Origin of the sequence: Archaeoglobus neptunius, from assembly GCF_016757965.1 — an archaeon.
GTDB classification, from domain to species: domain Archaea; phylum Halobacteriota; class Archaeoglobi; order Archaeoglobales; family Archaeoglobaceae; genus Archaeoglobus; species Archaeoglobus neptunius.
This window is the reverse complement of the sequence record NZ_JAEKIW010000001.1, coordinates 113,300-169,820: the sequence shown is the minus strand read 5'-3', so window position 1 is coordinate 169,820 and position 56,521 is coordinate 113,300. Positions and strand designations below refer to the sequence as shown.

General features: G+C 45.7%; 60 protein-coding genes, 1 tRNA gene, 1 rRNA gene and 1 pseudogene (1 of these 63 only partly in view). 34 read left to right on the top strand and 29 right to left on the bottom strand.

All coding sequences use genetic code 11. From position 1 onward, the window contains the following. Positions 1-48 precede the first annotated feature (48 nt). The 3 genes from JFQ59_RS00940 to acsC are packed head-to-tail and all read left to right on the top strand — an operon-like array spanning position 49 to position 3,611. On the top strand, positions 49-825 hold the full coding sequence (locus tag JFQ59_RS00940) for an ATP-binding protein (RefSeq protein WP_202318514.1): 777 nt from the start codon (positions 49-51) through the stop codon (positions 823-825). A gap of 5 nt (positions 826-830) precedes the next feature. Continuing rightward, complete coding sequence (gene cdhD, locus JFQ59_RS00935) at positions 831-2,198, top strand: CO dehydrogenase/acetyl-CoA synthase subunit delta (protein ID WP_202318513.1); 1,368 nt, start codon at positions 831-833, stop codon at positions 2,196-2,198. Positions 2,199-2,201: 3 nt separating this feature from the next. Beyond that, on the top strand, positions 2,202-3,611 hold the full coding sequence (acsC, locus tag JFQ59_RS00930; RefSeq protein WP_202318512.1) for an acetyl-CoA decarbonylase/synthase complex subunit gamma: 1,410 nt from the start codon (positions 2,202-2,204) through the stop codon (positions 3,609-3,611). 12 nt (positions 3,612-3,623) lie between these two features. On the opposite strand, the gene JFQ59_RS00925 is transcribed toward acsC, so the two are convergent. Genes JFQ59_RS00925 through JFQ59_RS00915 form a run of 3 tightly spaced genes read right to left on the bottom strand, consistent with a single transcriptional unit; the run spans position 3,624 to position 5,620 of the window. After that, positions 3,624-4,268, bottom strand: coding sequence for an RNA-binding protein (locus tag JFQ59_RS00925; protein ID WP_202318511.1), 645 nt, complete (start codon positions 4,266-4,268; stop codon positions 3,624-3,626). A 4-nt stretch (positions 4,269-4,272) separates the two neighbouring features. Beyond that, the gene (locus JFQ59_RS00920; protein WP_202318510.1) at positions 4,273-5,067 is read right to left on the bottom strand and encodes an HAD-IIA family hydrolase; all 795 of its coding nucleotides are present in this window, start codon (positions 5,065-5,067) and stop codon (positions 4,273-4,275) included. A 1-nt stretch (position 5,068) separates the two neighbouring features. After that, positions 5,069-5,620 carry a TATA-box-binding protein gene (locus JFQ59_RS00915; RefSeq protein WP_202318509.1) on the bottom strand — a complete coding sequence of 184 codons (552 nt, stop codon included), beginning with the start codon at positions 5,618-5,620 and terminating at the stop codon, positions 5,069-5,071. 87 nt (positions 5,621-5,707) lie between these two features. Between JFQ59_RS00915 and JFQ59_RS00910 the strand changes: the two genes are divergently transcribed. Both JFQ59_RS00910 and rrf read left to right on the top strand, forming a co-directional pair. Then, positions 5,708-6,190 carry a DUF7144 family membrane protein gene (locus tag JFQ59_RS00910; protein ID WP_202318508.1) on the top strand — a complete coding sequence of 161 codons (483 nt, stop codon included), beginning with the start codon at positions 5,708-5,710 and terminating at the stop codon, positions 6,188-6,190. Positions 6,191-6,215: 25 nt separating this feature from the next. Then, positions 6,216-6,336 (top strand): 5S ribosomal RNA (gene rrf, locus JFQ59_RS00905). Between the two features lies 1 nt (position 6,337). Here rrf and JFQ59_RS00900 read toward each other — a convergent pair. Together JFQ59_RS00900 and JFQ59_RS00895 are read right to left on the bottom strand one after the other, a co-directional pair. Further along, the gene (locus JFQ59_RS00900) at positions 6,338-7,471 is read right to left on the bottom strand and encodes an aspartate aminotransferase family protein (RefSeq protein WP_202318507.1); all 1,134 of its coding nucleotides are present in this window, start codon (positions 7,469-7,471) and stop codon (positions 6,338-6,340) included. Positions 7,472-7,498: 27 nt separating this feature from the next. Further along, positions 7,499-8,788 (bottom strand): DUF22 domain-containing protein, encoded by a 1,290-nt coding sequence (locus JFQ59_RS00895; protein ID WP_202318506.1) that lies wholly within the window; start codon positions 8,786-8,788, stop codon positions 7,499-7,501. A gap of 70 nt (positions 8,789-8,858) precedes the next feature. Between JFQ59_RS00895 and JFQ59_RS00890 the strand changes: the two genes are divergently transcribed. Next, positions 8,859-9,599, top strand: a complete 741-nt coding sequence (locus JFQ59_RS00890) for a transglutaminase-like domain-containing protein (RefSeq protein WP_202318505.1) — start codon at positions 8,859-8,861, stop codon at positions 9,597-9,599. On the opposite strand, the gene JFQ59_RS00885 is transcribed toward JFQ59_RS00890, so the two are convergent. From JFQ59_RS00885 to JFQ59_RS00870, 4 genes are read right to left on the bottom strand one after another with little or no spacing between them, the layout of a single operon-like run. After that, positions 9,596-11,332 (bottom strand): aldehyde ferredoxin oxidoreductase family protein, encoded by a 1,737-nt coding sequence (locus JFQ59_RS00885; protein ID WP_202318504.1) that lies wholly within the window; start codon positions 11,330-11,332, stop codon positions 9,596-9,598. The two genes, JFQ59_RS00890 and JFQ59_RS00885, sit on opposite strands and share 4 nt — an antisense overlap. Beyond that, on the bottom strand, positions 11,329-11,739 hold the full coding sequence (locus JFQ59_RS00880) for a 4Fe-4S binding protein (RefSeq protein ID WP_202318503.1): 411 nt from the start codon (positions 11,737-11,739) through the stop codon (positions 11,329-11,331). The genes JFQ59_RS00885 and JFQ59_RS00880 overlap by 4 nt, the downstream gene beginning before the upstream one ends. Further along, entirely contained in the window at positions 11,726-12,952 is a 1,227-nt protein-coding gene (locus tag JFQ59_RS00875; protein ID WP_202318502.1) for a DHH family phosphoesterase, read from the bottom strand. The genes JFQ59_RS00880 and JFQ59_RS00875 overlap by 14 nt, the downstream gene beginning before the upstream one ends. A gap of 33 nt (positions 12,953-12,985) precedes the next feature. Beyond that, positions 12,986-13,909 carry a biotin--[acetyl-CoA-carboxylase] ligase gene (locus tag JFQ59_RS00870; protein ID WP_202318501.1) on the bottom strand — a complete coding sequence of 308 codons (924 nt, stop codon included), beginning with the start codon at positions 13,907-13,909 and terminating at the stop codon, positions 12,986-12,988. 61 nt (positions 13,910-13,970) lie between these two features. Here JFQ59_RS00870 and JFQ59_RS00865 point away from each other — a divergent pair. Both JFQ59_RS00865 and JFQ59_RS00860 read left to right on the top strand, forming a co-directional pair. Then, positions 13,971-14,045 (top strand) — tRNA-Ile (locus tag JFQ59_RS00865). Positions 14,046-14,243: 198 nt separating this feature from the next. Next, on the top strand, positions 14,244-16,550 hold the full coding sequence (locus JFQ59_RS00860) for a PAS domain S-box protein (protein ID WP_202318500.1): 2,307 nt from the start codon (positions 14,244-14,246) through the stop codon (positions 16,548-16,550). 109 nt (positions 16,551-16,659) lie between these two features. Here the strand turns inward: JFQ59_RS00860 and JFQ59_RS00855 are convergent, their stop codons facing one another. The 6 genes from JFQ59_RS00855 to JFQ59_RS00830 are packed head-to-tail and all read right to left on the bottom strand — an operon-like array spanning position 16,660 to position 21,953. After that, positions 16,660-17,823: a (Fe-S)-binding protein gene (locus tag JFQ59_RS00855; protein ID WP_202318499.1), complete on the bottom strand. Its 1,164-nt coding sequence runs from the start codon at positions 17,821-17,823 to the stop codon at positions 16,660-16,662. Next, positions 17,813-18,103 (bottom strand): hypothetical protein, encoded by a 291-nt coding sequence (locus tag JFQ59_RS00850; protein WP_202318498.1) that lies wholly within the window; start codon positions 18,101-18,103, stop codon positions 17,813-17,815. The genes JFQ59_RS00855 and JFQ59_RS00850 overlap by 11 nt, the downstream gene beginning before the upstream one ends. A gap of 2 nt (positions 18,104-18,105) precedes the next feature. Then, positions 18,106-20,007 carry a CoB--CoM heterodisulfide reductase iron-sulfur subunit A family protein gene (locus tag JFQ59_RS00845; RefSeq protein WP_202318497.1) on the bottom strand — a complete coding sequence of 634 codons (1,902 nt, stop codon included), beginning with the start codon at positions 20,005-20,007 and terminating at the stop codon, positions 18,106-18,108. After that, positions 20,004-21,284 (bottom strand): FAD-dependent oxidoreductase, encoded by a 1,281-nt coding sequence (locus JFQ59_RS00840; RefSeq protein WP_202318496.1) that lies wholly within the window; start codon positions 21,282-21,284, stop codon positions 20,004-20,006. The genes JFQ59_RS00845 and JFQ59_RS00840 overlap by 4 nt, the downstream gene beginning before the upstream one ends. Before the next feature lie 5 nt (positions 21,285-21,289). After that, entirely contained in the window at positions 21,290-21,688 is a 399-nt protein-coding gene (locus JFQ59_RS00835; protein WP_202318495.1) for a hydrogenase iron-sulfur subunit, read from the bottom strand. Between the two features lie 16 nt (positions 21,689-21,704). Next, complete coding sequence (locus JFQ59_RS00830) at positions 21,705-21,953, bottom strand: sulfurtransferase TusA family protein (protein ID WP_202318494.1); 249 nt, start codon at positions 21,951-21,953, stop codon at positions 21,705-21,707. A 164-nt stretch (positions 21,954-22,117) separates the two neighbouring features. Between JFQ59_RS00830 and JFQ59_RS00825 the strand changes: the two genes are divergently transcribed. Continuing rightward, positions 22,118-22,504: a DsrE family protein gene (locus JFQ59_RS00825; protein ID WP_202318493.1), complete on the top strand. Its 387-nt coding sequence runs from the start codon at positions 22,118-22,120 to the stop codon at positions 22,502-22,504. 16 nt (positions 22,505-22,520) lie between these two features. Further along, positions 22,521-22,877 carry a DsrE family protein gene (locus JFQ59_RS00820; RefSeq protein WP_202318492.1) on the top strand — a complete coding sequence of 119 codons (357 nt, stop codon included), beginning with the start codon at positions 22,521-22,523 and terminating at the stop codon, positions 22,875-22,877. 53 nt (positions 22,878-22,930) lie between these two features. On the opposite strand, the gene JFQ59_RS00815 is transcribed toward JFQ59_RS00820, so the two are convergent. Beyond that, positions 22,931-23,359: a DUF1641 domain-containing protein gene (locus JFQ59_RS00815; protein ID WP_202318491.1), complete on the bottom strand. Its 429-nt coding sequence runs from the start codon at positions 23,357-23,359 to the stop codon at positions 22,931-22,933. A gap of 136 nt (positions 23,360-23,495) precedes the next feature. On the opposite strand from JFQ59_RS00815, the gene JFQ59_RS00810 reads away from it, so the two are divergent. The 7 genes from JFQ59_RS00810 (at position 23,496) to JFQ59_RS00780 (ending at position 30,239) form a co-directional block, all read left to right on the top strand. Further along, a complete protein-coding gene (locus JFQ59_RS00810) occupies positions 23,496-25,100 on the top strand; it encodes an FAD-dependent oxidoreductase (RefSeq protein WP_202318490.1) in 1,605 nt (534 codons plus the stop codon). Then, positions 25,097-25,588: a 4Fe-4S dicluster domain-containing protein gene (locus tag JFQ59_RS00805; protein ID WP_202318489.1), complete on the top strand. Its 492-nt coding sequence runs from the start codon at positions 25,097-25,099 to the stop codon at positions 25,586-25,588. The genes JFQ59_RS00810 and JFQ59_RS00805 overlap by 4 nt, the downstream gene beginning before the upstream one ends. Next, positions 25,585-25,863 (top strand): (2Fe-2S)-binding protein, encoded by a 279-nt coding sequence (locus JFQ59_RS00800; RefSeq protein ID WP_202318488.1) that lies wholly within the window; start codon positions 25,585-25,587, stop codon positions 25,861-25,863. The genes JFQ59_RS00805 and JFQ59_RS00800 overlap by 4 nt, the downstream gene beginning before the upstream one ends. Then, the gene (locus tag JFQ59_RS00795) at positions 25,860-26,930 is read left to right on the top strand and encodes an NAD(P)/FAD-dependent oxidoreductase (RefSeq protein WP_230972172.1); all 1,071 of its coding nucleotides are present in this window, start codon (positions 25,860-25,862) and stop codon (positions 26,928-26,930) included. The genes JFQ59_RS00800 and JFQ59_RS00795 overlap by 4 nt, the downstream gene beginning before the upstream one ends. 65 nt (positions 26,931-26,995) lie before the next feature. Next, positions 26,996-28,009: a nicotinate mononucleotide-dependent phosphoribosyltransferase CobT gene (gene cobT, locus JFQ59_RS00790; RefSeq protein WP_202318487.1), complete on the top strand. Its 1,014-nt coding sequence runs from the start codon at positions 26,996-26,998 to the stop codon at positions 28,007-28,009. A gap of 63 nt (positions 28,010-28,072) precedes the next feature. Next, positions 28,073-29,977 (top strand): PAS domain S-box protein, encoded by a 1,905-nt coding sequence (locus JFQ59_RS00785; protein ID WP_202318486.1) that lies wholly within the window; start codon positions 28,073-28,075, stop codon positions 29,975-29,977. A gap of 46 nt (positions 29,978-30,023) precedes the next feature. Continuing rightward, positions 30,024-30,239: a TRAM domain-containing protein gene (locus JFQ59_RS00780; protein ID WP_202318485.1), complete on the top strand. Its 216-nt coding sequence runs from the start codon at positions 30,024-30,026 to the stop codon at positions 30,237-30,239. A gap of 15 nt (positions 30,240-30,254) precedes the next feature. On the opposite strand, the gene JFQ59_RS00775 is transcribed toward JFQ59_RS00780, so the two are convergent. Both JFQ59_RS00775 and JFQ59_RS00770 read right to left on the bottom strand, forming a co-directional pair. After that, on the bottom strand, positions 30,255-30,554 hold the full coding sequence (locus tag JFQ59_RS00775) for a hypothetical protein (RefSeq protein WP_202318484.1): 300 nt from the start codon (positions 30,552-30,554) through the stop codon (positions 30,255-30,257). 66 nt (positions 30,555-30,620) lie between these two features. Beyond that, positions 30,621-30,962, bottom strand: a complete 342-nt coding sequence (locus JFQ59_RS00770; RefSeq protein WP_202318483.1) for a DUF555 domain-containing protein — start codon at positions 30,960-30,962, stop codon at positions 30,621-30,623. Between the two features lie 149 nt (positions 30,963-31,111). On the opposite strand from JFQ59_RS00770, the gene JFQ59_RS00765 reads away from it, so the two are divergent. The 6 genes from JFQ59_RS00765 to JFQ59_RS00740 all read left to right on the top strand — a co-directional run bounded on the left by JFQ59_RS00765 (position 31,112) and on the right by JFQ59_RS00740 (position 37,522). Continuing rightward, positions 31,112-32,299, top strand: coding sequence for a thiolase domain-containing protein (locus JFQ59_RS00765; protein ID WP_202318482.1), 1,188 nt, complete (start codon positions 31,112-31,114; stop codon positions 32,297-32,299). A 5-nt stretch (positions 32,300-32,304) separates the two neighbouring features. After that, positions 32,305-32,802: a Zn-ribbon domain-containing OB-fold protein gene (locus tag JFQ59_RS00760; protein WP_202318481.1), complete on the top strand. Its 498-nt coding sequence runs from the start codon at positions 32,305-32,307 to the stop codon at positions 32,800-32,802. Positions 32,803-32,811: 9 nt separating this feature from the next. Continuing rightward, a complete protein-coding gene (locus JFQ59_RS00755; protein ID WP_202318480.1) occupies positions 32,812-34,788 on the top strand; it encodes a 3-hydroxyacyl-CoA dehydrogenase/enoyl-CoA hydratase family protein in 1,977 nt (658 codons plus the stop codon). A 75-nt stretch (positions 34,789-34,863) separates the two neighbouring features. Further along, positions 34,864-35,607, top strand: a complete 744-nt coding sequence (locus JFQ59_RS00750) for an electron transfer flavoprotein subunit beta/FixA family protein (protein WP_202318479.1) — start codon at positions 34,864-34,866, stop codon at positions 35,605-35,607. Further along, positions 35,607-36,560: an electron transfer flavoprotein subunit alpha/FixB family protein gene (locus tag JFQ59_RS00745; RefSeq protein WP_202318478.1), complete on the top strand. Its 954-nt coding sequence runs from the start codon at positions 35,607-35,609 to the stop codon at positions 36,558-36,560. Before JFQ59_RS00750 ends, JFQ59_RS00745 begins: the two co-directional genes overlap by 1 nt. Positions 36,561-36,805: 245 nt before the next feature. Beyond that, on the top strand, positions 36,806-37,522 hold the full coding sequence (locus tag JFQ59_RS00740) for a helix-turn-helix domain-containing protein (protein ID WP_202318477.1): 717 nt from the start codon (positions 36,806-36,808) through the stop codon (positions 37,520-37,522). Here the strand turns inward: JFQ59_RS00740 and JFQ59_RS00735 are convergent. From JFQ59_RS00735 to JFQ59_RS00690, 11 genes and pseudogenes are all read right to left on the bottom strand, one after another. Further along, complete coding sequence (locus JFQ59_RS00735; protein ID WP_230972171.1) at positions 37,511-38,326, bottom strand: alpha/beta fold hydrolase; 816 nt, start codon at positions 38,324-38,326, stop codon at positions 37,511-37,513. The two genes, JFQ59_RS00740 and JFQ59_RS00735, sit on opposite strands and share 12 nt — an antisense overlap. Before the next feature lie 9 nt (positions 38,327-38,335). Next, positions 38,336-39,052, bottom strand: a complete 717-nt coding sequence (locus JFQ59_RS00730) for an ABC transporter ATP-binding protein (protein ID WP_202318475.1) — start codon at positions 39,050-39,052, stop codon at positions 38,336-38,338. Next, a complete protein-coding gene (locus JFQ59_RS00725) occupies positions 39,036-39,773 on the bottom strand; it encodes an ABC transporter ATP-binding protein (protein WP_202318474.1) in 738 nt (245 codons plus the stop codon). Before JFQ59_RS00725 ends, JFQ59_RS00730 begins: the two co-directional genes overlap by 17 nt. A 39-nt stretch (positions 39,774-39,812) precedes the next feature. After that, positions 39,813-41,066, bottom strand: a complete 1,254-nt coding sequence (locus JFQ59_RS00720) for an ABC transporter substrate-binding protein (RefSeq protein WP_202318473.1) — start codon at positions 41,064-41,066, stop codon at positions 39,813-39,815. Positions 41,067-41,231: 165 nt separating this feature from the next. Next, positions 41,232-41,300 (bottom strand): hypothetical protein, encoded by a 69-nt coding sequence (locus JFQ59_RS12725; protein WP_407928327.1) that lies wholly within the window; start codon positions 41,298-41,300, stop codon positions 41,232-41,234. Positions 41,301-41,561: 261 nt separating this feature from the next. Continuing rightward, the gene (locus JFQ59_RS00715) at positions 41,562-41,933 is read right to left on the bottom strand and encodes a type II toxin-antitoxin system RelE family toxin (protein WP_202318472.1); all 372 of its coding nucleotides are present in this window, start codon (positions 41,931-41,933) and stop codon (positions 41,562-41,564) included. Next, on the bottom strand, positions 41,926-42,123 hold the full coding sequence (locus JFQ59_RS00710) for a hypothetical protein (RefSeq protein WP_202318471.1): 198 nt from the start codon (positions 42,121-42,123) through the stop codon (positions 41,926-41,928). The genes JFQ59_RS00715 and JFQ59_RS00710 overlap by 8 nt, the downstream gene beginning before the upstream one ends. 173 nt (positions 42,124-42,296) lie before the next feature. Further along, positions 42,297-44,108: an EVE domain-containing protein gene (locus tag JFQ59_RS00705; protein WP_202318470.1), complete on the bottom strand. Its 1,812-nt coding sequence runs from the start codon at positions 44,106-44,108 to the stop codon at positions 42,297-42,299. A 170-nt stretch (positions 44,109-44,278) separates the two neighbouring features. Continuing rightward, positions 44,279-44,419 carry a tyrosine-type recombinase/integrase gene (locus JFQ59_RS12720; RefSeq protein WP_202318469.1) on the bottom strand — a complete coding sequence of 47 codons (141 nt, stop codon included), beginning with the start codon at positions 44,417-44,419 and terminating at the stop codon, positions 44,279-44,281. Between the two features lie 28 nt (positions 44,420-44,447). Then, a pseudogene (locus tag JFQ59_RS00695) lies at positions 44,448-45,100 on the bottom strand (tyrosine-type recombinase/integrase). Between the two features lie 32 nt (positions 45,101-45,132). After that, entirely contained in the window at positions 45,133-45,783 is a 651-nt protein-coding gene (locus tag JFQ59_RS00690) for an IS1096 element passenger TnpR family protein (RefSeq protein WP_202318467.1), read from the bottom strand. Positions 45,784-45,876: 93 nt separating this feature from the next. Here JFQ59_RS00690 and JFQ59_RS00685 point away from each other — a divergent pair, with 93 nt between their 5' ends. From JFQ59_RS00685 to dsrJ, 11 genes are all read left to right on the top strand, one after another. After that, positions 45,877-47,451, top strand: a complete 1,575-nt coding sequence (locus tag JFQ59_RS00685) for a class I adenylate-forming enzyme family protein (protein WP_330999817.1) — start codon at positions 45,877-45,879, stop codon at positions 47,449-47,451. 4 nt (positions 47,452-47,455) lie between these two features. Continuing rightward, positions 47,456-48,487, top strand: a complete 1,032-nt coding sequence (locus tag JFQ59_RS00680) for a 3-oxoacyl-ACP synthase (RefSeq protein WP_202318465.1) — start codon at positions 47,456-47,458, stop codon at positions 48,485-48,487. A gap of 4 nt (positions 48,488-48,491) precedes the next feature. Beyond that, positions 48,492-49,022 (top strand): NHL repeat-containing protein, encoded by a 531-nt coding sequence (locus JFQ59_RS00675; RefSeq protein WP_202318464.1) that lies wholly within the window; start codon positions 48,492-48,494, stop codon positions 49,020-49,022. Between the two features lie 4 nt (positions 49,023-49,026). Continuing rightward, positions 49,027-49,599: a flavodoxin family protein gene (locus JFQ59_RS00670; RefSeq protein WP_202318463.1), complete on the top strand. Its 573-nt coding sequence runs from the start codon at positions 49,027-49,029 to the stop codon at positions 49,597-49,599. Positions 49,600-49,603: 4 nt separating this feature from the next. After that, positions 49,604-50,464: a branched-chain amino acid ABC transporter permease gene (locus JFQ59_RS00665; RefSeq protein WP_202318462.1), complete on the top strand. Its 861-nt coding sequence runs from the start codon at positions 49,604-49,606 to the stop codon at positions 50,462-50,464. Beyond that, positions 50,461-51,402, top strand: coding sequence for a branched-chain amino acid ABC transporter permease (locus JFQ59_RS00660; protein WP_202318461.1), 942 nt, complete (start codon positions 50,461-50,463; stop codon positions 51,400-51,402). The genes JFQ59_RS00665 and JFQ59_RS00660 overlap by 4 nt, the downstream gene beginning before the upstream one ends. Positions 51,403-51,559: 157 nt before the next feature. Continuing rightward, positions 51,560-52,369: a sulfate reduction electron transfer complex DsrMKJOP subunit DsrO gene (dsrO, locus tag JFQ59_RS00655; protein WP_202318460.1), complete on the top strand. Its 810-nt coding sequence runs from the start codon at positions 51,560-51,562 to the stop codon at positions 52,367-52,369. Further along, positions 52,370-53,560 (top strand): NrfD/PsrC family molybdoenzyme membrane anchor subunit, encoded by a 1,191-nt coding sequence (gene nrfD / locus JFQ59_RS00650; RefSeq protein ID WP_202318459.1) that lies wholly within the window; start codon positions 52,370-52,372, stop codon positions 53,558-53,560. Further along, positions 53,557-54,555, top strand: coding sequence for a sulfate reduction electron transfer complex DsrMKJOP subunit DsrM (gene dsrM, locus JFQ59_RS00645; RefSeq protein ID WP_202318458.1), 999 nt, complete (start codon positions 53,557-53,559; stop codon positions 54,553-54,555). The genes nrfD and dsrM overlap by 4 nt, the downstream gene beginning before the upstream one ends. 9 nt (positions 54,556-54,564) lie before the next feature. Beyond that, positions 54,565-56,232 (top strand): sulfate reduction electron transfer complex DsrMKJOP subunit DsrK, encoded by a 1,668-nt coding sequence (gene dsrK, locus JFQ59_RS00640; RefSeq protein ID WP_202318569.1) that lies wholly within the window; start codon positions 54,565-54,567, stop codon positions 56,230-56,232. Between the two features lies 1 nt (position 56,233). Then, positions 56,234-56,521 carry the 5' portion of a sulfate reduction electron transfer complex DsrMKJOP subunit DsrJ gene (gene dsrJ, locus JFQ59_RS00635; protein WP_202318457.1) on the top strand. The gene runs 141 nt beyond the window's last position, so 288 of the gene's 429 nt are visible here — the first part of the coding sequence; its start codon is at positions 56,234-56,236; its stop codon lies beyond the right edge, outside the window.

The window sequence follows — 56,521 nt, the reverse complement described above, 5'->3', positions numbered from 1 at the left end:
TAAAGGAGCCCAAATCCACATTCCAGAACTGATAATTGAGGAAGAAGAATGACAGTAATAGCGGTGGCAGGCAAAGGAGGGACAGGAAAAACCCTCGTTTCCGCCCTCCTCATTAATTTTATCTCTGAAAAAACTACCAGCGTTCTGGCTGTGGATGCAGATCCTGACAGCAATCTTCCTGAAGCACTCGGAGTTGAAGACCAGCTCGGTAAAACTCTTGGAGAAATCAGAGAGCTGTTTCAGGTTAGCAGAGATGAAATGGGTTCAATGAACAAGGAACAGTGGCTTGAAGGAAAGATTTACGCCGAGGCTATATGCGAGTGCCCGAGATACGATCTGCTCGTTATGGGAAGACCGGAAGGAGAGGGGTGCTACTGCTTTGCAAATTCACTGCTGAGGGGAGTGCTGAAGAGGCTGATGAGGCATTATGATTACATAGTTATCGATACTGAAGCAGGACTGGAACACTTCAGCAGGAGGACGATTGACAGTGCAGACTACATTATAATAGTCACGGACATGTCGAGAAAGGGTCTGGCAACTGCCAGAAGAATAAAGGAGCTGGCCGGTGAGCTAAAGCTGAACTTTAAAAAGATATTTCTGATAGCCAACAGAATTACCAGCGACGAGGCGAAATCCACGATTGAGAAATTTGCCGATGAGGAGGGACTTGAACTCCTTGCTGTGCTGCCATATGACAGCAGTATTGCGGAGATAGATCTCAGGGGAGATCCGGTTACGAAAATCGATCACAGTTCTGAAGTTTATAAAAAGATGAGGGATGTTTCTGATTTGATCTTGAAATTATCAGCCTATGCGAGGTGATTGGTTTGGCAACGAAAAAATTCACGCTTGAGGAGTTTTTGGAGCTGCTCAAAAAGTACAATGTTGAAGAGATAGAGGGTGTAAAAATTGAGGGAGACCTCGAAATTGAGTTTGAAGGTGGAGCTGGGATAGATCTATCTGCAATCGCTCCACTTTACTCAATGCTTTCTGAATTCGGGAATTTCCTGTATCACGCAAATATGGCGCTGGGATACTTGCAGCGACTTTCGGCTGCTCTCGGCATCCCGACACCTTTCGCAGCTCAGCCAGCAATGCCAGCAGCTCCAGCTGCTCCGACAGCGGAAGTTCCCGCTGTTGAGGAGGTTAAAATACCTGAGGAACTTATCAAAGCTAAATTCGAACCTTACAAAGAGGAATATCCCGGTGCAATCGAGGAGGTTGTGCTTGGAGCAACAAAGGCAGACGGTGGGAGCAGAGAGTACACAATAACCCTTGGTGGAGAGAAGAGTCTGGCTTTCTACACTTTCGATGCTCCGCAGCCACACCTCCCGGCCATAGCTATTGACGTTTTCGACAGAAGACCAATGCTGGCAAAAGCCGTGAGGATGCACTACGATGACGTTCTTGATGATCCTGCAGAGTGGGCCAAAAAGTGTGTGAAGAAGTTTGGTGCCGATCTTGTGACACTTCATCTGATCAGTACTGACCCGCTTCTCGACGATACTCCGGCAAGCGAGGCCGTTAAGGTTCTTGAAGACGTTCTTCAGGCAGTCAAATGTCCGATAATTGTGGGTGGCAGCGGAAACAAGGAAAAGGATCCAGAAGTGCTCGAAAAGGCTGCAGAGGTTGCAGAGGGAGAGAGAATACTGCTGGCATCGGCCACCCTTGACATGGACTGGGAGAGAATAGCAAATGCAGCGAAGAAGTACGGGCATGTGGTTCTGAGCTGGACTCAGATGGATATAAACAACCAGAAAACGCTAAACAGGTATTTGCTGAAGAGGGTTGAGGTGCCGAGGGACAGCATCGTTATGGACCCAACAACCGCAGCTCTTGGTTACGGACTTGACTATGCTTTTACAAACATGGAGAGAATAAGGATAAGCGGTCTTAAGGGCGACACCGACCTGAACTTCCCGATATCAAGCGGTACGACGAATGCCTGGGGAGCGAGAGAAGCATGGATGATAGACTCCCCGATTGAGGATGACACACCATGGGGACCCAGAGAGCTGAGAGGCCCAATCTGGGAAATAATCACAGGTCTAACACTCTCACTGGCCGGTGTGGACCTATTCATGATGATGCACCCGATTGCTGTCGCCGTGCTGAAAGAAGTCTTCAACACCCTTGGCGGGAAGGTTAGCGGTGGTGTGTCTGATCCGGGCGAATGGATTTTCATGGAGGTGTGAGTGATGAAGATAAAAAGCCCGCTCGAAGTGTACAACTATCTTCCAAGAACAAACTGTGGAGAGTGTGGATTTGACACCTGCATGAGCTTTGCGGCTCACGTAATCGACAGGTCAGTGTCTGTGATGGACTGCAAACCACTGGTTGAGGAGGCCGAGAAGGATCCAAAGGTGAAAAAGAAACTCGAAGAGCTCCTTGAGCTAACAGCTACTGAGGTAGCGGAGGTAACGATTGGAGTGGGAGATAATGCTGTTAAAATAGGTGGTGAAGAAGTCCTCCACAGACACGAGCTCACGTTCTTCAATCCGACGGCCTTTTTCTACGATGTATGGGATACGATGGATGATAAGGCAATTGAGGAGAGATGCGACAGAGTTGTCAGCTACAAAAAATTCTATGTGGGCAACTTTCTAACCCTGGACGGTATTGCGGTAAGATGCACATCCAACGACCCCAAGAGATACAGGGAAGTTGTTAAGAAGGTTGCCAGCTATGGAAAGCCGCTGATCCTCGTAGCACTCGATCCGGAGTGCATGAAAGCGGCCCTGGAAGAGATTGCAGATCAAAGACCCCTGATGTACGCAGCTACAGAAGGGAACTGGAAAGAATTTCTGAAGCTTGCCCTTGACTACAGGGTTCCCGTAACTCTTAGGTCCAAGGATCTTGATGTGCTCAAGAGTATGGCTGTGACCTTCAAACAGGCAGGTGTTACCGATATTGTCCTCGATCCCGTAACAGAACCTCTCGGAGAGGGATTGAAGGGGACGTTTGAAAGGGTCATCCAGCTCCGAAAAACTGCCATTGCCGGTCAGGACAAGGATGTTGCCTATCCCATAATGGTTACTCCGATAGCTGCCTGGTTGATTGACGGTGATGACGTAAGTAAAGCATACTGGGAGGCTGTAATTGCAAGCATGTTCATCGTAAAGTACGGAGACATAATGATTTTCAGGAGCCTGGATCAGCACGTTGTCATGCCAACGATAACACTCAGGTTCAACATCTACACAGATCCGAGAACACCCGTTCAGGTTGAGCCCGGACTCAAGCCGATCAACGATCCGACACCTGATGATCCGGTGTTCATAACAACGAACTTTGCTCTGACCTACTACACCGTCGAAAGCGACCTGACCAGCGGTGGAATTAAGGGATGGCTGCTCGTTCTGAACACGGAAGGTCTGGGTGTCGAAGTCAGCGTTGCAGGCGGGCAGTTCACCGCCTCTAAAGTTAAAGAGCTCATGGAGGAGACAGGAATTGCCGATAAAGTCAATCACAAATACCTGATAATTCCGGGACTTGCAGCAAGATTGCAGGGAGCTATTGAGGATGAGACCGGATGGAACGTGCTGGTTGGACCAATGGATTCGGGAAGAATTAAAGGGTGGCTTGAGAAGAACTGGCCACCCAAGTAGTGATTCTATTTTTTACTTCTCCAGAAGATTGATCAAAAGAGCCTCGACCTCACCGAGCATCTTGGCAATGCTCCTTATATCGTCTATTGTGAGTTCCCCTTTTTTTGCAATTCTGTCATGCTGCAGAACAAACATCCCTCTGCTAACGACTTTTCCGAATTTTCTTGGCGGGAGGTAGGCAACCACTGCCTTCCTACCCTGCCTGTATTCGTCACTGTTAGTCACAACCTCCAATCTGACTCCACAGTCGAAAATGCAGAGCCATAAACTATCTAGGTCGGTTCTTGAAGTAATTTCACCTGCAAAGTACCTTATGGCCTCATACGCTCTGCTTATTTCACCCCTCTGCATGAGTTCCGGAAGGTTTTTGATGTATTCGAGCCAGTAATCTGCTGTAATCGTGCTGTACTCCCTGTCATCCGGGAGCATTCCCCTCAGCGATTCAGCCGTATTCACGAGATTTTGAAAATTTTCAAGTTCTGCGATCTCTGGAGGGGAGAGGTAGCAATACTTGACATTCTGTACTTCCGAAGCCATGGATTTTACGGCCTCAATAAACTTCTTTCTCCCCTGTACCTGTAGAGACTGGGACACTCTTAACAGCTCTTCCACTCCCTTCTCTGCAAGCAGTATTCGATAATCATTCGCTGTATCCATAAAATCACCCTTCGAATATGCTGTAGAGGGAATCAAGAACGTAGTCAGGTCTGAGTCCATGTCTGTTGATCATTTTCTGCAGGTTTTCTTTTGTTGTTACACCGGTTAAAACGAGCAGTGTTTCGGCCCCAATTGCTTTACCCGCAGCGACATCTACATCAATTTGATCTCCAACGACCGCAACATCCTCGGATTTCAGGCCGAGTGTATTCAGAGCTTCCTCCATTATAACCTTGGACGGTTTGCCAACAATCACATCAGGCTCTCTGCCTGTCATCCAGTATAGAGCACCGATAATCATCCCCGTTCCGGGAATGGGCCCATCTTCGGATGGAAAAACTCTGTCCGGGTTCGTGGCGACATACCTTATACCCCTGAGACAGGCTCTCAGAGCCTTCGTCATCAGGTCGAAATTTATTCCCCTGTTCGATCCGACTACGAGGTACTCGGCCACATCGTAGTCCACGAGCTTCAATCCGGCAAGTTCAAGTTCTTCCATCAACCCTTTCTCGCCGGTTGTAAAAACCTTTGCTCCGGGTCTTTCTTTGGAGATGAATCTTGCTGTGGCGTAAGTGGCTACGAGAATCTCATCCTCAGTAACATCAAGGCCAAACGATTTGAGCCTGTCAAGCAGTATCCTTCTGCTCCTCGTTGAGTTGTTCGAGACGAATATTATCTTCTTCCCCATTTCCTTTAGCCTCTTTACTGCTTTGACACCCTCTACTATCGGAGTTTTGCTTTTACCCACAACACCATCTATATCGACGATAAAACCCTCCTTCTCCAGCAAGGGATGCATATTACATCAGCCCTAAAGTTCTCAACTCCTCGGAAATTCTTTCAACCGCCCTCCTTGCATCGTCGGGACTTTTTCCACCAGTTACAACCATCTTTCCCGAACCGAAGATCAGGACCACAACTCTTGGATTGTCCAGTCTGTATACAAGTCCAGGAAATTGTTCTGGCTCGTACTCAATGTTCTCAAGCCCCAGACCGATGGCTATTGCATTCAAATTGAGATCCACTCCGAGATCTGCGGAAGCAACTATATTCTGCACTTTGACATCGGGTTCGTCAATTACAGGTATGTCTATCTCTCTCAACATTTTCACAATCTGCTTTACGGCTCTTCTTGCATCCTCAACACTTTTCGAACCGGTGCAGACAACCTTGCCGCTTCTGAAAACAAGAGCTGCAGCCTTTGGTTCCTTTGTTCTCAGCACCAGTCCGGGAAACTGCTTTGGTTTATATTCTGAGTCCTTTATTTCCCTTGAAATCTTATTTAGATCGATATTTTCGCCGATCTGGGTTGATGCAACAACATTTTCAATTTTTATCTTGTAATCCTGCATAACACCACCATTTTTAAAGACTTATATACCCTATAAATACCTTTGCCAACTTCAAAAAATTCTTAAATTAAGGGGGATAGTGTCATCATGCGTCCTCTGGGTGTGACTGTACTCTCTCTTCTTTTATTAGTCGGTGGATCTGTTCTGTTTATTGCAGGAGTCTCCCTCGTCGCTTCGATGGACACCGCGTTTCCGACTTTTGTTCAGGAGTACAGTAAATTTCTAAACGAGTCAGCAAATGTTACCGGTTTACAGACAGGAATGTCGGAAGACATGATGCTGAAACTGTACGAAACCGCCTCCTATATTGCAATTGTCATGGGGGCCATTTACATCACGGCAGGATTCGGCCTTTTTACGCTGAGAGAGTGGGGCAGAGTTTTAACTGTACTCATATCAGGTTTCAATGTGATATACAGCATATTTCTTGCATTCATCCAGCCGATGGCAATTGTTGACATCGCCCTGAATCTTGTGGTTATCTGGTACCTGATGCGTCCTGACGTAAGAGAAAAATTCACAAGAAAAATTAGCATAGAAGAAAGGATTCTCGGCAACCAAAACCCTTAAATAGCACAGAGGGTAAAGGGTTTTTGCCGACGGTCATAGGGCGGGGGAAACACCCGGACTCATTCCGAACCCGGAAGTTAAGCCCCGTTCCGTCCCGCATAGTACTGTGTTCCGAGAGGGCACGGGAATTGCGGGAACCGTCGGCTTTTATGATATTCTCTGCATAACCTCAACGGCTGCATCGATATCCTCCTTGGAGATTATCAGAGGTGGAACGAGTCGGATGGTCTTTTCCGACGTGTTGTTCACAATAACACCGTTCTCAAGACAGTTTTTAACGAACGATGGTGCATCATCCACATCAAAGCCTATCATCAGTCCCAATCCCCTGACATTCTCAAAACTCTCGGCCAGTCTGTCAGCAAAGTATCTGCCCATTTTGTCTGAGTTCTCGATAAGACGTTCCATCTCAATGTACTCAATCGTTGCCAGAGCTGCAACACATGACAGAGGGTTTCCACCGAAGGTTGATCCATGATCGCCAGCTTCGATTTTACTGGCAACCTCATCTGTGACGGCACAGCAGCCAATTGGAAAGCCGTTACCCATTGCTTTTGCCATGGTCATAATATCCGGCGACAGTGCGTAGTGGTCTCTGGCAAACCACCTTCCCGTTCTTCCAAAACCAGTTTGAACCTCATCCACAACTATCAGAAAGCCGTACTCCTCTCTGAGTTCGGATAGTGCTTTAATGAACTCCCTGTCCGCTGGATGAACTCCGGCCTCACCCTGAACAAGCTCAAGTACCACTGCTGCGGTGTTTTCGTCCACCTTTTTTTCGAGATCGTCTGCATTGTTGAACTCCACGAACTCTACCGGCTCTACAAGAGGCATGAATGGTTTTCTGAACCTCTCTTTGTATGTGACCGACAGCGCCCCCATCGTTCTGCCGTGAAAATCGTTTGTAAATGAGATGAATTTCTTGCGGCCGGTCGCCTTTCTTGCAAATTTAAGGGCGGCTTCAACAGCCTCTGTTCCACTGTTGCAGAAAAAGAATCTGTCCATGCCGGTAATCTCTTTCAGCTTTTCTGCAAGCTCTATCTGCGGGACTGTATAGTAGAGATTTGAGATGTGTACAAGTTTTTCAAGCTGCTCCTTCACCCTGTCTGTGAGATGCTTATTTGAATGGCCTAACGCCACCACTGCTATCCCTGCAACAAGATCGAGATATTTTCTGCCGTTCACATCGTAAACATAGCACCCGTCTCCTCTTTCAAACACCACCGGCAGTCTTGTGTAGGTTTGCAGTATGCATCTCTTTTCTCTTTCCATCCAGTCCATGGTACAAATTTTGCTGGGTAGTTAAATTCATTGCCTTGCAAACATTTCCCGATACCGGGAGATGAAAAACTCCGGTTCTCTCAATACAGAGACGTTGTAAACGGACACAGCACCCAGGAGATCGCCCTTCTCTATCCTGCCACCCTTCACGGACATCACAAGTGCGTGAGACACACTTCTATCCTCCTCAACCAGCCTTGGTGGTGAGGACGAAACGAGGTCAATGACACTGCCGAAAGCGTGATTGAATGCTGTTAAAGGCTGAACGATTGTTCCTGAAGGTAGCTCAAGATCGAGTATCCTGATAAGTTCCACATCCCCTTCTTCAAGCTCCTTGCTTTCGGCGGCAATTAAGGGCTCAAATTTTCCTATGCTGCTTCTCTTGAAGCTGAAGGGGGAGAAGACAATTTTTTCCCTGACAATCCTCCCGTTTTTCCAGAAGACGTGCTTGGCCTCAACCCTCCTTATCAGATGCTGGAGCATTCTCGACGCCCTCTCCCCCGTTGATATGTAGTAGGCATTCAGAACTCCAACCAGATCGCCTTTCTCTATCCTGCCGTTAAATGCTGGAACAAACAAGGCATGAGTGATCAGCTTTCTTTCTTCCACCTTTCTCGGTTTTCCGGCATGAGCAACGTCAACCACGGTTCCTAAAGCATGTCTCATTACTGATAGCGGGACAGGGATTGTGTTTTCAGGAAGCTCAACGTTTTCAACTCTTATCAATACGCTCTTGCCCCTGACAACATCAACATCTTCTCTGGCAATTAGCGGATACCACTCAGCCACATTCCACCGTCTGTACCAGTACTCTCTGAGTTTCCTCCTTTCCCTCACAATTTTTCCGTTCCTCGTGTAAACGAGATTCCCTTCTACTTCCTTTATTGATATATTCACATCCGGTTCTTCAATACTCCCAACAAAATCGGATGGGGTTACATTCATCGGGAATACCTTAATAACACCTATCACGTCACCGATTTCAATCACACCGTCCTCCACAGGAAGATATGCTGCAGAAACGATTCTCTTTTCCTCCTCAATTTTGTACAGTCTATCTCCAAACACATCGAAAACGGCTCCGAGGGCATGTCTCATTATAGACAGGGGAGAGACTGCTGTTTTTGGAGGAAGTATAATTTCTTTTGTCCCGATAATGACCGGTTTTCCCTTTTTCACCTCTATCTCCTGATTAGCAACAAGAAGTTTCCAGTAGGCCTTTCTAGCAGATTTAAAGTTAGCCGAATGAACGTCTGTGAACCCTGTTTTAACTTCCATCCAGTCTTTTCCTTCCCAGGATACTGTTCTTACTTTCATAATAATTAATAAGCTACAATCTTAAAAAATTTTGTGGTAACATTTATCAGATGGTTCGACAACTGCCGCCATGGCAAAACTGGAAATAGCACTCATTACAGCCACGCTAATTTTCGCCACACTTTCCATATATCTCTACGATGAGCTCACAAAAGCGGAAATGAGGTATGAGCTTTTAAAGAAAGAATACACAACACTTGCAGAAGAGATAAACTCTCTGAGAGAGAAATCACAGTTGACACAGGAAAAGCTCGAAAATTACACAAAAACAGTGGATGAGTTGAGGAGAGATAACAGGAGATTGATGAGTGAGGTAAAGCTGTTGAAATACGTGATCTCAACAAATCCTGAGAGATGGGAAGTTGAACTTGCAGGTGACGTTGATAGCAGACTTGAGAGAATAAAGGAAGTAATTGACGACAGTTTAACTTCAGACATTGTTGCCGCCTATGCGGAGATGTTTACGGTTGGAGATGCAATCTACCTCAACGGGCAGAAATTTTCATTTGACTATCTGGAGGACGAGAGGGTTTTCAATAAAAGAGATGCAGTTGTAAATCCTGAGTGGTTTCTGCTTCACAGAGTTGGCGATTGTGATGATGTTGCAACAGCCATGGCCGTAATTCTGAAACTGAAAGGTTACGACGTTCAGTTTTGCGTCGGCCACAGAGAGGGGGATAACGGAGGGAGCAAGCATGCGTGGGTAAGGATAGACAGGGGTGATGTGGATTACAGATACTGTGTTAACAGAGTCTGCAAGATGGAGGTTGGAAATTTTGGGGATATTGCAGAAAAGTGTATAAAAATTTAGATCATCTCCCTTACCTTTCTGACGTAGTAATTCATGGCCTCCCTGATGAAGTCCTCATCGAGCTTTCCACGCAAAGACTGAATTTCGAAAATCCTCCCCGGAATTCTCATATCTTCGGGCTTAAATCCCATCTCCAGTTTAAGCTTTAGCTTCTCTCTGTATATCTCTTCACCCGTTCTCACAAGGTCATCCTCTGTAACCTCAACGCCAAGCGGCTCAAAAGCTCTTGAAATCAGATCCACCTTGTAAACACCTCTTGCGAAGAAACAAACCACCAGGCTTGAGAGCACCTGTCTCCAGCATTCCTCCGCTACAAGCCTGTCAACAGCTTCCTGCGGGGTCAGTTCCGTAACCTTCTGGTCAAGGCTGTAGCCGGCGGAGTCGAGATGACTGTGCCTCAGACCTGTGGCGAACCCGATGTGAGCTGCATGGCCGGTATGGTATCCCGGCATCTCGTTTCCTCCAAATGAGAGTGCAAAATCCTTTCCTCCGTAAACGTCTGAAGCGTGATCCACGCCCATCGCAAGATTCCTGTAAAACTCATTGGGCTGCTCGTAGATGTAGTCTATTGCCTTCAGATATCCGTCAACGTCACCAAAGCTCAACTCGACAATTGTGTGGTCTCTGGTCAGGATGCCTCTCTTCAAAGCCTCAGTTGCCCAGGCAAGGCAAACCCCTGTGCTCATTGCATCAAGTCCGTAGCACTCAACCCTGTGAATCAACCTCAGAAGCCCCTCTCTGCTCCCCACACCAAGCATAGAACCAAGAGCATAAATGAGTTCGTAGTCGTAGGACACCATAATGGTCTTGTAAAAGTAAGGCTCATTCTCGTACGGAATTCTCAAAGCAGCGAGGTGTATGCATGCGATTGGACAGTGGCTGCACGCTATCCTTCTCCCGAGATTGTGCTCTGCCAGAGCTTCTCCACTGATTTCCTCCGCCTTTTCGAATTTTGCAGAAGTAAGATTTCTGGTTGGGAGAGAATTCAGTTCGTTGAGGGGAATGACGTTTTCAGCCGTGCCAAGAAGGTGGTATTTTTTCATGGCATCAGATGCGATTGCAGTTCTGTAGATCTCGTCATAGATCTCCCTGAATCTTTTTGGATCGCTGGGCAGGAATTTTCCCCGCCCTCTGACTATCAGAGCCTTAATCCTTTTGCTTCCGAAAACAGCCCCAAGACCCAGTCTGCCGAAATGCCTGTATGTCTCCGTCGTGACACATGCGTATCTGACAAGCTTCTCACCAGCACCCCCTATTCGCATCATCGTCCTTATTCCCCTTCCTGACTCATTTTCAGCAATGATTCTACCGACTATCAGAGAATCCTCGATTCCCCAGAGTACCCTGCCATCTCTGAAATGAACCTTTTCATTCTCAATCACCAGGTAAACTGGCTTTTCACTGGCCCCCTTTATAACTATGGCACCGTAACCGGCATTGGCAATCGATGTGGCGGTTCTGCCTCCTGCATGGCTCTCCCCAAGGTTTCCTGTTAGGGGGCTTTTGAACATGGCCACCGTTTTGGAGGCAAGTGGGTAAGCAGGGGTAAACGGTCCTGTAGCAAAGACTATCACGTTTTCTTCACCGAGAGGATCTGCTTTTGGATCCATGTGTTCTCTGAGAAGCTGAACCGCAACACCCGTTCCTCCGATCCATTTCTCGAAAAGATCGGGTCTTGACTGTATTTCGTAGGTGTAGTCGTTAAGGTCAATAATCAGAACGGAGTCCCTCATGTTTTCACCTCTCTGTATTCAAGAACACCATGTGGGCAGTAATTGACGCAATAGCCGCAGTGAATACAGACAGCTATTTTCCCATCTTCTCTCTCAAAAATTGCGTTTAATGTGCATGCTTCGACACAGTACTTGCATCCAATGCAAAGTCTCTCAATGTAAACCACGCCTCCTCCTTTCTTTGGCTTGAGGGCACCCGTTGGACAGACCTGAGCACATGGGGGCTCGGAACAGGCTTTACAGAAAATTACCGTTGCACCTCTCTCGAATCCGCTTAAGCTTACAGGAAGAATGGCCGAACTGCTGTTTCCGATTTCCGGATGACTGGCAAATTTTCGTGAACATGCAAACATGCAGAGCCCGCATCCTACACATTTTTCAATATCTTTAATCTCAAGACGTTTCATATTTCTCCACCAGATCTTCTAGGGCTTTGATCAACTCCTCCTCCTTGCCCTTGTCTATAATCGTGGCTGCTGCTATTTTGTGGGTAGCGTCTGCAAAGCCCCCAACCTTTTCGCTTGCTTTCGGAATGAGATAGTCCAGACCCGGCATCTCTCCCCTTAAAATCTTTCTTTCCAGGGGGGTGGGAGTTCTTCCGCTGACCTTTACACACTCCCAGTCGATCTCACCTATGTCGGGAATGAATTTTGGCTTGTCCTGAAATCCTATGAGGTACTTCCTGTCGTCCACAAAGCTCATATCCTTGATAAGCTGACAGAACTCACCCACGGTCTTGACACCCATCGGGTAGAAGAAATCCCTTACATGGAACCACTGCGTGTATTTCTCCTGCTTTAATTCTCCCTCTTTCAGTCTTTCAATCATATCTCTGAATTTGCTCTCCTTGATCTCTTCAAGCTCGGAAACTTTCCTCAGAATCTTTTCATCAAAACCCTCAAAACACGCCCTTATCCCAAGTCTGTATCCTCTCTCTTCATAACCCACGGCACCCAGAGTTGTAAGACGCTTTGCTATAACATCAGCGTATTCTTCAAACTTCTCAACGTAGTATCTCTCTCTGACCCCTTCCAGTCCGACCTTTACCTGACCGTTGTCTGTAGCTTCATCAAGGGCAAATCTGTCAAATCCAAGAACACCTCCACTTCTGTCATGGTAGTCCCCAACGCTTCCAATCACCGCAATGTATGCATAATCTACGGCTTCTTTTCCTGCAAGAACCCTGAAGAAGATATAGTTAAGACTTGATGCGGACACAAAAACATCACCTGAAATGCCGGCCAGCTCTGGATCTAAGACGTGTACGGTGTCGCTTTCCACATCCTTTGCAGGATGGTGGTCGATAATTAAAACACGGCTTCTTCCAGCATTTATTTTGTCTATCATTTCTGCAGCAAGACCGGCCAGGTCTGTGTAGATTATCATTCCGTCCCTTTCTCTGTGTATTCTTTCCACAATGGCAGGGTAAACCTTTTCAATGCAGATAAACTCAGACTTGTAACCCAGATATTCGCAAACCTTTGAAAGAATTGCCGCCGAACAAAGACCGTCAGCATCGTTGTGATGCACCACAGTGATTTCGTCACCCTCGTAACTTCTTATCAGCTTTGCAGCCTTTTCAACCCATTTGAAGAATTCTCTTTGTAGAAACTCCTCCATGTTGTTATATGGGGATACACTTCATATAAGTTTTTACTCGCCTTTTCTTAGATGGATGCAGTCTCCGGCGTATACTTTTCGGCCGTCAACTATCAGGGATCCGTCCTCTCCAATATCCTCAGCAACTCCGATGATCTCTTCACTTACAGTTTCAACTCTAACAAGCTTTCCGATGGTATCACACCTTCTGACAAATCGTTTTCTGAGCTCCGGCCATTTCCCATCCAGCAGCATTCTGTAATACCCTGCAAAGTTTTTAATGACGTCCTCAAAAACGGTCTTTCTACTTGCATCATAGAACTCGTTCAGTGATGCGGCGTAATCTCTGAGCCCATCAGGAATTCTGTTCAGCACGTTGATTCCTATACCCAGTATAACAAGTGGGCTCTCCATTTCTCCGTAGATTTCAGACAGAATTCCACAGACCTTTTTTCCCCGAATTAAAACGTCATTGGGCCATTTAATCTTTCCGAAAACCGTTTCTGCCACAGAAAGTCCGGCGATGAGTGTCAGCTTTGGCAGTTCAGAGTAGTCGAGCTTTGGTTTCAATGTCAGGGTAAAGTAGATTCCACCCTTTTCACTCTCCCATTTTCTGCCGAGTCTGCCCCTCCCCAACGTCTGGGTTTCGGCAAAAAACAGAACCCCCGGCTTACCGTACTTTTTCGCCTGCTCGTTAGTGGAATCCACCTCTTCAAAATAGAACACTTCATCGATTTCGTTTATCTGTCCGAATGTTATATCCGCAATCTGATACGGGTTCAGCTCCCTTTCCCCGGAAACCCTGTAACCTTTCTTTCCCGACACCACTTCTATCCCCGAATTTCTCAACTTGTTTATCGACTTCCAAACTGCGGATCTTGAAATACCGAGCTTTTTTCCAATCATCTCACCTGAAACGCATTCTTTTTTTAAAATCCTGTAAATTGTGAAATCTGAACTGTTTTTCAGTATTCGCATACAGTCCATTCACCATAACTTTAATAAACCCTTTTTCCAGAATACCCACAGGTTTGTGTAAGGGCCCGTGGCTCAGCCTGGTTAGAGCGCTCGCCTGATAAGCGAGAGGTCCGGGGTTCGAACCCCCGCGGGCCCACTCTGAGATGGGTTGAAATTTTCTGGTTTTTAACATCAGAAAAAACTCGCTATTCTGCTGGATGATGGATTGTGAAATAAAATTCGTTATAATACTCGAAGAGAAATAGTTATATATTTAGGAGAACCCTAATATATTAAGGTTAGGGTGAGTTTCTATGCCGACCATAATGAAATCTGGCGTTTTTGGGGATATAAAATGAATGCTGGTACAGTAAATAAAGTAATAAATGACTGGTTTGACCAAATACTGAAAGACTTTCCTCCCAAAATCGCAGAAGAGTTCAGGGAGAATGTTGGCAGCTTACTCGACAATCTTTTGTCAGGCAGGAAGAATCCGGATGAGATTGTGGAGGAGATTGACGACAGTTTTATCGAGAAGATTATCAAAAGTGGCACAAAGCCTGTTGACCTTGCCAGAAGGATGGACCTGCTGGTTAAATCTATTTCAAAACTCGATAAAGCGATTTTTGCTGAAGCCTCAAAAATTTTCGTAGAATTTGAGCCAAAACTCTTTCAGAAATTTCTTGCTGTTTATGACAAAATCCTGACAGAGGAAATCGCTGCACGGGAGAGGGCTGAAAGAGTGCTCAAGGTTCTCAATGAGGTTAACCAGGCAGCAATTCGGATTGAGAATGAAAGCGAACTTCTCAGAGAGGTTTGCAGAATACTGGTTGATGTGGGTAAATACACTCATGCATGGGTTGGATACGCTGAGAGAGACGGTACTGTCAGGGTCGTTGCTAAAGCGGGAAAGGATAAACCAGAGATAATCCGGGGCAAAGCTGATAGTGATATATGGAAAGAAGATGTCGAGAGGGATGTTGAATCTGTTACGCCATCTGTTCCACGAAAGGCCATGAAAGGCGAGTATTTTTCATCAATATCTCTTCCCTTACGTCTAAATGGCACAGTCATTGGGTATCTCAACATATATGCTTCAGAAGAAAATGCATTCAACGAAAAGGAGGTCGAATTGCTCCAAAAACTGGCAGAAAATCTTACATATGTTATATCAAACCTTAGAATGAAAAAGGAAAGGGACAGGATAGAGAATCTGTTCAGAACTGTAATTGAAAACACAGGAACCAGCATCGTAGTCGTTGAAGATGGCAAAATCGTTTTTGTCAATACGGAGGTTGAAAAACAAACAGGCTACAGTGCCAAAGAACTGATTGGGAAGCCATTCACGATTCTCATAGCTGAGGAGGATAGGGAAAGGATACTCAGATATTACAGATTGAAAATGGTTGATCCAAATTCAGCTCCAAAAAGCTACGAGCTGAAATTTGTTGACAGGTACGGAAATGTAAAAAATGGTATTGTGGTGGCAACTTTGATTCCTCATACAAAACAGATTATTGCATCACTCATCGATGTCACGGAACTCAAAAAGGCTGAAAGAGACAGGAAAGAAAGTGAGGAAAAATATCGCCTGATATTTGAGTTTTCACCTGTTGGGATTATCCTATCTGGAGTTGATATGAAGATAATAGACTGCAATGATGCTGCCCTGAAGATCGTTGGTAAGAGGAGGGAAGAGGTGATAGGAAGGAGATGGATCGATTTTGGAATATTTGACAAAAAAGACATACCAAAAGTGATGGAAATTTTCTACAGGGGAACAGAATACAAATCCGAACCTGTAGAACTTAAAATAATGGTTGACGGAGCTGCAAGGTGGATAAACGTCTTTCCTGTTTTGCTGAAAAATGACAATACGCCGTATCTCATCTTAATTGAAGACATCACAGAGAAGAAAACTCGTGAAGAGAGTATAAAGGACCTGGTAGACAGACTGGAAATCCTCAGAAGCATCGATCTCGGGATAATTAGAGGAAAGCCAATCGAAGGCTGGCTTAAAGATGTTCTAAAAAGGATGAAGGAAAAGCTCGGGTGCGACCTGCTGCAAATCGTGGTTTTTGCAGACGAAGGTTTTGAAGTTTCAGAACCGAAAAGGGTGATCGCACTCACGGAGGAAAAAATCGAAGAGCTAATGATGAAAAGAAATAATGGACAGAAAAGGGAAATAATTGTGAAAAAAATTTCTGAACTCGAAGATCTGACTGCGGTGGAGGTTGAACTGTTAAAAGCCGGGATGAACTGCTATGTGATGTACCCGCTGATAACGAGGGATGAGGAAATTGGAGTCCTTCTTGCAGCATCCAGACGGAAAACTGTCTGGGAAAAGCTGAAATTCATCAAAATGGTTGCAGGACAACTGGCAATAGCTGTACATGAAGCCATACTTTTCGAAATGAAGAGGAGAGCATACAAGCAAATTGAGCAGAATATAGAGCAGTTTGCAATTCTCGTCGATCATATACGCAATCCTCTGGCAGCGATTCACAGTTATGTTGAGATCTACATTGATGATAAAGAGTTGAAGGGGAAAATTGTTGAGCAGATAAATAGAGTGGTTAAACTTATGGAGCAACTGGAGAGGGGCTGGTTGGAATCAGAGATGATAAGAGATTATTTAAGAAGGGAGCGAGGTGAAGGATGATGCCTGGAGTCTGTGCAAACAATACTTGAAAAATGAGTTTTGATGGATGTTGCAGTGTGTATTGACGGAGACCACAAAAAGATACCTACTCACAAAAAATATTGAAAAATCACTCTTCTCCGAAAGCGGACAGGTAGACAAGCTCGATTATGTCTCTTACATCCATTGATTTGTCGAATTTCTGCGTCTTCAGTCCATCCTCAAGCATTATCATGCAGAAGGGGCATGCAACTGCAAGGATATCTGCCCCAGTTTCTGCAGCTTCTTTTGCTCTGATATTGTTCGGTCTGAATTTTCCCGGATACTCTCCCACAATATTCCCATTTCCACCTCCACAGCAGAAGCTCATGCTCCTGTTTCTCGGCATTTCAACAAGTTTCACTCCCGGAATAAGTTTTAACACCTCTCTCGGAAGTTCGTAAACGCCATTGTACCTCCCGAGGTAGCACGGGTCGTGGTAAGTAACCTTCCTGTCAATCGGATGCTTGAGCTGAAGCTTTCCAGATTTGATCGCCTCGTAAATAATCTCGAGGGCGAATTTAACCTCATATCCGTCATATTCGTTCTTCAGTGTGTTATAGCAGTGAGGCGAGGCAGTAACTATCTTTTTCACACCGTACTTTTCAAACGTCTTTATGTTCTCCTCAGCAAGAAGTTCGAAAAGCCCCTCCTCACCTGCTCTTCTCACATCGTTACCACAGCATCCCTCCTCCCTGCCCAAAATGGCGAAGTTTAGTCCAATCTCGTTGAATATCCTGGCAAGCTTGAGGGTCACGCTGGTGTTTCTGTTATCGAAACTGTGAGCACAGCCCACAAACCAGAGCCACTCGAATTCGGGTTTGTCCTTTACCGTTGGAACCTCAACCTCGCTTTTCTTGGTCCAGTCGGATCTCTTGAATTTGCCCACTCCCCATGGATTTTTCTGTTTCTGTATGTTCGTTAGAAAGTCTGCTATGTGCTTTGGTGCTCCCCCGGCCTCTACAATCGCCTTCCTCGCAGCGACCATAAGCTCACTGGGACGAGCTTCTCTCGGGCATGTCACAGTGCAGTGCCTGCAAACCAGACAGAGCCAGACGTCATCGTTATCGAGCAAAACTTCATTCGCTCCAAGCTGTGCATATCTCATAAGCCTTCTTGGAAATAAATGTTCGTTATCGTTGACGGGGCAGATCGCAGTACAGTTGCCGCAGTTGAAGCACTCAAAAATCCTCTCCATCCCAAAATCTTCGAGAATTTCAGCAAACCTCTCAATGTTTTCAGCTTCAATCCTCATTTTCCTCACCTTCCACAAGCCTGTACCTGTAATACCCCCCTTCTTCTCCCTCCTCCTCTATCTGTCCGTACTTCCTCATGGTCATTATGTACCATGTGACAACAGGAGATGGCAGTTGAGTCTCATCGGCAATTTCGGGAATTGTTTTTGCCCCGCTTTTCAGTGATTCCGCAATCTTCTTTCTTATCTGCCTCTGCTCCTTCAGCTTTGCAAGTGCATCCCTATTCGGCCCAACACCTTTTTCTCTGAGACGTCTGAGTGTGGACGTTTTATTCTCCATTTTCACACCTCCAGAAGTGCGTCTATCATCTTTCTGAGCTGATCGTAGTAGTATCCCCTGAGATTGATTGCTTCAACCGGGCAAATGCCTGCACAGGCTCCGCAACCTCTGCACAGTGCCCCGTTTACAACTGCCACTTTCGATCCCCCTATTTCAGACATGGATATTGCTCCGGAGGGGCATTCAGCAACGCAGTCTTCGCAGGCGTTGCATTTTTCAGCATCAATCTCTGCAATGAATGGCTCAAGCTCGGTGTATCCCTTAAGCAGATAGGTTGCAGCCTTTGCTGCCGCTGCTGAAGCCGAAGCTGAGGTTTCCATCACATCTTTCGGAGACTGACAGGTACCGGCGATCAAAACCCCTCCAATAGCGGTCTCTACCGGACGGAGTTTGGGATGAACCTCCTGGAGAAATCCATCCCTGCTGAAAGGAATTTTGAGCATCCCGTAAATCTCGCTCTCGGCTAGCTCCATTCCAGTCACCAGGACAACGAGATCAACCGGAATTTCCACCTCTTCACCGAAGGTAAGCTGATCTCTGACTTTAACGAGAAGTTTCTCTCCCTCCGTCCTGACTTCAGGTGGCGAGTCAGGAGTGAATCGGAAAAAGAGCATTCTGTTCTTCCCTGCATCTTCATAATATGTCTCGTATTTTCCGTAAGTTCTGATGTCTCTGTAGATATGGTAACTCCTGATTCCAAGCTCCTTTGCTGCCAGTGCAGCGTTTATCGTGGCGGTGCAGCAGTACCTTGAGCAGTACTCATGCTCATCATTTCTGCTACCCACACAGTAAATGAACGCCACATCCCTGACTTCCCTTCCATCATACGTTAATTTCCCGTTACTTAAAGCCAGCAAACGCTCGAATTGTGGTAGTGTGATAATGCCTTTCCTTCCAAAGCCGAACTCTCCCTCTTTCGGAGTATAGGGTTTGAATCCCGTGGCCATTATAATCATGCTCGCTTCTATGTCAACAACCTCTGATTGCTGGTTAAGGTCAATCGCCTCCCCGCAAACCTTTACGCATTCACCGCACCTGTTGCAGCTTGCGATATCAATGGCAGGTAGTTCTGGATAGGTAGGGATCTGATATATCGCCTTTCTTTTCCTCAAACCTTCATTGAACTCGTCGTCAACCTCAACGGGACATTTCTCCATCGCCTCCTCAAATCTATCGCACTCCCCCACAACAAACCTCGGTCTGACTTTTATTCTGACCTGAAAGTTGCCCACACTCCCTGTTACAGATAAAACCTCTGCACCGGTGAGCAGCCTGATCTTACCACTTTTCATCTCTTCGATCAGCTCCCTGATAACCTCGCTCCCCGGCTTTCCTTCCGGATAAGCCTTGTAACCCTTCGCAATCCACCCGCCAACAAAGTGCTCCTTCTCCACAAGATGCACATCAACACCCATTTTTGCAAGATCAACAGCGGCCCTCATTCCTGCGAGCCCGGCACCTATAACAAGAGCAGTGGGTTTTACATCGAGCCTTATTTCAGATAGCTCTCTTGCAAGGCTCACCTTGGCAACTCCTGCTTTAACAAGTCTGATTGCCTTTTCGGTGGCCTCTTCCGGGCTGTGTTTATGTACCCAGCTTACGTGTTCCCTGATGTTGACCTGTTCATAGACATAGGGGTTCATTCCTCCCCTAGAAACAGCAGATCGGAATGTTTTCTCATGGAGGTGAGGAGAGCAGGATGCAACAACAATACCATTAAGATCGTACTTCCTGATATCTTCCTCTATCAACTTCTGTCCCGGATCAGAGCACATGAAGACATAGGTTCTAGCTACCACAACTTCAGGGATTTTTCCAACAGCCTCGGCAACCCTCTCGACATCCACGACGTCCGATATGTTTCCCCCGCAATGACATATGTAAACGCCTATTCTGTCCCTCATTTTCTCACCTCCAAAGCCTTCAGATACGCCATGCACTGCGAGGCTGCAGCATTTGCCTCTGCTATTGTGTCTGGAATGTCTTTAGGCCCGGCAGCACATCCTGCAACGAATACACCGCTGACGTTTGTTTCAACAGGATTTGTCGACTTCTGCTGCATTACAAAGCCAAATGGGTCAAGTTCCAGACCCTCAACAATTTCTGCAACATCCGGATTCGCCAGAAGACCAATGGAAAGAACGACCATGTCATACACCTCTTCCTCAATCTCCCCTGTCTCAAAGTTTTCGACTCTGACAGCAATGTCACCATTCTCCTTCTCCTCAAGTTTGGCCACCCTGCCCTTGACGAACCTTATTCCCATGTCACGGGCCATGTTGTAAAACTCCTCGAAACCCTTACCGTAAGCCCTGATATCCATGTAGTATATCGTAAAGTCGGCAAGCGGCAGAGCCGCTGAAAGCAGAATGGCCTGCTTTATCGAATACATGCAGCAGACACGGGAACAGATTGGGTTTCCAAGAGACTTATCTCTCGACCCGACACAAAGCACGAATGCAACCTTATCCGGGATCTTTCCATCTGAAGGGCGGACTATGGCGTTGTATGGTCTGGAGGGGGAAAGAATTCTTTCCATTTCGAGTGCATGCAGTACATTTGCAAATCTATCGTAGCCGTACTCTCTTTTCAGGGAGGGGTTGAATGGTTTAAATCCTGTGGCAACAATCACAGCTTTAACCCTCACCTCAATCTCTTCAGGCTGCTGAAGGAAGTCAACAGCATCCGTAGGGCAAACTCTTTCACACCTGCCACACATGGTACAGTTCTCGATATCGATCAGGGCTACACGAGGAGAAGCCATCGAAAACGGTATGTAGGCTGCTTTTCTACCCGCTAGACCAAAGTTAAACTCGTCAGGCAGAAATATCGGACATTCCTGTTCGCATCTACCACACCCTATGCATTTCTTTTCATCAATGTATCTTGGCTTTTTCAGAATTCTGACAGCAAAACCCTCCCCATCCCGGTTCTCAATTTTTTCGACCTCAGCATAAGTTAGCACTGTTATGTTCTCATGTTTTGATGTTGCCGCCATTTTTGGCGTGGTTATGCACCCTGCACAATCGGTTGTTGGAAAAACCTTGCTGAGCTGTATCATCCTGCCACCGAGACTCGGTGAAGATTCCACAAGGAGAACTTTAAAACCCGCATCGGCAAGAGTGAGGGATGATTCCATTCCCGCTATTCCCCCACCGATTACGAGCACGTCATACTCCACAGGAGTCACCTCTTTACCGGCCCAAGCCGAGAAAGTGTCTCTTTAAATTCTTTCGTTTTGCCGACAAGAGTCTCAACGCAGGTTGAGCAAACTCCAGACATCAGCAGTCTTTCAGGTTCTATCCCTCTTCCCTTCATAAGCTCGTAGGCTTTTTCTATCCTCTGTGAAGTTTTGCCAACGCACGATTCTCCAAGAAACGGGCAGTCAGGACCGCTTGATGCAACGAATACACCATCAAATCCCTTTTCAAAAGCGTAAATTATCAGTTCCGGTCTGAGCATGCTGGTGCATGGAATTCTCACGATGTAGGTGGCAACGGGGTACCATGCCTTCATCAATCCGGCCTGATCGGCTGCCCTGTAGGCCATTTCAGCCGCAAAAATAAGAATTTTTGGTTCTGGCATGATCCTCCTCAGACCTCTACTTTTTTCTGATAAGGTGCCTGTCGTACCCGCCCTCTTCTATGAATCCGAGATATTCGTCCCCGGTCTTCTTGCATAGGGTGGGCAGGTCTCTTCTCGTGCCTTTATCAGAAGACAGAATTTCAAGAATCTGACCCGACTTTACTTTAGTCAGAGCTTTTTTTGCCTCAAGCATTGGTCCCGGACAGCTCTGGCCACGAGCATCAACAACGACATCTGCTTTGAGGTTGGCAAGTTCTTCCCCCATTCTATCACCTCTCAGAACTTTTTCCCGGTATCTCATCTTTCCGGAAAACTTAAAAAGGTAAAGGGGAATTTCCTTGTTTATAAACACTGCGGAGGAAAGTTATTTTTTATAAATATGTAAAAACCTCGTTGGAATATTAAACGATAAGGTTGGTTGGTTATCTGATGAAGTTCGTGATTGTGGCTTTAAGCGGAGAGTTGGAGAAACTTCAGGCAGTTGCCGCTCTTGCCTCAGGAGCAGCGGTAATGGGGATGCAGGTAAGGATCTTTGTTGCTATGGATGCACTTGCATCGTTCCGCAAAAGTGTTGCAGAGAGCAGAGGATGGAAAGTCGCCGGAGATGCGGGCAAAGCTTTGCTTAAGACCGATAAAACCTTCATTGACTATCTCAAAGACGCCAGAGAGGTGGGTGATGTGAAGCTGTATATCTGCCAGGACTCTATGAACCTGCTTCAGGCTACGACCGACGACTTTGCTGACGTCTTTGATGAGGTGACCACCGTTACAGGCTTCTTTGAAATTGCGGAAGGGGCTGCACCACTGGTTATCTGATCCGAGGTGAGTGAAAATGAAGAGGGTATTTTTGTGGAGTATGAATGGGCCTGAAAACGCTGAAAAAGCCATTTTGCCGTTCATAATTGGAAATGCAGCCTTTGTACACGATGCGGAAGTCATAATCTGCCTCATAGGACCGGCCGTCTGGCTAGCAAAAAAAGGTATTGCTGAGCATGTGATGTGCTGCAAGTGGAAGCTAAAGGAGCTGATGGATAAGTTCCTAGAACAGGGTGGAAAACTTCTTGTTTGCTCTCCTTGTCTTGCAGAAAGGGAAATAAATGAAGAAGAGCTGATAGATGGGGCCACCATAACCGGTGCTGTGGAATCACTGGAGCTTGCTGCTGAAGCAGATATAGACGTTTCGTTCTAATTTTTTAAATTAAGTTTCAGGCGAATAATGTAAAAAATCTCATTTTAAAAAATTTAAATTGATTTGCCAAGATTTTTGGCAAATGCAAGCATAAATCCAAGAGCTCTCTGCACATCCGGATCTCTGAGAGCTTTCAAAGCTCCGGTAAGACCTGCAGGTTCAAACTCCCTAGTCTTTTTGAAAGCATCAATTAGCTTCTCCACCTGCTGAATCATCTCGTCGTCCACCGAAAGAGCCAGAGAAAGAATCAGCTCCAGATTTTTAGTCGCTACATCCTGCACGTCTTCATCCAAAAACTCCTCCGGAAGTTTTCTGATTCCAGGCACCATCTCGGAGAAGTTCACTAGCTCGTCAAGTATTCCATTTCTTTCCAGGTAAATGAGCTTGTCCATTGCGGCCAGAATTGCATCACCGTTTTCAGCAAGCTTTTCCATCATTCTGGTTAAAACATCAGCGGCTTTCGTCTCGAAATCTGCAATCATGTCCTGATTTAAATCTCCCTTAAATTAAATTTTTGCTTTTGAGATTAATAACAAATAATTTCGATAAAAAACTTAGGAAAGTTTAAATAAGCCACGTCCTCCACGAATTTAAAATATTGTTCTCTGGGGTGAAACGATGGTAAGAACCGAGATTGGGAGGTTGCAGGAGCATCCAATTGTTGATTTCAGGAGGGGAAAGGAAGTTACGATCTACTTTAACGGTAAACCGATAAAAGCTTTTGAAGGGGAAACCGTTGCAGCCGCACTTTATGCTGCAGGAGTCAGAGTTTTCAGCAGATCTTTCAGATGGCACAGGCCAAGAGGCTTTTTCTGTGCCATAGGGAAGTGTTCAGCGTGCATGATGGAGGTGGACGGAATACCCAACGTAAGAACGTGCAAGGTTTACGTTAGAGACGGTATGCAGGTCAGAACACAGAGCGGAATGCCAGATGCGGAAAAGGACATGTTCTCAATACTCGATGATGTTATTGACAAGGTATTCCCTCACGGCAGCCACTATTCAAAATTCACCACGTCAAAGAAGGCAAGGGAATTCATGGTAAAGAGAATGAGGAAATTCACAGGCTTTGGAAATCCACCAAAGGCCGTGTTCAGCGGTAATGCGGACTACGAAGAAATTGAAACCGATATTCTTGTTGTGGGTGGTGGTCCGGGCGGAATGTCTGCCGCAATAAACGCCGGAAAATACGGGGCCAAGGTACTTCTCGTCGATGAAAACCCATTCCTGGGTGGTCAGCTTGTTAAACAGACCCACAGGTTCTTCGGTTCGGCAAAGGAGAGGGCAGGTACGAGAGGTATAAGAATCTCCCAGATTCTGGAGGACGAGCTGATGAGCATTGAAAACGTTGAGGTAAGGAAAGAGACAAGGGTTTTCGGAATCTACAACGGAGAGGCAGGAGCATACCAGAGAATTGACGAAAATTACGGTAAACTACTTAGAATAAAAGCAAAGAAGATTGTGGTGGCCACAGGAGCTTATGAAAGAACTCTTGTCTTTGAGAACAATGACCTCCCGGGAGTTTATGGTGCTGGCGGTGTGCAGACGCTTATGAATGTCTACGGCATAAAACCGGGAAATATGGGGCTTATAGTTGGATCCGGCAACGTTGGTCTGATTCTCACGTATCAGCTCATGCAGGCAGGAGTTAACGTTGCAGCCATAGTTGAGGCCATGCCGCGGATCGGTGGCTACTTCGTCCATGCGGCAAAAGTTCGCCGTCTCGGTGTACCAATTTACGTCAGACATACAATTCTGAAGGCTACAGGTAAGAAGAGTGTTGAGGGAGCAGTCATAGCACGGCTGGACGATAAATGGCAACCGATCCCCGGAACGGAGAAGAAAATAGACTGCGATTTTATCTGCGTTGCAGTTGGCCTCTCACCCACCCACGAACTGCTGTATCAGGCCGGATGCAAGATGAAGTTCGTTCCTGAACTTGGTGGAATCGTTCCATTGAGGTCAAGATTCAACGAAACCAGTGTAACGGGTCTCTACGTGGCAGGTGATGTGGCAGGAATTGAGGAAGCGACAGCAGCCATTATGGAGGGAAGAATTGCAGGGATCCACGCAGCAGTCACTCTCGGCTATGGGGGAGATGAGGCAAAGAAGGAGCTTGATGAAGCCGTCAGGGAAATCGAAGAGTTCAGAGCCGGTCCGTTTGGAGAGAGAATCGTATGCGGGCTCGAAAAGTGCACTCTTGAGAGCGAGGTGATGCTATGAAATACCTCGAGAGGGGTTATCTGGAGAGAGATGAGCTTCCACCGTTCCCCAGTGAAGAAAGGTTGAAGAAAAAGGCCGTGGCCTACATAGAGTGCCCTCAACCCATCCCATGCAGTCCGTGCTATGAATCATGTCCGGCGAACGCAATTCAGATGAACAACATTAACGATCCTCCGAAAGTCGACTATGAGAAGTGCACAGGATGCATGAAGTGTATCAGGGTATGCCCGGGTCTTGCAATTTTCATGCTCAGGCTCAGGGACGATGGAAAGGGAGAGGTGACACTGCAGTACGAATTTCTGCCCTGGCTCAAAAAGGGTGACATTGTAAAGCTGTACAACCGCAAAGGTGAGGAAATTGGAGAAGGAGTCGTTAACTGGGTTTTACCACCGGAAAGAAACGACAACACGTCGCTTGTCAGAGTTGAAGTTGATGCAGACCTGATTTTTGAGGTCAGAGCGGTTAGGCCCGCGGGGTGGGAAAGATGAAGGACAGGAAGGTTGTTTGCAGGTGTGAGGATCTGACTGAAGAGGAGATCATACATGCAATTGAGCTCGGTTACGACGATCTTGAGAGTCTCAAGAGATTCACCGGAGCAACAACAGGCCCCTGTCAGGGTAAGGGGTGCCTAATGCATATAATAAGGATCCTGAGCCAGAAGACAGGAAAGAGTGTCGATGAAATCGGAGTTACAACTCAAAGACAGCCTGTAAACCCGGTACCACTATACATTTTAGCAGCAAAGAAGGGTGATGAGAAATGATCAGGGTTGCGATTGTCGGTGGAGGGATAGCAGGGCTTTCAGCAGCATACTTCCTTGCCAGGAAGGGAGCGGATGTGAGTGTTTTCGAACAAAAATATCTGCTTTATGGTGCAAGTGGAAGAAATTCTGGTGGATTAACTGCTCAATTTGTGAATGAGCCATTAATAAAACTGGCCCTGAGAAGCCTTGAACTTTACGACCGGATTCAAACCGAAACCGGATTTAATTTTCTTCTCAGGAAGGATGGTTACATCAAAATTGCGGACGAGAAGAATGAGGATGCTCTAAAGAATGAAGTGGATTTCCAGAAGAAAGCCGGAGTGAATGTTAGGATTGTTGATCCGGATTTTGTCAGAAATCTGTTCCCGGACATCAACACACAGACCTTTACAGCTGCTGCATATTTTGCTGACGGTGGAGTTGTTTTCCCCTGGCCAGTTATATGGGGTCTGGCAAAGGGATGCAGAGAGCTGGGGGTGAAGATCTACGACTACACTCCCGTCAGAGTTGAGGTTAAAGGGAACGAAGTTCTGGGTGTCAGGGCTGACAGTGAATTGCACAAGGCCGACTACGTGATCAACGCTGCAGGTGCGTGGAGTAACGAGATAAGCAGGCAGGCCGGGATTGAGCTTGGTAACAGGGTGTTCAGAGAGGAGATATGCGTTACAGAGAGCTTAAAGCCCTACCTCGATCCGTACATTCTTGACGTCTCCACAGGGGTGTACATAAGCCAGTCCATGAGAGGGGAGATAGTTGGAGGAATTCTCGGAAAGGAGGCGGAAGAAGTGAGTGTGAAATCGAGTCTGGATTTCCTGACAGCTTACGCCAGAAGGGTTACAGAGCTCGTTCCAAAGCTCAGAGGCATGTCCATTCTCAGGCAGTGGGCCGGAGCATACGATGTCGGCAGAAACGGCATGCCCGTGATAGGAACAACAAAGGTAAAGGGATTCATACAGCTCAACGGATTCGGCAGAAACGGCATGTCCCTTGCACTGGCAGCAGGGGAGGGTGTGGCGGAACTCGTGTTAAAAGGAAAAAGCAGAATTGTTCAACCGTTTAATCCCTAATTTTTTGTGTAATACAATTGTATTACAAAACAAAGTCTTATCTTCCAACTGATTGCTGAAACATCATGGCCTATCAGTTTGTTAAAGGTCAGAGTGACGTGATCCAGCTCTGCAGGGAAAAAGCAACCTTTCTTCTTGTTATCGGCAACACCAGGACCGCCGAAGTTCCGGGGATTACCGTAGCTGGGGCCAATCCAGAACTGATCAAGTACACACCTCCGGCAGACGCAGAACTGCTCTATCACGGCAGATGTCTGTCGATAGACTCGGTTCCAGCAACTCCAGACGGAAAGCCAACCCCGGCTTTGATTTCATACACCGCCCTGAGGCTGACAGGCATACCATTCTTTGTGGTGAATTCGGGGCTGATGGTAGAACCGAAAATACCGTACATTGATCTGAATGCCCCGGTTGGTGAAAACATTGCCGATAGTAGAGCAATGGATAGGGATGCAGTTGAAAAAGTGCTTGAGAGGGGTAAAATTCTTGGAAAGCAGATCTCAAAGCTGAGTGATGTACTTATTGTTGGTGAAAGTATTCCCGCCGGTACGACGACTGCTGCCGCAATTCTGAAGGCTCTTGGACTGAATCCCGCAGTGTCCTCCAGTATGCCCGATAATCCTGTTGATTTGAAGAGGAAAGTAATCGAGGAAGCTGTAAAAAGGGTGAAAAGTGCAGATCCTCTTGAAATACTTGCCGCAGTTGGTGATCCTGTTATGCTTGGGGTTATAGGAATCGCATTAGGATCTGATAAGCCTCTGATTCTTGCTGGAGGAACGCAGATGGTAGCGATGGCAAATCTGATTTCGCAGATGGATGAAGTTGAGGCCGTTATCGCCACGACCCGGTATGTTGCCGCAGATCCAAACGCCGATCTATCGCTCTCTCCATATCCTGTTGTATCTGCTGACCCCATGCTCGCAAAGTCAAGGTATGAGGGGTTGAGGGCTTTCAGCAAGGGTTTTGTAAAGGAGGGTGTTGGTGCCGGGGGTTTGACACTTGCATCCTACATACGAGGCATCACTCCCGAAACATTTCTCCGTGAGATTGAAAAAGACTACGAAACCATAATACTCTAAATTTCATTTTTTGAGAGATATTAAACCAAAAAATTTAAATACGAATGCTTCAAATCTTCAATAATGTCACAATTAATGCTACTTAAACTAAACAGAAATGGCAAGATACTGAGCGTTTATGGCCTACCAAAGGGAATAAAAGGAAAGAGGTTCGAAGATGTGTTCGAGATTTCTGGCAATTGTGCCCGACTGAACGGTAGATCCTTTGCAGTTTCCAGATTTGACTCTGACGACGGTTCACTGGTAGTTCTCCTCCCCGAACAGGCCGAAGTCACACTGGATGATATCCCGATCGGCATAGTTGTGCTTCAGGATGGAAAAATAGTCTACGCAAATAATGTTGCAGAGAAGGTTATGGGATACACCAGGGATGAGATAGAGTCCATGGATCTGTGCAAGTCCAGGGAAGTGAGCATGCAAAAGATAAGGGCAATATATGAAAGATGTATTAAAGAAGGCAAGTTCTTACGGGAAGAGCTGAAGGTCAATCTTAAAAGCGGTGTGGACCTTTTTGTTGAGGTGCTTGCTTCTAAGGGGTACTACATGGGAAGACCGGCGATAATATGTGCATTTATAGATATAAACAGGAGAAAGGAACTTGAAGAGCTCTTCCTCACCCTCACAAACCAGACATTTGTGGCAGTGTACATAATTCAGGACGGAAAGTTTGTGTTTCTAAACGAAATGGCCACAATATCGGGATACACGATCGACGAGCTGTATGAAATGGATCCATTTCAACTCGTTCATCCGGAAGACAGGAAACAGGTGATTGCAAACTACATCAGGAGAATCGCAGGAGAGCAGGTAGAAGTCCCGTATCGATTCAGACTCATTAAAAAAGATGGGGAGGTACTGTATGTCGACGCTATCGCTGCCAGGGTTTTCTACAGGGGAAAACCTGCTGTTATGGGCATACTGATAGACAGAACTGAAGACGTTGAGAGGGAAGAAAAGCTAAAGAGGTATGAGAGGTTTTTCAGACAGTCAAAGGACATGTTCTTCATTATCGACAGGGAAGGAAGGTTCGTTGACGTGAATCCAAGATACAGGGAGATCCTGGGTTACGATTACTCCGAGTTGCTGGGTAAAACGTCAAGACTTATTGCTGTTGAGGAGGACATAGACCTCCTCAGGGAGAATTTCAAAAGAGTGCTGAATGGGGAAAGTGTAAAGTTCACGTTCAGGATAAGGCGAAAAAACGGTGACGTGAGGATTTGTGAGGTTGTTGAGTGGCCCGTTTTTAAGGATGGGAGGGTTACCGGTGCTGAGGGTGTTCTGAGAGATATTACCGACAGAATCGTAACAGAAACAGAGTTGAAAACCAAAAATGAGCTGCTCAAAACTGTGAGTGAGATAAATGAACTGATTTTGAAGGAAAAAGATGAATATGCCCTGCTTTCGAAGGTCTGCAGATTTTTCTCCAAATTGAGGAATACCGACTCATGGGCCTGGATCGTGGAAAAACACAGGGTACTTAAAGCCACACCACTATCTCCGGAATGTGGGCTGGCAGACAGAAGTAAGCAAGGAGAGATAATTTACGAAAAGTGTTCCTGCCCGATGAGCAGGGCAAAAAGCCTGGCGGTACCGATAAAGCACAACGGAAATGTTTACGGTGTCGTTGTACTATGTTCTGTTGGTAATTTGAGTGATGATGAATTGAAGATCCTCGAAAAGCTTGGCGAAAACCTTGGATTTGCAATCACTTCTTATAGGGCAGAGAGGGACAGAAAAATTGCGTTCAATCTGTTACTTGAGAATCTCGAACAGTTTGAATCTCTGGCGGATAAACTGAGGAATCCAGTCGCCATCATTTCAGGTTTCATAGAAATCAAAGATGATATAGGGTGTGAAAGGGTGGTGAAGGAAATTGAGAATCATGCCGGGAGGATAAAAGAGATTCTCGACGAACTGCGGTTGCAGGAGACTCTGACGTATTTTATTCTGCGTGGGGGAAAAGTTTAAGTAGCTTGGAGTAAAAATAAACGAAATCGGAAATGAGGTGTTGAAATTGAGTGAATTTGGACGCGAATTTGGCCGTGCGCCGCCTGTGGAGGTTGGAGATATAAGAGAAGTTAGAATCGAAGCTGTGGGTTCAGAAGGAGACGGTATAGCAAAAGTCGACGGTTTTGTGGTATTCGTACCCGGAGTCAAGGTTGACGATGTTGTAACGATCAGGATTACAAAGGTGCTTCGAAAATACGGGTTTGCAGAACTTATTGAATAAAAATATTAAAAAAATTTAAAGTTTGTTCAAAAGGTCCTCTATATCGACCAACAAATTTTTTATTTCCTGAATATCGTTTTTCATCTCTTCGATTTTGTCGTAGCCTTCGTCCCTGATCATTGCTCCGTACTGGGTCGGGACAATAATGCCAGATTGCTCAAGAACACGCAGGGAATACCTAACCCTGTGTTTGGGCATATTCAAAATATCTGACAGCTTAAATATCCCGACCGGCTGTTTCTCCATCACAGTCTTGAGCACCAGCAGATGCCTGTACACTATTTCCGCCTCACTCTTCAACTTTCTGAACACCATGATTATGGTAGTCACTAACGTATATAAAAATTATGTTAACAAGAGATTAACTCCCTACACACACAGTCAATCGAGCTCAACAACCTCAAGTACCTCCAGCGGTATACGGGGCATACGTTTTCCTATCTCGTATTTAGATATTTTTGCGGCATGCTCAGCGCTTTTTGCATTGAAAACCTTCATTTCAAGGATTAATCCGACAAGAGCCATTCCTGCGACCATGAACACAGATTTAAGCGGACTATCGCATTTCGGACAGGCAGTATCTCCGACATCAATTTTAACGAAATCGAGATCCGGATTGAGTCTCTTCCCGGCTTCAGCCACAGCTATGTTCATTGCATCTTCCAAGCTTCTAGCCTTCTTCACTATCCACGCTGCCTGGAGAATCACAAGGTAGTCTGGCATCCGAATAAAGTTGGGGAGGTGTTATATAAACTGTTTCTGAATTTTTTATCGTTTTTGATTCCCTCAAGAATTTAAAATTTTTGATATATAGGCCCAGAAGCGAATAAAAGGAAGAAAGGCTTATATGTTGGGTTAATAAGGGCAATTTGATGTCGGAAAACGTAGCTGTTATAGGTATAGGACATTCAAAGTTTGGGACCAGAAAGGACGTGAACATAGCTGAACTCTGCTGGGAGTCTATGAAACCAGCATTTGAGACTGCAAATCTAGAACCAAAAGACATAGACTTCTTCGTCGTGAGTAATGCTGGAATGTGGAGCAGTGAAGCTGCTGTTCCGGCTTTAATTGCTGAGTACGCTGATCTTGCTCCCAAAGGCTCAATGAGGGTTGAGGCAGCATGTGCAAGCGGTAGCGCCGCAGTGAGGATTGGGTACACTGCTATAAAGTCAGGAATGGCAGATATTGCGCTCGTTCTGGGCGTTGAGAAAATGCAAGAATCGCCGAATCCAAACGTAATCGAGTTGATTGGCAGATTCGGAAGCTACTTCTGGGAGTTCGAGAATTTCGGCCTTACATTTCCAGCATACTATGCCCTGCACGGAACTGCGTACATGATGAAGTACGGAGCAACTGAAGAAGACTATGCAAAGGTTGCTGTAAAGAACCACTACTACGGAGCTAAGAACCCCTATGCCCAGTTCCAGAGAGAAATAGATGTGGAGACAGTCCTGAAGAGCCCGTATGTCGCATGGCCTTTTAAGCTCTTCGATTGTTCACCAATCACAGACGGTTCTGCATGCGTTATCCTTGCAAGTGAGGAGAAAGTGAAGGAGCTTGGAATTGATGAGAAGGTCTGGATTCTCGGACAGGGGGTTGGTACGGGTACAGCAAATCTGAGCAGGAGAGAAGAGTTTACTTCTCTAGCATCAGCAAGATACGCTGCTGAACAGGCATACAGAATGGCCGGAATAGATCTGGACGACCCGGTTAAGTATCTCGACGGGGCAAACGTCCACGATTGCTTTACAGCCCCCGAGATCATTGCTTACGAAGACCTCAGATTTTGCAAGAGGGGAGAGGGATACAAACTTATCAGAGATGAGCAGACATACATTGGCGGAAAGATTCCCGTGAATGTTGATGGAGGGCTAAAGTCAAAGGGACACCCGATCGGAGCCACTGGCGTAAGTCAGGCTGTGGAGGCTTACAAACAGCTCCTGCAGAAGGCAGAACCCGGGAGGCAGGCAGACATCACCAAAGGAAGATGGCTTGCCCACAATGTTGGCGGTACAGGTCACTACAGCTATGTAACGGTTTACGGGCTTGAAAAGAGGTGATTGGAATGGACAAAATGAAAGAGCAGGTTATGAAGAATATGGAAGAATTAGGCTTTCCAGTAATTGTCGACGAGAAAAGCGGAGCGTTACAATGGGTCGACATGAGAGAACTCAGGCTCAGATACTTCATATCTATTGAAAACATCAAGCCGTTCTACGAGGGCCTTAAAGAGGGGAAGCTCATGGGTACCAAGTGTAAAAAATGCGGGAGGCTCTTCTTCCCACCCCAGAAGGATTGCCCAAGCTGCATGGATTCAGATATCGAGTGGATTGAGCTAAAGAATGAGGGCACTCTGGAAACAATGACCGTGGTGTTTGTAAAACCGCCATCATTTGGCATGTACGACCCCTATCCGGTAGCAATTGCAAAGCTTGATGATGGGCCCAGAATTCTTGCCTGGTATAATGGCGATCCACAGCAGGTTAAGCCGGGACAGAGGGTTAAGGTTCAGGTTAGCAGAAGGAAGGAAGGTTATCTGATGTATGAGCTCGTTCCTCTGTGAGGTGGTGGTATGGAGGTAAAGAAAATCTGTATTCTTGGTGCAGGAGCTATGGGAAGCGGTATAGCACAGGTATGTGCTACCGCTGGCTACGAAGTTTGGGTTAGAGATATAAAGCAGGAGTTTTTGGACAGAGGAAAAGCGGTGATTGAGAAGAATCTCCAGAGGGCTGTTTCAAAGGGGAAAATAAAGGAAGAAAAAGCAAAGGAAATCCTTGAAAGAATACATTTTACCCTTGACATGGAAGAAGCGGTTAAGGATGTCGATCTTGTTATCGAAGCTGTCCCAGAAATAATGGATCTTAAAAAGCAGGTCTTTGCAGAAGTTCAAAAGTATGCCAAGCCTGAATGCGTGTTTGCCAGCAACACGTCTGGTTTGAGCATCACAGAACTTGGAAACTCCACCGACAGACCCGAGAAGTTCCTCGGTCTTCACTTCTTCAACCCGCCACCCGTGATGGCCCTTGTCGAGGTTATCAAGGGTGAGAATACCAGTGACGAGACGATAAAGTTCGGTGTCGAGTTCGTAAAAAGCATTGGAAAGGTACCGGTTGTTGTTAAGAAGGACGTTGCAGGGTTCATTGTTAACAGAATACTCGTGCCATACCTCGTCCTGGCAATTGACGACGTCGAGAAGGGAGTGGCAACCAAGGAGGAGATTGATGCAACAATGATGTACAAGTACAGCTTCCCGATGGGACCGATTGAGCTTTCAGACTTCGTTGGTTTGGACATCCTATACCATGCAGGGCAGCAGTGGGATATAGTCCCGCCATCAAAGCTTCTCGCTGAGAAATTTGAGGCAAAGGAGCTTGGAATGAAGTCTGGAAAAGGATTCTACGACTGGAGCGCGGGCAGGCCAAAGATCCCGCAGGAACTTGCCGGAAAGTACGATGCTGTCAGACTGATAGCACCCATGGTAAACATTGCAGCAGATTTAATTGCGATGGGCGTTGCAGAGCCAAAGGACATTGACACAGCAATGAAACTTGGAACAAACATGCCAAAGGGGCCGTGTGAGCTTGGAGATGAGATCGGCCTTGACGTGATACTGGCGAAGGAAGAGGAACTCTACAAGGAGAAGGGATTCGAAATTCTGAAGCCATCCGAGTACCTGAAGAAAATGGTCAGCGATGGTAAGCTCGGAGTAAAGAGTGGCGAGGGCTTTTATAACTACAAGGGAGGAGAGGTAACCTTCAAGAACATCGAAATCGAGAAGGATGTCGAGAACAAAATTGCAAAACTCATAATAAACCGCCCGCAGAGGCTCAATGCCCTGTCTCTCGAAACGCTGGATGAAATCTTCGAAGCATTGAGACTGCTTGAGAAGGACGATGAGGTGAGAGTTGTTGTTATCACGGGAGCGGGAGACAAGGCATTCTCGGCCGGATTCGACCTTCAGACTGCAATGCAGGATCCGTCTGCACTGGCTCCAGCCAACGCAATGATGATCGCTGCGAAGGGGCAGTGGGTGTTCACACAGATTGAGAGGTTCCCCAAGCCTGTTATTGCTGCCATAAATGGATATGCCTTTGGAGGAGGTTGTGAACTCGCTCTGGCATGCGACTTCAGAATAATGAAGAGGGGCGGCAAGATTGGTCTGACAGAGATTACTCTTGCACTTATACCGGGCTGGGGTGGAACTCAGAGATTGCCGAAGCTCGTTGGCCTTACTAAAGCCAAGGAAATGATAATGCTCGGCAGAAGGGTTGATGCCGATGAAGCGGAAAGAATCGGTCTGGTCAACAAAGCCGTGGATCCGGATAAGTTCGAGGAAGAAGTGATGGCTCTGGCCAAGGAGCTCGCTGCTGGACCGCCAGTAAGTCTGAGGGCGGCGAAATACGCGATTAACTTCGGCTACGAACTTCCAGCAGAACTTGGACAGGCAATCGAGGCGGGATTCTTTGCCGTTGCAACCTCAACTCAGGATGTGATGGAAGGAGTTTCAGCCTTCTTCCAGAGGAGAAAGCCGGAATTCAAAGGAAAGTAAAAATTTCTTCTTCAAATTTTTAAAAATGGGAAATTTTTTATTCAGGTCAAGATCATGGTGAGAGGAGGTGGTTAAATGAAAATAATCGTGCTTGCGAAACATGCTCCCGATCCGGAGTCAGAGATAAGTGTGGCGAGTGACGGAAAAAGCGTTAGCCAGAGTGGTCTAGTCTACGATATAAACGACTGGGACAGGTATGCCGTTGAAGAGGCCATCAGAATCAAAGAGGAAAGAGATGGTGAAGTTGTTGTCGTGGGTGTGGGTACAAGCTGCGATGATACCCTCAGAAAATGCCTCGCAATGGGTGCGGACAGGGCAATAAAAATACCGGTAGATACGAGCTTTGACGCATATCAGACTGCGGAGGTTATAAAAGAGGCGCTCAAGGATGAGGAGTTTGATATTATAATGGCAGGTCTGATGAGCCAGGACCTGAACAATGCTCAGGTTGGCGTTTTGCTGGCAGCAATGCTCGATCTGCCTGTTGCCACAGCAGTTGCTGAGATGAAGGTGGAGGACGGAAAGGTTATCGCAAAGAGGGAGCTTGAGGGAGGATATCTCGAGGAGGTAGAGCTGCCAACCCCATGTGTTCTGACGATACAGAGTGGTATCAACGAGCCGAGATACGTGTCAATCATGGGTATAAAAAGAGCAAAATCCAAAGAGATGAAGGAAGTCAACGTTTCTCCAACGATCTCAACGCTTGAGATCGAGAAAATGTATCTCCCGCCTGTCAAGAAGGCCGAAATGATTGAGGGGGATGCTTCAGAGATAGCTGAGAAGCTTATAGCAATATTCAAAGAGAGGGGGTTGATATAATGAAGGTGTTCTGCATTGCTGAATACAGGTTTGACGAGCTCAACCCGCTGAGCATAGAAATCCTAAATCTGGCGAACCAGATAAAGGGGGACGGAACAGCAGAGGCAGTGGTTATCGGGAAGGACGTTGGAAAGTATGCAGAGGAGCTTGTCAAATATGCCGACAGAGTGTGGAAGGTCGAGGATGATGCTCTCGAGAACTACACCCCTGACCTTTACGTCGATGTGCTGCTGCAGCTTGTTGAGAAGGAAAACCCCGATCTGATTCTGGTGGGTAACACATCTCAGGGAAGTGAGTTTGCCCCCTACCTTGCTGCAAAGCTGAACGCTCCCCTTGCTACCGATGTTGTTGCAGTTGATACCAGCGATGGCGTGAAAGTCTCCAGATATCTCATGCAGGGGAAGCTGATGGTAGACCTGAAACTGAAATCGACACCATGTGTTCTGACAATCAGACAGGGCATTTTCAAGGAAGGATCGGAAGTTGGAGGAGAGATCGTAGATGCAGGAATTAAGCCGTCCAGGGAATCAAAGAGGAAATTCATCAGCTACATTGAGCCTGAAGTCGGAGAGGTTGACATCACCCAGGCAGACATCATCGTTTCGGTCGGAAGGGGGATTGAAGACGCATCAAACATCGAGCTGGCTGAGGAGCTAGCAGAGTTGCTTGGTGGTGTTGTTGCAGGAAGCAGGCCGGTAATAGACAACGGATGGTTGCCAAAGGACAGACAGGTTGGTATATCGGGTAAGGTCGTTAAGCCAAAGCTCTACCTCGCTCTCGGCATCAGCGGAGCTTTCCAGCATGTTATGGGAATGAAGGACAGCGAGCTCATAATTGCGATAAACAAAGACCCAGAGGCGCCTATATTCGGTGTGGCACACTACGGTGTTGTGGCTGACCTTTTCGATGTTGTTCCTGAGCTTATTGATAAGTTAAAAGAGCTTAAAGGTTAATTTTTTACTTTTTTATCCGAAATGCAACTGTAATATTAGTAGAACCAGAGCTCCGGCAGACAGAAACAGAATGTCTCTCAGATCAATTACCGGTTTTGCCTCCATCATAACCCCCTCCCCTTACTATTACTACGCACGCAATGTATTTAAATTTTTTTCCTATAGATAAGGTAAAATCTTATAATTACCATCATTATCATGGCACTTAACCATAATTTTTTTAAAAACATAATCAAAATTTAATCATGTATATTTTGGCACTCGACATGAGACAGTCCGACTGCCCGTTCATAGATACCTCAGAAGACTTCGATGTCAGCTATCTGCTAACGTACTTTGACTTCCAAAACGAGAGAGCCTTATCAACGAGGTTTTACATGTCTGCCCCAGACCCGGAAGAGCTTCAGAATTGTCTTGAGTCCCTCGGAACTAAACCTAAAATACTGAATATCGAACTCCTTTCCCGCGAAGGCAGTCTGGCCCTTCTTACAACGACAGTAGAACACACCAACGCTATGGATATAATTAAAAGAAACCACGGCTACATCGTGGGGCCATTCACAGTCAAAAACGGAAGAGAGGTATGGAGAGTTGGTTTTGATAAGAAGTCCGAAAGGGACAATGCCCTTTACGAACTCGAAAAGACAAATGACTTTAAGATCAGAAAACATCACAGGCTGACTCTGGAGGAGTTTTCAAAGGTCATAGAAAACCTCCCGGTTCTGGTTGAGTTGCTGAATTCAGTAGAGAATATGACACTCACAGAAAAATTAACGCTGAGAGGAGCAATAAAGCTCGGATTCTACGACGATCCAAGGAAAGCGAGTATTAAAGACCTTTCTGAGATCTACAGAATTTCGAGAGCTGGAGTGTCGAAGAACATAAGGAGAGCGGAGAGAAGAATAATGCCTGTGATAGAGAAATTGATCTCGACAAAGTTGAAAGAAGACTTATTTGACTGAGGTCACCACCTTTAAGTTCTGCAAGAAATCAATTACGTATCTGTTGAATTCCTCCGGGTTCTCCATTTTTGTTAGATGTGCTGAATTGTCGATTATTCGCAGCGTTGACTTCGGTATTTTGTTTACGAGGTATTCGGTCAGTCTGGGAGGAGTGGTAACGTCGTATTCTCCAACCAAAACCAGTGTCGGGACATCTATTTTCGGCAGAACATGTCTGTAATCGGAATTCAAGAATGCCACCGTGACCTTCGTGTAGTACTCTCTGTCGTTCTTCCTTATCATATCTTTGAAAAACTCTACAAGCTCCGGGTTGTTAGAGTGGAACGAAATATCCGCAATGTACTCCGATATTTTTTCCATCCCGGACTCGTTTAAAATTTTCAGCCTTGTTTCCAGTGTTTTTTTAAGCAGAGTTGGTGGGAGATGGGAGATTGTATCTGCAAGAACCATTGATTTTACGTATTCAGGATATTTTTCGTAAAGGGCTAAGCATATAACTCCGCCCATTGAGAATCCTATTAGATTGGCTTTTTTGAGATCTAAATGGTCTATCAGATTTTTCACATCCATTACGAAATCATCAATACCGCCTATCCCATCTGGAATTTCCGACTTTCCAAAACCTCTCAGATCGAGAGCTACAACTCTGAAATACTTCGATAATTCAGGGATTTGAAATTTCCAGCTTTCGATACACTCGCCAAGTCCGTGAATCAGTACTACGGGCTCACCGTTTCCAACATCGACGTATCTAATTCTCCAGCCATCGGAATAAAAATAATTTTCTTTAAGCTCCATTATCATGTGTAGAATTCAAACACCCAAATAAGCTTTTCTGATTTCGGGTTTTTCGATAAGATCAGTGCAGTATCCCTGAATGGCTATCTCCCCGTTTTCGAGCACGTATCCTCTTTTGGCAATTCTGAAGCAGTTGTGCACGTACTGCTCAACTATCAGCACAGCCAAGCCCCTATCGTTGAGGGTTTCCAGAACCGAGAATAGTTCAAGCACCAGGGAGGGCTGCAATCCCAGAGATGGCTCGTCAAGCATTAGGAGCTTTGGATTTGACATTAACGCTCTTGCAATCGCTAACATTCTCTGCTCCCCACCGCTCAAACTTCTTGCCTTCTGGTTTATCCTCTCTTTGAGTTTGGGAAATAGCTCGAACACAAACTCGAGATTTTCCTCCATCTTATCCCTCGCTGAGGGTATGTGTGCTGCACCCAGTTCGATATTTTCCAGAACCGTCATCTCTGGAAACAATTCTCTTTCCTGAGGGACTAAAGAGATTCCCATTCTGCTTATCAGATGGGGCGGCAAGTTCGTCATCTCCGTTCCATCAAAGACTATTCTGCCACTTTCAGCTTTTATAAAGCCCGCAATCGCATTGAGCAAAGTTGTCTTTCCGGCACCGTTAGATCCAACCAGAGCAACGGTCTCCTTTTCACCAACGCTAAGTGACACATCTCTCAGTACCTGCAGCTTACCGTAATAAACATTCAAACCCTCTACTTCAAGCAAGACTTTCATACGCCTCACCCAGATAGGCCTTTACAACTTCCGGATTTTTTGCAACATCTTCGTACACCCCTTCTGCGATCTTTCTGCCCTGATCCATGACGATAACCCTGTCGGATACCTTCTTTACAACCTTCATAACGTGCTCTATCAGAATGATAGATATCCCTTCCTCCCTTATCCTTCCGACCAGAGGTAGAAACTCGTCGAGTTCATGTGCGGCGAGGCCGGTCATTATCTCGTCTAAAAGCAAAATTTCGGGTTCTGTTGCCAGAGCTCGTGCCAATTCAAGTTTTTTCAGCTCCAGAGTGGTCAGTGATTCAATTCCGTAATCTGCTTTTTCCGATAGCTCGACGAACTCAAGAACCTTTGTTGCCTCTTTTCTGGCCTCGGAAATTGATATTTTGCCCCCTCTACCGAAAAGACAACCGACCATGACATTTTCTAGAACACTCAGGTCTGGTAAAGGGGAGAGAATTTGAAAGGTTCTACCTATGCCCATTTTACATCTTGCATCCGGCCCCAATTTGGTTATGTCTCTGCCTTTATACATCAATTTTCCACTATCGGGATAGTAAACTCCCGATATCAGGTTCAGTAAAGTCGTTTTTCCAGCTCCATTCGGTCCGATGATTGACAGAATCTCTCGATCATTCAGCTCGAAGCTCAGCTCATTTACTGCCACCAGTCCTCCAAATCTCTTAGTCAGGTTTATACCTTCGATTATTGCCACGTGATCACCTTGATAAAAATCTAAAAAATTTAAAATTAATTACCTTTCTGACCATTTTGGAACCGGATACACTACATTTTCCACAGCTATTTCAGGCGGATATACGGGGATTTGCTTACTCTCCCTCCACTGGAATCCGACACCGTTCCCATCCGTGAATCCTTGGTGCTTTATGTACTTACTTGGGGCGAACCTCAGTGTGCCCATCGGTGTGTTAAGCTCAACCTGTTCGAGACCCTTTATCAACTTATCTTTCTCCACACTTCCCGCCTTCTCTATTCCCTTAGCCACAGCCATTATCGTGGAATAGCCGATAACTGCGAAATAGTTGAGTGGGGCAACACCGTACTCTTCCTTGTACTTCTCTACGAATTTCTTGCTTTCTTCCGTTGGTAGGTATTCGTTCCAGTAGGATATGCCGATGACGTACTCGGACTCCTTAGATTGCATGAACTCCTTTGACCAGCTCGGTGGGCTGCCGGCTATAATTTTCGGATTGAAGTCGAGTTCTTTACATTGCAGAACAATTGGCAAAGCGTCAACCTCGTAACCGACCCATAGCAAAGCATCAGGGTTGAGCTGCTTTGCTCTGGTTATCAGAGACCTGAAATCTCCCGAACCGCTTGTAAATTCAAGCGAGTCGAGAACCTGTATTCCGTAATCGGGGAAAGTCTCCTCTATCTGTTTCTTGGAACCGGTTCCAAATGCTCCACTTTCGTAGAACAGAACTATGCTTTTTACTCCAATATCCTTCAGGAACTTTGCGTAGAACTTTACGTTGTGGTAATCGTACGGATGTACGTGGAAGAACCAGTCATCATCTTTGAATTTTTCCTCGAAAGGAGAGTATGCGGCACCAACGATGAGCGTCACCTTTTGATACCTTTTTAGATCCGGTATAACTCCTGCAAACACCGAGCTGGACATTATTCCTGTCAAAACATCGACATTCTCTATTTCGGCGAGTCTTTTCACTGCCGATTTTGCAGCGTCAGGGTTCGTCTTAGTGTCTTCGAATATTATTTTAATAGGTCTTCCCAGAACTCCTCCTGCAGAATTTATCTCCTTTTCAGCAAGTTTCATACCTCTTTGCAACTCTAAACCCGTGAGAGAACCCGGGCCTGTTAGTGGAATTGCTGCACCAATTTTAATGGGTTCTTTCGTTTCTGTTGTAGGGGTCTTTTCGGATTCGGACGGTTGCTGAACAGCTTGCTGGGCACAGCCGGCCAAAAGCAGCGCCACTAATAAGACAATCACAGCAGCACTTCTGATCGTTTTCACAACTCCTCTCATGGAGAAAATTGTTAGAATTTTCAGTTATAAAATGTTAAGTTAACCAGTTAACGTTTTTGCATTTAAACAAGGATTGTTGGGTAACCCAAAGAGCAGGTGCAAAACCCGCAGAATGTTCGCTGTCGGTGCTGAATTCATTCTTTTAACTCCTGTTCAAATGTAGGCTTAAGCTTTGGCATATCTCTTTTTACAACCTCCCAAACTCTTATAGGCATGTATAACCTTATCTCTCATTCCAGCTATACTTCGCCAAGGAATGTCGGATATTCTTTTCCAACTACAATTTTACAAAAGACATGGAATCCGGATGACTTTGTTAAGGATACCAAAAATTCCATTGCATTACCATAGCTTCTATGTAATCACCGATCTTCCTTTTCATAGACATATCAACATCACTCCCTTTTTTGCCTCCCCTCTTAAATAAGAGCCGTAGGTGCCCATTTCTTTTTCGTGTTTTCTTTATTTCGTCAAGAGATCATTTTTGCCGCCTAATTACTTTATTTTACTCTCAGTTTTAAATATTTTCAAGGCAGCGTGCGGAATTTTTGCTAACGTTTGGAAGTATCCGAAGTTCCGAGTGAAGCGAGGAATTTGGTTAAGCAAAGTGAAGTCGGATATGCTCCTGTTAGGCGAAGTTTCGTCATTTGTAAATGCTCTTTCTGTGTCCAAATCAATATCAAATATGACTCTATAATCACCTATTCTGAATCTGTATGTTCCTATCTTGGGATGTATCAATTTTCTGGCATACTTAAAAGGTTCCTTAGCATATTCCTTTAGTTTCGTAGCGATTCTATCTTGAGCCTCTTTATCAAGGTTTTTCCAATCTTTCAACGCCCTTTGGGTAAATACTACTTTATACATCAGAGATTTCCTCAAGATATTTTATTCTGCCCTCTTTATAATCAGTTCTCGCCTCTTCAATTGAGCGTAGGTATTCATCGCTTGAAAGTGCCACCATATCCTCGATTAAATCTTCAAGACTTTCTTTGACTGCATCTGATATCAAGGACTTCAACTCTCCGACTGTTACATCCTTCACTTTCATTTCCATTGTCAACGCCTCCTTCTACTGACTACAATTATAAGAAATTTCGCCTAACGTTTTGGGGATAAACGAAGTGCTACAAGGCATTTGGACGAGCGTAAGCGAGTCGTTTATCCGCTGTTCAACGACCCGATAGGGCAAATCCCGAAGGGATTTGAGTGCGAGCGGAGGCGCCAAGATTATAGTTTGCTTAAATTTTGAATGATTGTTTCTAATTCTTGTCTTTCGTATATTGGGTTTATTCCATGTCGTACATTTAGTTTACTAGGTTTTAATCCTTTGTTCCAATCTTCTATAATTTTAACTTTTTCAAAGATAATTCTGAGGGGATACTTTACCTCGTGTTCTTTTATTTCGTCTGGCCAGAGAGGGAGGTCTTCTTCTACTATTTTTTTCACACGTGCAAACCCTATAATTCTACTGTAGGGTCTTGTAACATAAAACAATACGTAGTCACCCGATCTTATTCTTTTCCAAATCTTTTCATGTTTTTTCTTTAGTCCCCACTTCATTTCCTTCAACGCAACTTTCCAATTTACTGGCGACCCCGAGAATACCCATCCTGTAGGTATTATTTCCACTAGTTTCGTTTGTGAGGGTGGCAGTCTTTTTCGAATTCCTTTTTGTTTCTTCTTCAATGTTATTTTCTCATCTATTGGGTAAATTAAGAAATAACAGTCGGGATAATGTTTTCTTCTAAAACTATCAAATTCGTCAATGTCTGGATTCTTACTTAGATCAAATTCGTCACCATTCTTATCAATTATCTTTATGTTTGCACCATTCTCTATAAAACATGTTTTCGGCCTCCAATTCCTCCAGTTAAACATTTCAATTGGATTGTTTACAACAGAAAATTTTATTCCTGTTTTCTCGGAAAATTTACTCCAGTTAAGTGCTTCTCTGCAATACAGGTATGTTTTATATGGGATATGATGATCAATTCCCTTTTCAACCGTAATTCCAACACAATCCGAGAAACTTTTATCTTGTTTACAATATTTATTGATTACTTCGATAATATTTTTATACCCATTCCATTGAGGATGTTCATCAAGTTTGTAATCAAAATTTATTTTTGAAGAATCAACCGGTAGCTTTTTTCGTTGTGACCACCAGTATTCAACAGGAGTAGCTCCTTTAAAAGAATAATCAATTTGTATAAACAAATTATTCAACTTGTTTTGTTTGAAAAGATCGAATAAACCTCCTATAAAAGCTTCTGCAACTTTCCAATTCCCAAACAAAATACCATTTGTATCGAATCTTACATTTAATCTTCCAGGTCTTTCTGCAATACATGTTGGAAATGGGAGATCACCTTTCCATTCTTTATTTTTTATTTTATTTTTCTCTATAATGTTTAATTTTCCTTCCTTCTTGATTTCTCCAATATGTTTATCTAATTCTTCAAAAAATTGTAACCAGAATTTTATCGTCGAAATTATCAAGTTATTTTGATCGATTGGGTCTAAAAGAGTTTCTTTATTAGAAAAAATTGGTTCACCCCCAGATATTCTAACCCTCATCAAAGGAAGCTTCATTTTTAGGTGCTTAACAGCTCCTTTACATCCACCATCCTTCTTTTCTTTTTCCTCTGCAATCTTAAGTAGTTCTTCAAATTTTGATAATTTTCTAATTTTACAAGCAAATTGTTCGGCAAGTCTTGTAGGCGAGACATAAGAAATTTCACAATCGTTTTCTTCCGCAGATCTTTTATCAAAAAATTTGTACGCATAGCAGAACCAGCACCTTAAATTACAGCCAAGAGTATCAACGATTATCACATATGGGTATCTTCCTTTGCTTTTACCAAGTTTTCCTAAAATTTCTCTCTGAAATTCTTCACCTAGAAATCTATCTGCAATAAGGGTTATTTTACAATCTTCGCACTTTATTTTACACCTACCTTTTTCTATCTGTATACAAGGGTCATATTTTCTTGCTGAAGATCTCATTACCGGATCCCAAACCACAGCCTTTTTCATCATGGTTAGTTTCCTCAATTAATGAGTTATTTTCATGTTTTTAAATCATTCTATCTAGGCGCCGGAGCGAGCATTTCGTTGAACTTAGTATATACGAACTTCGCTTTTTGGTCTAATTTGGGAAGATATGTGAATTTCATACTATCTCCTTTTCGGCAGGATATACGAACTTTTCAACCATTCCCTCTATCACCTCCCAGCATATCCAGTGGACTTCTTATCCTCCTCAAATCTTTCATTGCTACATGAGTATAAATCTCTGTCGTTTTTGAGCTTTTGTGTCCAAGCAACTCCTGAATGCATCTCAAATCCACTTTCGAGCAGATGGGTGGCGAATGAATGTCATAAAGAGTGAACGGTAGCGTCCTTCTTTATTCCAGCCCTATCCTTTGCTTTTTCAAAGATTGCCTGAACCGTTCTGGTTGATATGTTTTTATCTCTTCTCTGCCCCGGAAAAAGCCATTTTTCCGGCCTGCATCTTTCAATATATTCTTGAAAGTTTCCATCGCAACTTCGGAAAGAATTGTATAGCGATCTTTTCTTCCCTTTCCACCCCTTACCCTGATCAATTTTCTCTTCACATCAACATCTTCAATCCTGAGCCTTACAACCTCTCCAACTCTCAACCCAGCGGAATACATGAACATTAAAATCAGCCTCTGCTTGATGTTGGTAATCGATGACAAAATCATCGAAACCTCCTCCTGACCTAAAACAACAGGCAATCTTTTGTCCTTCTTTGGCCTTCTGATGCTGTAAGCAAATCTCCGCTTCAGCACCTCGCCGTAGTAAAACTTCAGTGCATTTATTGCTATGTTCAGAGTTGAAGCCGAACAGTTCTTCTTCTCTGCCAGATAATACAGGTAATCCCTCACATCTTCATTTGATACCTGGTATGGGCTTTTATTGTAGAACTTCAAAAATTCTTCATTGTAATGCAGGTAGAACTTTACCGTTCTCCTGCTATATTTCCTTGTCACAAGTTCTTTCTTCAGCTCGTAAAGCCAAACTTTATCATTTTACCCTTTCAATCGTATTTACCACCTTCATACCCACAAACACCGCATCTTGGTGAGTTAACCACCGGTAAAAGCATATCTTCGCCGCATTCGTGCTCTTTTGCACATCCATCGCAGAAATAGCAGTTCTCCCCCAGATTATCAACAAAACACTGCATGCAGATCCATCTCGCCTTTTTACCACAACTGCATCTTATGTCGGGCGGTTCGTTCCTTGCAGGAATCCTGACTTTCTCCTCAGTTTTGCCCATTCTCTCTCCTACAATCCTGAGCCTCAGCTCCGTTGAAGAACCAAAGTCGTAGATGTGGTAGAACTCCATTCCCACGCTTAGAACTCTGCTCAGCGGTATATCCGTATCTCTCGCTGATGGGTCCAGATCAAAATCAAAGTACTTGGAATGATAGTTGACACCGTCAATTTCGAAAGCACTCAAATGCCCGCAGCATTCAAGCCATATCTCTCTTAAGAACTTATCAAGGTCTTTAAACTTGGCATCTGCGGGAATTTCGATGTGAAGCCAGTACTCTGGCTGATACAATCCATCAACCACGACGTGGAAAAGCCTTGTATCTCCATTATTCTTCAGGTGCGTTTTCATATGTTTCACCATTCCAGCCTTGCTGAACGTTTTGTTGCAGATGTAACATTTGCCTCGCATGATGCAATGCCCACGATTGTTTTTAATTGATTTTCTTAACGTTAACCTGTTAACTTTACGTTTTATAATGTCATCATAAATTTTCCAGAATTGGTGGTGGATGTGAAATTGAGAAGTGCGTATCCTGCAAACGGTTCAGTGTATAATGTCTCCAAGGTGATTGCCAGAAATGCTGAAGTTGTGCCGGATAAAACAGCCGTGATAGATGCCGGAAAGGAGAGATCGTTTACTTACAAAGAGCTGAATTTAGAAACTAACAAGCTGGCAAACGCCCTGTTAGACTATGTGGAGAAAGGAGATAGAGTATTTGTCCTGATGCAGAATGGGATAGAGACCCTTGAAACAATCCTCGCATGTCTGAAAATAGATGCTGTGTACACACCAGCGAACTTCAGACTTTCCGACAGTGAAATTGAATTTCTCATTAACGATGCTCGGCCAAAAGTTCTGATATACGACGCAGCTTTCAGCGACAAGATTGAGAGGATCAGGCCAAAGAGCATTCAGCTCATCGAAGTGTCGGAGAAGGTTAAGCTCGAAGCTGAAAGCTTTTACGAATTGATAAAAGCCAGTTCGGATGAGGAACCGGAAATTTCAACAGAACCCGATGATTTGAGCATGATACTTTTTACAGCAGGTACAACCGGCAGACCGAAAGGTGTAAAGCATACACACCGGAGCATATTCTTTGCATCTTTGGCAAATCACATGGCAGCCGAACTAACTCCAGATGACGTTTATTATGGCGCTCCACCAATGTTTCATGCCGGAGGCATAACCTGTTTTCAGCTTTCCACACTGATGTTTCAGGGCACGACTGTGCTGAAAGATAGGTGGGAGGCGAAGGAGTCGCTTGAGATCATCAAAAAATACGGTGTAACGTTTCTCTTTGGCATAGCCACGCAGTTCAAAATGATGATTCAGGTTGAGGGATGGGAAAACTATGTTCAATCACTGAGAGCGGTTTGCGGAGGGGGAGAACCTCAACCCAGAGAGTTGAGGGAAGCGTTCATCAGGCTGGGTATAAAGTACTTGGGCGGTTACGGGCTTACAGAGACCGGTGCGACGGGTGTTTGCGGTCCTGCAGTTGGAGCAGACCATCCAATTCTTGAGAAGGGCAGCGAGTGTGTTGGATTACCACCACCGTTTGTTGAGGTTAAAATTGTGGATGAGAGCGGCAATGAGGTTGAGAGAGGGAAGATTGGAGAGATCGTTGTGAGACAGGAGCCAACAGGAGCTGTTGGGTACTGGAACAGGCCGGAAGACGAGAAAAAGAAGTTCAAGGATGGGTGGATTTTCACGGGAGATATCGGGATGATAGATGAGGAGGGGTACATCTACGTAATGGGAAGGGTGGATGACATGATAATAAGCGGTGGGGAGAACATATACCCTGCCGAAATCGAAAAGGCGATCTATTCCCACCCCAAGGTTGCCGATGTTGTTGTTGTGAGGGGTAAACATGAGGTATGGGGGCAAACGCCGAAGGCCATAGTGGTTCCTAAGAGGGGTGAATCACTGACACCAGAGGAGATACAGGAGCACGTTGCAAAAATACTGGGTTCGTTCAAAAAGCCAAGAAAGGTCGTGATAGTTGATGAACTACCTAAGGCTGAAACCGGTAAGATAGACAAGAGAAGAGTAAAGGAACTCTACGAGGAGGTGTAAGTTTTTGTCAGTAGGCATAGTTGATTGGGCGATATACATTCCGGATAATTTCGTTACGGCAGAGGATATTGCGAAGGAAACAATTATCCACGGAATCGATGCAAAAGTGTTGAAAGAAAAGTTCGGAATAATAAGAAAGTGCATCTCTGCCCCCGATGAGCATGTTTCGGATATGTGTGTTAAAGCTGCTAAGATGCTCATCGATAAAACCTCGCTCGATCCGCTCGATATCGACATAATCGTTTACAATGGAAGTCAGTTCACGGACTACTATGTATGGCCGGTAGCTCCGGAGATACAGCACAGAATAGGAGCTGAGAACGCTTGGTGTTATGATCTCCATGCCCTCTGTTTTGCCGGCCCTTTAGCCCTATATCAGGTGAAAACTCTTCTTTTGAGTGACGATGAATGGGAAAATGCACTGGTAGTTTCCGGTACGAAGGAATCCTATCTGATTGATTACAGAGATAGGGATACCAGCTTTATGTGGGATTTTGCAGATGGGGCGAGTGCTGTGTGGCTGAAAAAGGGATACAGGAAAAACAGAGTCCTTTCAGGCTTTTTCGTCACAGACGGTTACTACAACCACGTTTACAACAATTCGGGATCGAAGGGCATTTTGAGTGAGCTGCCAAAAGAAAAGATGCGGTACATCGGTGTTGCAAGCAGCCACAGGGAGAAGATGAGCAAGCCGAGAAAAGGTTACAGGGATTTCAGAGACCTTTCCAAAGCAAATTTTGTTAGAGTAATCAGAGAGTCTGTAAGGAAAAGCGGATATACGGATGAGGACATAGACTACGTGGCTTTGCTACATCTAATACCCTCATTCAGGAGACAGATTCTCAGCGAGCTTGGCCTCAACGAAATGCAGCACTCCTCAAGTCTGGACGAGTATGGCCATCTTCAATCAACAGACTGGGTTCTATCACTGGATCTGGGTGTGAAGCAGGGTAAAGTCAAAAATGGTAGCTTGGTAGTCGCTGTTGGAGCTGGAACGGGTTTCAGCTGGGGAGCTACGGCCATAAAATGGGGGTGACAATGTGCGTGTATTGAGGAGAGATCTGCTGAAAACCTCTTTAACCGTCATCAGCTTCTGGCTTTTTGGTAAAATGCCTGCAGCCAAAGCTTTTGCAAGCAGTTACGTTCACGTGGATACGTGGGGTGTAATTCCTGAAGATGGTAAGTTATATTTTTCATCACCCGTTGGTATCGCAAAAGATAGCTGGGGTAATATTTACGTTTCAGATATGGGGAACTGCAGGATCGTAAAGCTGTCAGCTCAGGGCTCGGCTCTAAACAAATTTGGTGAGCTTGGATCGTCTCCCGGTAAGTTCGACCTACCTTTCGGAGTCGAGGTTGATGGTGCCGGTAGTATAATCGTAACCGATGCCGCAAACAACCGCATCCAGAAGTTCACGAACAACGGCGATTTCATCTGCGAGTTTGGCAGGTTCAGTGCCACACCCGGTAACTTCTTCAGCCCGATGGGGATCGGAATAAACTCGTCAGGTTATTTATATGTTGCAGACGGACTTTTAAATCGGATTCAGGTGTTCGCTCCTGCGGGGTGAATTCATGAAGGTTTTGGGATTGGTCGGAAGTCCGAGAAGTGATTCCAACACGGAATACTTTGTTAAGGTTGCTCTTGACCATCTCGAAGAGAAGGGGTGCGAAGTGGAGATGGTACTGTTGCGGAACAAAAAAATAAATCCGTGCAGGGCTTGCTACAAGTGCTGGGATAGGGGAGAGTGCGTTCAGAGTGGGGATGATTTCAAGGAAGTCTTTGGCAAGATGGTCGAGGCTGACGCTATAATCGCCGCTTCTCCGGTGCATTACGGCTATGCTCATCCGACACTCTGGTCTCTGCTTGTAAGAGCGGGGTTCTCAACCTTCCGGAAAGGGACTTTTTCGAGAAAGATTGGTGGTCCAATAACTGTGGCAAGAAGGGCGGGACATAACACAGCCTTCACCCAACTGCTTTCGTGGTTCTTTATAAACGATTTCATAGTGCCGGGGTCGATTTACTGGAATGTGATGGTTGCGGGAGCTAAGGGAGCGAGAGATGCTGCCAACGATGAGGAGGGTATAATGATCGTCAAACATTTCGCAGAGAACGTGTACTGGCTTCTTGAAAAAACCAGAAGGTGATCGCGTGGAATTCTTTGCTCAAATACTGGTTAACGGTCTTGTCAATTCGGGAATCTACATCATGGTCGCTCTTGGCTTAGCCCTGAGTGTTGGCGTTCTCGGGATACTCAACATCTCTCACGGTAACCTACTTATTTTTACAACTTACCTGACCTACTGGTTCTGGAGAATCTACGGGCTGGATCCACTGGCATCTTTACTCGTGACGGTTCCAACCGGATTCGTTCTCGGTGCTTTGGTATATCGGGGAGTTGTGAAGCACGTGCTCGATGCACCACACATCAACCAGCTAATCCTGACTTTCGGCATTGCCGTCGTTCTCTCAAGCTTGATGGAGCTTTTCTGGTCATCAAACGTCAGGTTCGTCTCAACTGGTTATCAGGCAATATCCCTCTCCCTCGGCATCGCTCAGATCGGCTCGTTGTCTGCCGCAATTCTGCTCGTCGCCTTCTCTGTCTGCCTCTTCCTTCATCTCTTTCTGACAAAGACGAGCATGGGTAAATCGATAAGGGCTGTCAGTCAAAATCCGAAAGGGGCCGCATTGGTGGGGATAGATGTAAACAGAGTTTATCTCGTCACGTTCGGAGTGTCAATAGCTCTCGGATCTTTTGCAGGAGTTTTCTGGCTTTTGGTCGGGTACATAACTCCCTATGTTGGTGACATCTTAACTCTGAAGGCGTTCTGCATAATCGTTGTGGCAGGCTTGGGCAACCTGTATGGGGTGATATGGGCATCTCTACTGCTGGGTCTGAGTGAATCATTTGTCAAAGGGTATTTCGGTCCGGGATGGGCTGATGCCGTCTTCTTCGCCATAATCATGCTTGTTTTAATCTACAGGTCTTTCAGAACGGGGGAAGTAATATGAGGAGTGCTGTAGTGTCAATAATACTGGTTGGCCTTCTTTTGGTATTCCCATTCATCCTCACCTCAACCTACTACCTCGATCTTCTCGTGCTTATATTCATATACGCCTCTCTGGCTTTGAGCTGGGACATTCTGGCGAGAACCGGGCAGATTTCCTTTGCCCATCATGCATTCTTTGGAATTGGAGCGTATGTGTCGGTATTGCTGTATATGAAAGGCTTTGATCCGCTAATCGGAATAATAGCAGGTGGGTTGAGTTCGGGAATGGCAGCGTTCTGCCTCGGTTTGGCCACACTCAGGCTCAGAGGAATGTACTTCGCCATTGCAACCTTGGCTTTTGCGGGCTTTATGCACATAGCCATTCTACAGCTCAGCGATTACACGGGAGGGGCGGGAGGAATAACTCTCGATGAACCCATATTTGGCGGGAATATGTATGCCGCCTACATTCTCGCTCTGACAATTGCCATTGTTACTGTGGTAACATCAGCACTGCTGAACAGGTCGAGGTTGTATTATGCCATGAAGGTCATGGCGAGCAATGAGATTGTGGCAAGGACAGTTGGGATTAATGTAACAAAAACGATATTGCTAATCTTCACGATTTCATCAATATTTCCGGGTTTGATGGGAGCTTTTTACGTCCACTATATTGCATTCGTAAATCCTGAGATAGCGTTTAACGTCGGGATAGCACTTGCAGTTCTCGCAATGGCGGTCTTTGGAGGAATGGGTACAACTTTCGGCCCAGTTCTCGGAGCAGCGATACTCAGAGTTATGGAAGAACAGCTCAGAGTTACGATAACTTACGGGCATATGATCGTGTATGGGCTGATTTTGATAGCGGTGATAGTATTGTTTCCCAGCGGGCTGATGGGATTGTGGGATAGGGTTAGACTGAAACGGCATAACAGGCAGGCTGATCAATATTTATCATAATTTTTAAGTTAGAAACGGGACGTAGATTAACGTTAACCGCTCCAGTTGAGGTGAACAGAAAGGGAAAAAGCAAAAGGTTAATATAAGCTCAATATACTCCTCAAAGGGAAATTAAAGGGGTATCTACAAGTTGAAACAATAACCCGGAGGAATAAACATGATGTCGAGACGTAAATTTCTGATACTAACTGGAGCAGTTGCTGCCGGAGCAATTTTACCTGCACAGATATCCGCAAAGACCCAGTTCGTAGAATCTGCCGAGGAAGTCAGTGCAAAGAGGAGATGGGCAATGAGCATAGACGTTTCCAAATGCACAGAGTGCATGGAGGAGTTCATAGCGAAGACTGGTAATCCAGAGGTAAAACCACCGTGCGTTGTTGCCTGTGACAAGGAGAACAATGTCCCTGAGTTCAAAGATAAGAGGATTGATCCTCAGTGGATAAGGATTGCAAAGCTAAAACTGGACCAGCCCAGCATTAATCCAAGGGAATTTTACATGCCGCTGCTGTGCAATCACTGCGAGTACCCGCCGTGTGTAGAGGTGTGCCCGACACATGCGAGCTTTAAAAGGCCTGATGGGATCGTGGAGATTGACATGCATCGCTGCATAGGATGTCGCTACTGCATGATCGCCTGTCCTTACGGTGCGAGAAGCTTCAACTTTGTTGATCCGAGAAAAGGGTTGAAAGAGATAAATCCAAACGTACCGATGAGAACGGAGGGGGTTGTGGAGAAGTGCACTTTCTGCGTCCACAGAGTTGACGAGGCAGTTGCGAAGGGTGAAAATCCGATCCCTGCCTGTGTTGAGGCTTGCCACAAGTACGGTAAAGGTGCCATGACGTTTGGAAACATAAAGGATCCAGACAGCGAGCTTTCGAAAACATTGAAGGACAATATGCCCGTGCAGCTTAGAGCAAACCTGGGAACAGATCCGCATGTATTCTATTTAAAACTGGGAGGTGAGTAAATGGCTGTCGAATTTAAAAAGATAGAGGGCGACTCTCTGGCGTACTTTGCTCTTGTCATTATTCTGGCCGCCATAACCGCAGCAGGATTCTACGCCTACATCCTTGATCATGAGGTCGGTGGACTCAACGGGTTAAGCAATCGAGTTCCATGGGGGATAGTGAACGCCGGAATCCCGTACTTCATCGGACTTAGTGCCGGTTCGCTGATAGTCTCGGCCTTAGCTGGTGTTTTTAACATTAAAAAGTACAAGGTATTCAGCAGAATTGCTGCATACATGGCTGCGGCGTGGATCATTGCCGCAATACTCAGCATCGCTCTTGATATCGGCAAGCTCTATCATTTCATGAACGCTGTAAGGTACCTCAATCCGACATCAATATTCTCGTGGAACGCATTTCTCTACTCGAGCTACTTTGTGATATGTTCCATCTACCTGCTGGTTCAGTTCGAGGAGATGGAAAGAGCTACAAGATTCATGGCCGGACTCGCAGTTTTCTGGGCAGTTCTCGTCCACAGCGGTACAGGAGCGATTTACGGCTTCATATACTCAAGGGATCTGTATCACTCGGCACTGACAGCACCGATGTTCATAGTCTGCGCCATAACCTCGGGTCTGGGGCTATTGCTGGCAAACTTCTACTTCACCTTCAAGTTCACCAACAGGGAGCTTGATCCAAAGCTGATAAGGGGGCTTGCATTGATATTTGCAGGACTTATGCTCATTCTCGCTTACTTCCTGGCAGTTGAGGGCCTTGAAAAGGGCTACATTCCAGCACTGAAAGGTGCTGTCCACTTCGTATTCCTGAATCCCGCTGATTCAATATTCTGGAGCTTCTGGCTGCTGGTAATACTCGGCATAGCCATACCCGTGCTGATAATACTATGTCCCAAGACCGGCTACGACCTCCGCTGGATCTCAGTAGCTGGAATTCTGCATGCTGCTCTGGTGTTTGCGGAGAGATTCTACCTGATCATTCCCGGACAGGTCTATCCAGAGGAGTATCTGCCGGGATACAAGCTGGAATCACTTCACACCCTGGAGGGATATGTTGTTTCCTACACTCCAACCGCTATCGAGTGGCTTCAGATAATAGGACTGGTTGCCATGGCCTATCTGATTTTCGTGATAGGCGTTAAGATATTCGCACTGATTCCTGAACGGGCAGTGGAGGAGGTGGTCGAGGAATGATTGGAGTTATTTTCGGAGTAATAGTGCCATACATTGCGGTTGCGATATTTGTGGCCGGCGTTATATACAGAATCATCAACTGGGCCAGCAGTGCAGTACCCCTCAAGGTTCCAACAACAGGAGGTCAGCAGAAGTCATTCCCGTTCATAAAGAGGACCATATATGACAGATTCGACTCCCCCTATACAAAATGGGAAACCGCTGGAAGAATGCTTCTTGAGATATTCTTTTTCAGAAGTTTGTTGAAGAATACCCGATACTACCTGGACAGAACTTCTCAGAAAGATGCAAGATGGCTGTGGCTTTTTGGAATCATGTTCCACTACTCACTCCTGCTTGTCCTCATAAGGCACTCCAGATTCTTCCTCGAGCCAGTTCCGAGCTTCGTGGAGACACTCAGTAATATCGAAGCATTTAAAGGTGTATTCATTCCCTCAGTGTACATCTCAGGTCTGGTAATAGTAGTGGCACTTTTCCTGCTATGGCTCAGAAGGATTTTCCTGTCCAGGGAAAGAACACTGAGCCTTCCAAGTGACCACTTTGTGCTAATACTCCTTCTGGCAATAACGATCAGCGGCAACATAATGAGGTACTTTATCAAGGCAGACCTTTACGAGGTTAAGGAGCTGCTGACAAACCTCATGATCTTCAACATAGGGAAGGCGATTGAGGTTGCAAACAACATCGAACCGATATTTTACATACACTTTGGCCTTGCTTGCTTCCTCCTTGCTTACTTCCCGTTCAGCAAACTGATGCACGCAGGAGGTGTGCTGTTCACCCCGACAAGAAACATGCCCAATGACAACAGAGCAAGAAGACACGTCAACCCATGGGATCCCGCTGATGTTCCGCTGCTTTCAAAGGGGATAACCGTGGCAGGAATGACGTTCAAGTCCAAGAAACTCGACTGGGATACATACCACGAAATGTACGCAGACCAGCTTGAGGAGATTGAAGAGGCAGATTTCAAGATAGTTCCCGAGGAATTGTGAGGTGGTATGATGGAAGAGGCACCAGAAAGATTGGAAATCAGACAGAGATTCCCCAGCTGGAGAGAAATGCTCAAACCGGTAAAGAAGTTTGAAGAGGGCAGAGTAAGCTATCTATCATTGCCAAAGCAGGTCAATTCCGAGTTTTTCAAAATGCCTTTTGGAGATGTCGAAAGAGATCTTGATGATCTCAAGCTCCCTGAAAACTGGAAAGAAATATTTCTGGATGCAATGAAAGATACTCTGGAAAAGAACAGAGCTTTTAAGGTATTCATGGATATCTGCGTGAGATGTGGAGCCTGTGCGGACAAATGCCACTACTACATCGGGACTGGAGACCCCAAGAACATGCCTGTAGGCAGGGCAGAACTGATCAGATCCGTGTATCGCCGCTATTTCACCCCCGCAGGTAAAATATTCGGAGAGCTGGCAGGAGCCAGAGAGCTTACTGAAGACGTTCTGAAGGAACTGTATTACTATGCCTACCAGTGCTCACTCTGCAGGAGATGCAGTGTTTTCTGCCCCTACGGCATTGATACCGCCGAAATCGTATGGTGGCTCAGGAGGATGCTGAGCAGGGTCGGGCTGAATCAGAGATTTATGACGATATCAATCGAGGCGTCATCAAGAACTGGCAACCATCTCGGCCTGCTGCCGGGAGGTATGTATGGTTCAATACAGCAGGGACTTGAGGAGCTCAAGGACATCACCGGCTTTGACCTTCACACGTACATCAACAAGAAGGGGGCAGATGTGCTCTTTGTTGCTCCTTCTGCGGATTACTTCGCCACCCCACACTGGTACGTCATGCTCGGTTATCTGCTTCTCTTCAACGAGCTTGAGGAGAGGTACGGCCTGACAATTACGTGGTCAACCTACGCAGGCGAGGGAGGTAACTTTGGAAGCTTTCACAGCTACGAGGCCGCACAGCTTCTCAACTCGAAGCTGTATAAGGAGGCGGAAAGACTGGGTGTTAGTTTCATAATAGGCGGTGAGTGCGGGCACATGTGGAGAGACAAACACCAGTTCATCAACACCATGAACCAGCCACCAAAGAACGAGGAGTGGAAGAGGTTCTGGGAGAACCCTGATCTCGGGGAGCTGGCTGAAGGCCTGAGAGGTATCAGATTCGATAGCTACGCCTCAGGAGAGCATGGATGGATTCACATACTCGAATTCGTTGCCGCACTGATTGAACACAAAAAGATAAAGGTAGACAAGAGCAGAAATGACCAGTGGATTGCCACCTACCACGATCCGTGCAATATAGCAAGGGGTATGGGGCTTATTGAGGAGCCAAGATACGTGCTGAGGAACGTGATGAACAACTTCTACGACATGCCGGAGCACACAATTAAGGACAAGACCTACTGCTGCGGTGCCGGTGGAGGTCTGCTGGCAGATGAGCTCATGGATCTGAGGATGAGAGGTGTGATGCCGAGAATGATGGCAGTTAGGCACGTCTACAAGAAATACGGTGTGAACATACTGCTGACGCCATGTGCAATTGACAAAGCACAGTTCCCGCATGCTCTCGAATACTGGAAGATCCCAGTTGAAGTCGGAGGACCAATGGAGATGGTTGGAAATGCTCTCGTACTGACGGCATTTGGTGAGAAGCCGGAGGACAGACAGTACGACCTTAGAGGTGAACCGTTAAAGAAGGAGGAGGGGGAGTGAAATGTACCACAAGCAATATGTGATTCCTCTGATACTGATCTTCCTCTTGGGATTCTTCACACCATACTGGTACAACGCAATGGCGGGAAAACTCGGATACACTCCATCACTGAAAGAGCCATCAGGCGAGTGTGTTGAAAACAAAGACTGGATGGCAGCGAATCACATGCTGCTGCTTCAGCAGTGGAGAACACAGGCGATAAGGTACGGAGCCGAAGGTGGAAGGATATACCACAGCTTCACGAATGGAAAAGAGTACCATGCATCCATCAATACCTGCTGGAGCTGC

Coding starts and splice junctions, on each gene's coding strand:
- JFQ59_RS00940 (WP_202318514.1), top strand. CDS start 49: ATGACAGTAATAGCGGTGGCAGGCAAAGGAGGGACAGGAAAAACCCTC.
- acsC (WP_202318512.1), top strand. CDS start 2,202: ATGAAGATAAAAAGCCCGCTCGAAGTGTACAACTATCTTCCAAGAACA.
- JFQ59_RS00925 (WP_202318511.1), bottom strand. CDS start 4,268: ATGGATACAGCGAATGATTATCGAATACTGCTTGCAGAGAAGGGAGTG.
- JFQ59_RS00920 (WP_202318510.1), bottom strand. CDS start 5,067: ATGCATCCCTTGCTGGAGAAGGAGGGTTTTATCGTCGATATAGATGGT.
- JFQ59_RS00915 (WP_202318509.1), bottom strand. CDS start 5,620: ATGCAGGATTACAAGATAAAAATTGAAAATGTTGTTGCATCAACCCAG.
- JFQ59_RS00910 (WP_202318508.1), top strand. CDS start 5,708: ATGCGTCCTCTGGGTGTGACTGTACTCTCTCTTCTTTTATTAGTCGGT.
- JFQ59_RS00900 (WP_202318507.1), bottom strand. CDS start 7,471: ATGGACTGGATGGAAAGAGAAAAGAGATGCATACTGCAAACCTACACA.
- JFQ59_RS00895 (WP_202318506.1), bottom strand. CDS start 8,788: ATGAAAGTAAGAACAGTATCCTGGGAAGGAAAAGACTGGATGGAAGTT.
- JFQ59_RS00890 (WP_202318505.1), top strand. CDS start 8,859: ATGGCAAAACTGGAAATAGCACTCATTACAGCCACGCTAATTTTCGCC.
- JFQ59_RS00885 (WP_202318504.1), bottom strand. CDS start 11,332: ATGAGGGACTCCGTTCTGATTATTGACCTTAACGACTACACCTACGAA.
- JFQ59_RS00880 (WP_202318503.1), bottom strand. CDS start 11,739: ATGAAACGTCTTGAGATTAAAGATATTGAAAAATGTGTAGGATGCGGG.
- JFQ59_RS00875 (WP_202318502.1), bottom strand. CDS start 12,952: ATGGAGGAGTTTCTACAAAGAGAATTCTTCAAATGGGTTGAAAAGGCT.
- JFQ59_RS00870 (WP_202318501.1), bottom strand. CDS start 13,909: ATGCGAATACTGAAAAACAGTTCAGATTTCACAATTTACAGGATTTTA.
- JFQ59_RS00860 (WP_202318500.1), top strand. CDS start 14,244: ATGAATGCTGGTACAGTAAATAAAGTAATAAATGACTGGTTTGACCAA.
- JFQ59_RS00855 (WP_202318499.1), bottom strand. CDS start 17,823: ATGAGGATTGAAGCTGAAAACATTGAGAGGTTTGCTGAAATTCTCGAA.
- JFQ59_RS00850 (WP_202318498.1), bottom strand. CDS start 18,103: ATGGAGAATAAAACGTCCACACTCAGACGTCTCAGAGAAAAAGGTGTT.
- JFQ59_RS00845 (WP_202318497.1), bottom strand. CDS start 20,007: ATGAGGGACAGAATAGGCGTTTACATATGTCATTGCGGGGGAAACATA.
- JFQ59_RS00835 (WP_202318495.1), bottom strand. CDS start 21,688: ATGCCAGAACCAAAAATTCTTATTTTTGCGGCTGAAATGGCCTACAGG.
- JFQ59_RS00830 (WP_202318494.1), bottom strand. CDS start 21,953: ATGGGGGAAGAACTTGCCAACCTCAAAGCAGATGTCGTTGTTGATGCT.
- JFQ59_RS00825 (WP_202318493.1), top strand. CDS start 22,118: ATGAAGTTCGTGATTGTGGCTTTAAGCGGAGAGTTGGAGAAACTTCAG.
- JFQ59_RS00820 (WP_202318492.1), top strand. CDS start 22,521: ATGAAGAGGGTATTTTTGTGGAGTATGAATGGGCCTGAAAACGCTGAA.
- JFQ59_RS00815 (WP_202318491.1), bottom strand. CDS start 23,359: ATGATTGCAGATTTCGAGACGAAAGCCGCTGATGTTTTAACCAGAATG.
- JFQ59_RS00810 (WP_202318490.1), top strand. CDS start 23,496: ATGGTAAGAACCGAGATTGGGAGGTTGCAGGAGCATCCAATTGTTGAT.
- JFQ59_RS00805 (WP_202318489.1), top strand. CDS start 25,097: ATGAAATACCTCGAGAGGGGTTATCTGGAGAGAGATGAGCTTCCACCG.
- JFQ59_RS00800 (WP_202318488.1), top strand. CDS start 25,585: ATGAAGGACAGGAAGGTTGTTTGCAGGTGTGAGGATCTGACTGAAGAG.
- JFQ59_RS00795 (WP_230972172.1), top strand. CDS start 25,860: ATGATCAGGGTTGCGATTGTCGGTGGAGGGATAGCAGGGCTTTCAGCA.
- cobT (WP_202318487.1), top strand. CDS start 26,996: ATGGCCTATCAGTTTGTTAAAGGTCAGAGTGACGTGATCCAGCTCTGC.
- JFQ59_RS00785 (WP_202318486.1), top strand. CDS start 28,073: ATGTCACAATTAATGCTACTTAAACTAAACAGAAATGGCAAGATACTG.
- JFQ59_RS00775 (WP_202318484.1), bottom strand. CDS start 30,554: ATGGTGTTCAGAAAGTTGAAGAGTGAGGCGGAAATAGTGTACAGGCAT.
- JFQ59_RS00770 (WP_202318483.1), bottom strand. CDS start 30,962: ATGCCAGACTACCTTGTGATTCTCCAGGCAGCGTGGATAGTGAAGAAG.
- JFQ59_RS00765 (WP_202318482.1), top strand. CDS start 31,112: ATGTCGGAAAACGTAGCTGTTATAGGTATAGGACATTCAAAGTTTGGG.
- JFQ59_RS00760 (WP_202318481.1), top strand. CDS start 32,305: ATGGACAAAATGAAAGAGCAGGTTATGAAGAATATGGAAGAATTAGGC.
- JFQ59_RS00755 (WP_202318480.1), top strand. CDS start 32,812: ATGGAGGTAAAGAAAATCTGTATTCTTGGTGCAGGAGCTATGGGAAGC.
- JFQ59_RS00750 (WP_202318479.1), top strand. CDS start 34,864: ATGAAAATAATCGTGCTTGCGAAACATGCTCCCGATCCGGAGTCAGAG.
- JFQ59_RS00745 (WP_202318478.1), top strand. CDS start 35,607: ATGAAGGTGTTCTGCATTGCTGAATACAGGTTTGACGAGCTCAACCCG.
- JFQ59_RS00740 (WP_202318477.1), top strand. CDS start 36,806: ATGTATATTTTGGCACTCGACATGAGACAGTCCGACTGCCCGTTCATA.
- JFQ59_RS00735 (WP_230972171.1), bottom strand. CDS start 38,326: ATGATAATGGAGCTTAAAGAAAATTATTTTTATTCCGATGGCTGGAGA.
- JFQ59_RS00730 (WP_202318475.1), bottom strand. CDS start 39,052: ATGAAAGTCTTGCTTGAAGTAGAGGGTTTGAATGTTTATTACGGTAAG.
- JFQ59_RS00720 (WP_202318473.1), bottom strand. CDS start 41,066: ATGAGAGGAGTTGTGAAAACGATCAGAAGTGCTGCTGTGATTGTCTTA.
- JFQ59_RS00715 (WP_202318472.1), bottom strand. CDS start 41,933: ATGTATAAAGTAGTATTTACCCAAAGGGCGTTGAAAGATTGGAAAAAC.
- JFQ59_RS00710 (WP_202318471.1), bottom strand. CDS start 42,123: ATGGAAATGAAAGTGAAGGATGTAACAGTCGGAGAGTTGAAGTCCTTG.
- JFQ59_RS00705 (WP_202318470.1), bottom strand. CDS start 44,108: ATGATGAAAAAGGCTGTGGTTTGGGATCCGGTAATGAGATCTTCAGCA.
- JFQ59_RS00690 (WP_202318467.1), bottom strand. CDS start 45,783: ATGCGAGGCAAATGTTACATCTGCAACAAAACGTTCAGCAAGGCTGGA.
- JFQ59_RS00670 (WP_202318463.1), top strand. CDS start 49,027: ATGAAGGTTTTGGGATTGGTCGGAAGTCCGAGAAGTGATTCCAACACG.
- JFQ59_RS00660 (WP_202318461.1), top strand. CDS start 50,461: ATGAGGAGTGCTGTAGTGTCAATAATACTGGTTGGCCTTCTTTTGGTA.
- dsrO (WP_202318460.1), top strand. CDS start 51,560: ATGATGTCGAGACGTAAATTTCTGATACTAACTGGAGCAGTTGCTGCC.
- nrfD (WP_202318459.1), top strand. CDS start 52,370: ATGGCTGTCGAATTTAAAAAGATAGAGGGCGACTCTCTGGCGTACTTT.
- dsrM (WP_202318458.1), top strand. CDS start 53,557: ATGATTGGAGTTATTTTCGGAGTAATAGTGCCATACATTGCGGTTGCG.
- dsrK (WP_202318569.1), top strand. CDS start 54,565: ATGGAAGAGGCACCAGAAAGATTGGAAATCAGACAGAGATTCCCCAGC.